Genomic DNA, 57,671 nt, shown 5'->3' on the forward strand with positions numbered 1-57,671 from the left:
AACCAAACCTCAAAGTGTAAAAGGTGCATTTCTTCGAATGCTTACTTAATACGTATCATATAGGCTGTTAATACCTGAAAACTCAAGTATTAACAGCCTGAAAACGAACTATCAACAACTATAATAATAACTACCCAACACCCATAGAATCAACATGGCTCCATATAGTTATAAACAGAACATAGTTATTGATTATAAATGAATTAACTAAGCTATTAACTCGTTATAAACAACTTATTAACCAATCCTGTATTATGACTATTAGTGTAACTTTTTGAACAAATCCCAAATCACAATACCGGTAGTTACGGAAACATTCAACGAATGTTTGGTACCATATTGAGGAATCTCTATACAGCCATCCGAATGGTTAATAACCTCCTGCTGTACCCCTTTCACTTCGTTTCCCATCACGATAGCGTACTTCTTGGTTTTATCCAGCTGAAGTTCATCAAACATGATGCTTCCTTCCGCCTGTTCTACAGAATAAACGATATACCCTTCGTTTTTGAGGTTATCAACAGCATCAACAGCGTTATTAACATACTTCCAGTCGACAGTAAACTCTGCACCTAACGCAGTCTTATGCATTTCAGGGTGCGGTGGGGTAGCTGTTATACCACACAGATAGATACATTCAATACGGAAAGCATCCGAAGTACGGAACACAGAACCTATATTGTGCAAACTACGAATATCATCCAGCACTACTACCAAGGGCAGTTTTTCAACCTGTTTAAACTCTTCGGCACTGATACGGTTCAGCTCTGTTATTTTCAGTTTACGCATACGTCTTTTCTTTTATTATGTTCTTGTCCACAAAGGTAATTCTTTTCAGTTAACAAGGTGTTGATAACGGTTTAAAACCTGTCAAAACTATCGGCAAAGATTTTGAAAAATAATTCTTGCATTATTCAAAAGAAGATATAAGAGGCATTCATTATGAACATTCCAAAAAACTAACCCAAAACTTTCTACACAGACATAAACATATTTTTCAGCACTTATCTGCCTGTTTATATCCATAAAGTTTTTAACTTTGCACATTATCAACAGGAGGTTAATAGCAAACTTCCATTTGACGGCATTTAACGATGCTTTCATTGATAATGAAGCAAGTAGAATAGGATATTTTGCCCTTTACATCAGTTCATAACCGACTCATAAAGCAGAAGTATGGACTAATAACTTATCCGGCAAGAAAAATCGTATTTATTTGCTAACATTATTAACAGGCTATCATCACTAACAAAGGATTTTTTTAAAAGGAAAGAAATAAGAATATTATTATGAATGAACTCATAAAGGCTATTAACGAGCTAAAGAAAGAAAAGAATGCAATCATTCTGGGACACTACTACCAGAAAGGGGAAATACAAGACATCGCTGATTATGTTGGCGACAGTTTGGCATTAGCTCAATGGGCAGCCAAAACGGAAGCGGACATTATTGTGATGTGTGGCGTTCACTTTATGGGGGAAACGGCAAAGGTGCTTTGTCCGGACAAGAAAGTGTTGGTGCCCGACATGGCGGCAGGTTGTTCGTTGGCGGACAGTTGTCAGGCGGATCAGTTTGCACAGTTTGTTAAAGAACACCCGGGATACACCGTTATTTCTTACGTCAATACGACAGCTGCGGTGAAAGCAGTAACGGATGTGGTGGTGACTTCCACTAATGCGAAGCAGATCGTGGAAAGCTTCCCTAAAGATGAGAAAATAATCTTTGGTCCGGATAGGAATCTGGGTAATTATATCAACTCAGTTACGAATAGGAATATGCTTCTTTGGGACGGAGCTTGTCATGTGCATGAACAATTCTCTGTTGAAAAGATTATGGAATTGAAGACGCAGTATCCCGAAGCATTGGTGCTGGCACATCCCGAATGTAAGAGTACGGTTTTGAAACTGGCGGATGTGGTAGGATCTACAGCTGCTTTGTTGAAGTATGCAGTGAATCATCCGGAAAACACGTATATTGTGGCTACCGAATCGGGGATTTTGCATGAGATGCAGAAGAAGTGTCCGCAGACGACGTTTATTCCTGCTCCTCCGAACGATAGTACGTGCGGATGTAACGAGTGTAGCTTCATGCGGTTGAATACGTTAGAGAAGCTCTATGAGTGTCTGAAGAATGAAGCACCGGAAATTACGGTAGATCCGGAGGTGGCGAAGAAAGCAGTGAAGCCGATTCAACGAATGTTGGAGATTTCGGCTAAGTTGGGATTGTAAAGAAATTTGGTTTCTATTATTGTTCTTGAATGAATAACAATTAGAAACTGTTTTAAAATAATTCAATTCTTTAAAGATAAAAAATCCTCCCAGTTTATTAACCGAGAGGATTTTTATTGTTGATTATTGAATCAATTATTTTTTATCTGGATTCTTCCGAACTTTGAAGCATCTGGAACAACTTATCCAGTTTCGGAGCCATGATAATCTCTGTACGGCGATTCTTGCTTCTTCCTTCTGCTGTTTTGTTGTCATCAACAGGCATATATTCACCGCGGCCGCTAGGCTGAATCTGCAAAGGATTTACATTATAATTCTTGATGAGAATACGAACTACGGAAGTCGCGCGGATCACACTTAAATCCCAGTTATCCTTGAATTGTACAGTGTTGATCGGTTTGTTATCCGTATGTCCTTCGATAAATACGTCGATGTCCGTCTGTTTGTTCAGTACTTCGGCCAGTTTGCCGAGAGCTTCCTCACCGCGCTTATCCAGGCGGGCACTTCCTGACTGGAATAATAATTTGTCGGACATCGCTACATATACTTTTCCGTCTTTCTCGCGAACGGTCAGCTCGTCAGTACTAAAACCAAGTAATGCATCTTTTACATTGCTCAAGAGATTTTGTACCTTATCATTTTGCGCCTTAATCATGTCTTGCAATTCATTGATCGTGCGTTCTCTTTCGTTCAGCTCATTTTTCTTCTGGCTCAACAGCGCATTCAGTTTTTCCTGTTCAGTCATGTTGACATTCAACATACTCTGATACTGGCGGATACTGTTCCCCATCTTGGTCGTATCACGCAAGAGGTTTTTGACTTGTGCCGATAGCTGGTTACCAACTTCGCGGGAGTTATTCAACAACCCTTGCAGACTGTCTTTGCTTGCGGTGGCTGCCATCTCTGCAAGCATGAACTTCTTTTTTGTTACACACGAAGTACACAATAGGAGCGTAAGTAAAGTAAATAAAGTAATTTTCTTCATTGTGTTTTATATTTTAAGTGGGTATGTATAATCAGCTTTGCAGAAACTCACAAAGCTTCTGTACAGCCAGTGCACGATGGCTGATTTGGTTTTTGATATCATTTCCCAATTCGGCAAAAGTCCGGTCGTAACCTTCAGGCATGAATACAGGATCGTAGCCAAATCCGGAATCACCACGTTTTTCTTTGATTATTTCGCCTTTTATCACTCCTTCAAAGAGATACTCCTTTCCGTCCAGTATCAACGAAATAGCGGTGCGGAATTGTGCTTTACGGTTTTCCTTTCCGTCCAGTTCGTGAAGAAGTTTGATCATATTAGCTTGGGCGTCGTGTCCTTCACCTCCTGCATAGCGGGCGGAATAGACTCCGGGAGCTCCGTTCAAGGCTTCCACTTCCAATCCTGTATCATCGGCAAAACAGTCCAGATGATAGTTTTTATAGATATAGGAAGATTTTAATAGCGCATTTCCTTCCAGTGTTTCAGCTGTTTCGGGAATATCTGTTTGGCAACTGATATCATTGAGACTTAGTAATTCCACTTGATCTCCTAAGATAGCGGCTACTTCTTCCAGTTTATGAGCGTTATTGGTAGCAAATACAAGTTTGCGTTTCATCATCTTATTTTTTGTTTTAACAAGGTTGTTCAATACTTGTCAACCAGTTATTATTTCACTTTTAGTTTATCGAATCCTTCGCCATACACGCCGATAACAGAACTTTGAGAGATAAAAGCATTTGGATCAATGCGTTTTACCAAACGGAAAATGTCGAGTGACTGACGTTTCTTGGCAAGTACTACCAATACTTTCACATTGTTTTTACTGTACCATCCCGTACCGTCGAGTACTGTTACTCCCCGGTCGGCATCTTTAATAATCCGGTCGGCTATTTCATCATATTTCTTGGAGAAGATGAAGAATTGAACCGATTGACGGGCACTGTTGATAATCCAGTCGAGCACAACGCCAATGATAAACAGAGTGACAAAACCGAAAATAACCCGGCGCCAGTCATGAAATATAAAGTAACAGGAACTGATAATGAATACATCACAAATCATAATCATTCGTCCGAGTGATACATCTTTGTATTTATTGACGATAGCGGCGATAATATCTGTTCCACCCGTACTTCCATTGTAGTTGAAAGTGATACCCAGACCTACACCGCACATGGCTGCACCGATAATGCAGGCCATGAAATCCTGCCCTGTACCGAGTAACAACGGTTTACCGTCCGGCGTCATATCCGGCGCTTCTACATAATTGTTCACCACCAACTGGAATAACCAAAGCAGAAAAGTCAGTGTAAAAATAGCATAAGTGGTTTTTATACTAAATCTTGGACCTAATACCCGGATGGCAAAGGTCATCAGAACTGCATTAATAATGAAGTATGACCATTGGATTGGAAATCCCGTTGCATAATAGATAATAGCTCCGATACCGGTAGTTCCTCCGGTAGTTATCTGATAAGGTAACAGGAATGCAGCCCATCCCAAAGAATAGCTTATCAATCCGAGAGTGATGTAGATATAATCTTTCACTTCTCTCATTACTTCTGCTTTTGATAGTTTATGCATAGGATTTTAAGTAATAGGATTTTATAAAGTATTAGGTATAAAGTATTAAGTATTAACCTGGCGGATATATTGGGATAGCGGCTACGGATAATACTTAATACTTATTACTTAATACTTTAAATTACAACGTTTACAATCTTCTTCGGAACGACAATGATTTTCTTTGGAGTCTTGCCGTCAATCCACTTCTGCGAACGTTCGTCGGCCAATACCGCCGCCTGAATAGCGTCCGAAGCTTCATCTGCGGCAAATTCCATATTGAAACGTGCCTTTCCGTTGAAAGAGATGGTATAGTTGACAGTATTTTCTTTCAGATATTCTTCATTGTATGCAGGCCATTGGGCGTCGCATACGGAAGTCTCGTGTCCCAATACGTCCCACAACTCTTCGCAGACATGCGGAGCGAAAGGAGCGAGCGTGATAACGAGCTGTTCCAGAATCTCTTTCTTGCTGCATTTCAGGTTGAAGAGTTCGTTTACGCAAATCATGAATGCGCTGATAGATGTATTGTAAGAGAACTGTTCAATATCACCTGTCACTTTCTTAATTAATTTATGAAGGCTCTTCAATTCTTCTTTTGTTGCAGGTTCGTCTGTCACCAGATATTCGTCCGTACGGCTGTAGAACAGCGACCAGAATTTGCGGATAAAACGGTGTACACCGTCGATTCCGTTTGTATCCCACGGTTTGGACTGTTCTACCGGGCCGAGGAACATTTCGTACATACGAAGTGTATCTGCACCGTATTTCTCAACAATCATGTCCGGATTGACAACATTGAACATTGATTTACTCATCTTTTCAACTGCCCATCCGCAAACGTATTTTCCGTCTTCGAGGATAAATTCGGCTGTTTTATATTCAGGACGCCATGCTTTGAATGCTTCCAAATCCAAAATATCATTAGATACGATATTTACGTCTACGTGAATAGGGGTAACTTCGTATTGATCTTTCAGGTTCAGTGAAACGAAAGTATTGGTGTCTTTGATACGATATACAAAGTTACTGCGACCTTGAATCATTCCTTGATTTACCAACTTTTGGAATGGCTCTTCCATTACAGACACACCTATGTCGTACAAGAATTTATTCCAGAAACGAGAATAAATCAAGTGCCCTGTTGCATGTTCGGTACCACCTACATATAGGTCTACATTTTTCCAGTACTGGTTAATTTTCGGATCAACTAATGCCTTATTATTATGCGGGTCCATGTAGCGGAGATAGTAAGCCGAAGAACCGGCGAATCCCGGCATGGTGTTCAGCTCCAGCGGGAAGACAGTTACATGGTCAATCTTCTCGTTTTCTACGACACATTTGTTTACTGTATCCCAAGCCCATTTAGTTGCATGTCCCAATGGAGGTTCGCCTGTTTCGGTAGGCAGGAATTTAGCTACTTCCGGAAGTTCAAGCGGCAGGCTGGCTTCGTCAATCATGTAAGGCATTCCGTCTTTGTAGTAAACAGGGAACGGCTCACCCCAGTAACGTTGGCGAGAGAAAATAGCGTCACGCAGACGGTAGTTCACTTTCACACGGCCCAGATTGTGCTCTTTTACATATTTCTTGGTTGTTTCTATCGCTTCTTTGATGGTCAGTCCGTTCAATGAAAGATCACAGTAAGGAGTGACATCCGGACGCGGAGAATTGCAAACAATACCTTCTTTTGCATCGAAACTTTCTTCGCTTACATCACAACCTTCTACCAACGGACGGATTTCCAATCCGAAATGTTTGGCAAATGCATAGTCGCGGCTATCATGAGCAGGTACGGCCATAATAGCTCCTGTTCCGTATCCGGCCAGTACATAATCGCTGATCCATACGGGCACTGCTTCACCTGTGAACGGATTGATAGCATACGAACCACTGAATACACCGGTAACACTACGGTCGGCGATGCGTTCGCGTTCCGTACGTTTTTTGGTACGGTCGAGGTAGGCGTCTACTTCTGCTTTTTGTTCAGGAGTCGTTAACTGTGCCACCAATTCACTTTCCGGAGCCAATACCATAAAGGTAACACCGAACATGGTATCTGCACGAGTGGTGAAAATTGTGAATTCGAGATCATTGTCTTTTACTTTGAATTGCACTTCAGCACCTTCCGAACGTCCGATCCAGTTTCTTTGGGTTTCTTTCAGAGAATCTGTCCATTCGATCGTGTCCAATCCATCAAGCAGGCGTTGTGCATAAGCGGATACACGCAAACACCATTGGCGCATTTTCTTCTGGATAACAGGATAACCGCCACGTTCGCTGACTCCGTCTACTACCTCGTCGTTAGCCAGTACAGTTCCTAATTCGGCACACCAGTTTACCATTGTTTCGCCCAGATAAGCGATACGATAGTTCATCAGGATTTCCTGCTTTTCTTTTTCGCTTTTGGCGTTCCACTCTTCGGCAGTGAAACTGACATCTTCGCTGCAAGCGGCATTGAGTCCTTCGTTTCCGTAGATGGCGAAGGCTTTTTCCAGTTCTTCGATAGGACGGGCTTGCTGTTCATCGTTACAATAATAGCTGTTGAACATTTTTTGGAAGGCCCATTGCGTCCAGTGATAATATTCCGGGTCGCAAGTACGGATTTCACGGTTCCAGTCGAAAGAGAAACCTATTTTGTCCAACTGCTCGCGGTAGCGGTTGATATTGTTGACGGTAGTGATGGCAGGATGCTGTCCGGTTTGGATGGCATACTGTTCTGCCGGCAGACCGTAAGCGTCATATCCCATCGGGTTGAGTACATTGAAGCCCTGCAGTCGTTTGTAACGGGCGTAAATATCCGAAGCAATGTATCCCAGCGGATGACCTACGTGTAGGCCGGCTCCTGATGGATAAGGAAACATGTTTAGTACATAAAATTTTTGCTTCGAATCATCTTCCGTAACTTGGTAGGTTTTCTCTTCTACCCACCTTTTCTGCCACTTCTTTTCAATTTCTCTGAAATTGTACTCCATAGTGATAAAGTTTTTATTTATAGTGATTTATACTGTAATATCTAATTCGAGGCACAAATTTACGTGTTTATTTTCAGATAACCACGATTTCCCTATTGACTTTCTTGTTTTTATTTTGTATATTTGAGGTCAATAAAATAAAGAAATAACAATGAAATATATAAATTTTATTACATAAAATTCAATAGGTTAATGTGCAAAATTGCATAACGAGGATAACGAATGGGCAAGAAACTGTGAAGGTTCTTGCCCATTTTTGTTGTAATAATTCTATTTCAGGTATTGAAAGTGTCAAAAAAGAGTTTATAATAAACTTGGATACCGTTTATAATAAACCTCTTCGTTATTTATTAAAAACTTGAATAGAGTTTATTCGATTTCGAGGTTTTTGTGTAAAGAAGAAAGAATGATTGCAATGAATAACTGGCATCTTCTTTTCTTATTTGGTAAATAATAGGTACAATAGGCTGAATGATTGTATTGATTATATTATTTTACAATATATCATTGTTTTGCTTGATAATCGATCATTCAATGTACAAAGCTCCTGTCGTCTGTTCAATCGGATCGGACTTATGAGCTAGTTCCGGATTGAACAGAAACCATCATTGAGTCAAAAAAAATGTAGAAATCGTCTGTCATATCATATAATTCTGTAATTTTGTTGTGCAAGTCCCGTAAAACTAAAACAGCATTTCTAAGTTAATCTTTTAATACTAAAAAATACATATAAGTATGAAAATGAATCTCCATTGTTTTGCGAATCTTATCCAGATAATGATTCTCGCGCTTTTTTTGAATAGCGGACTGATAAACGCAACCGAAGTCGGAAAACGTACTGACGCATTGGAAGCATCAGCCTGGAACGACTCTCAATGGATTTCCGCAGTAGACGCCCCTGTAGTGAAAGGACATAACAACGGTCGCGCAGCCGATGGCGCGAGTTGGTTCGTGTCCACCGTGAAAAACGAACAGAAAATTGTCTCTGCCAAGTGGATGACCGCTGGACTGGGAGTTTACGAGTTGTATGTGAATGGGAAACCCGTAGGCGGGGAATTCCTGAAACCGGGCTTCACACACTATGCCAAGACCAAACGTTCTTTCACCTATGATATTACAGACGTTATCCATACCAAGCCAAACGCCGAGAACATGCTTTCCGTACAGGTGACGCCGGGATGGTGGGCTGATAAAATCATAACCCCCGGAGGACATGACGGCATGATAGGCAAGAAATGTGCCTTTCGCGGTGTACTGGAACTGACTTTTTCTGACGGAAGCAAGAAGCGCTACGGTACCGATCTCGAAAACTGGAAAGCCGGAATTGCCGGTCCGGTGAAACATGCCGGTATCTTTGACGGAGAAGAGTACGATGCACGCGAACCGATGGGCTTCGAATGTGTGGACAAACTCTCCATACCCGAAGAGAACACCGAATTTTCTGGCGACATTCTGCCTTCGGACGGAGCGGAAGTCTATCTGCGTACAGATCTTGCTCTTGCTCCTATCAGAGCATATATTTGGAAGAATATAGAAGGAGCGAAAGAGAACGAGTTCGGTAAGGTGATTATCGCCCGTGAGTTCGCATCGGGCAAGGAGATGACCGTAAGTCCGGGAGAGACGTTAGTGGTGGACTTCGGGCAAAACTGTGCCGGTGTACCCTCTTTCGTATTCAAAGCTGCCGAGGGAACAGTGTTGACCTGCCTTCCCGCAGAGTTGCTCAATGACGGCAACGGTGCTAAGATTCGTGGCATGGACGGTCCGGAAGGAAGTTGCCATCGCGAAAACCTGCGCATCCCCCACACCGGTATTCGTCTGGATTACACCTTTGCTGCCGGAGATAATTATGTGACCTACTACCCTCATTGCACCTTCTTCGGCTACCGCTACGTCTCCATAACTGCCACCGGAAATGTCTCTATCAAGTCGTTGAAGTCCATCCCCGTTACTTCCATCACAAAGAAAATGGAAACCGGCACTATCACCACAGGTAACGACCTTGTGAACAAGCTCATTTCCAACACCTATTGGGGGCAGCTATCCAACTACCTCTCAATACCTACCGACTGTCCGCAGCGCGATGAGCGTTTGGGCTGGACAGCAGACACACAAGTGTTTGCCGAAACCGGTACGTTCTTTGCTAACACCATGAAGTTCTTCCACAAGTGGATGCGTGATATGCGCGACACCCAAAACAGTTTGGGTGGATTCCCCGGAGTGGCTCCCTTAGCACAATACGGTGATGAGAAAATGCGTTTGGGTTGGGCCGATGCCGGAATCATCGTGCCCTGGACGGTATGGAAGCAATTTGGTGACACGCAAATTATTGAGGAGAACTGGAACGCCATGGACCTGTTTATGAACCACATCAACGACACCAAGTATAACCACGAGACCCTCTGCGGCGAGAACGGCAACTACCAATGGGCTGACTGGTTGAGCTACGAACCGCTGGAAAGTTGTAACGGACTGGCTTTCTCTCCCCAAGGTCCGCTTCCTGATGCTATTAGTTACTGGAACTATTTGAGCGCTTCCTATTGGGTGATAGATGCTTTCATGATGCGAGACATGGCTGCCGTCACCGGTCGCAATGCCTCCAAGTACCAACAAATGGCTGATTCAGCAAAGGTATACATCAAAGAGAACTTCCTCAATGAGGACGGCACCTTCAAAACCGCCATCCTCAACACTATGCAAACTCCTGCCTTGTTTGCCCTAAAGAACCAGCTTTTGGAAGGCGAACCCAAAGCGAAGATGATAGACCGCCTGCGTGAAAACTTCGCACAGCACGATCTTTGCTTGCAGACCGGATTCTTGGGCACATCCATCCTCATGGCCACCCTCACGGAGAATGGCATGGAAGACATTGCCTATGAACTCCTCTTCCAACGTAAGAACCCAAGCTGGCTATACTCTGTGGACAATGGAGCCACCACCATTTGGGAACGGTGGAACAGCTATATGATAGACAAAGGAATGGGACCACGCGGTATGAACAGCTTCAATCATTATGCCTACGGATGCGTATGTGAATGGATTTGGGAAACTGTTGCCGGCATTGCAGCCGATCCTACTACTCCCGGCTTCAAGCACATCATTATGAAGCCCATTCCAGACAAGCGATTGGGACACGTAACTGCCGAATACCGTTCCGCCGCCGGACTCATCAAGAGCGCCTGGAAATACGAAGGAGATACCTGGATTTGGGAATTCACCATTCCTAAGGGTGTTACCGCTACCGTAACCCTTCCCGGAGAGATGAAGTCAAAGGAGTATAGAAGTGGAACTTACAAGGTGACCAAATAGTTCTTCATATAAGAATTTGATAGTAAGGAGATGTATCGGAACTCTCTTTTAACGTGATTACCCTCATTACAGATAGCTGTGATGAGGGTAATTCTTCATTTTTACAATATATGGTTATATCTTGTCTTTCTCTTCTTTTTCTATCATCTCGTCGTAATACGTCATGCGTGCAGCACATTCCCGGATAGTCACTTCGCGCAGCACCTCTGTTCGTGCCAGCATATACTCGTATTCCTCTTTGTTAACGGTGAACAGCCGGTTGTATCGCGCTTCGATATATGCCCTGCATAATTTATCAAACGCTTTATTTTCTTCGGGAGTATTGGTAGGAAACACATTAGCAAATCCTCGTGAACAGCTTCTGACCATCGCTCCCAGTACTTTCAATTCATGAGATTTAGGGCGAATACCGCTATACACAAGAGTAAACGTTTTGTAGTAACGTTCGCAGGCTTGATGTAATAAGAAAGAGCCATATTTAAAATTACCTTTTTCGTAAGCAGTATGCCCCGAATCTAGAAAACATTCTCCCATGTAGAAACATTCTTCATATTCTTCCTCTGCATATTGCTTAATCTCCCGATACGGCAACTTCTCAGGTTTACCAATCTGAAACGTACCATTGTCATACAGTAGAATTCCGTCTTTTATAATTTCATAAAAGAAATAATGCTTCCTTCTTATAGCTCGATTAATGGTCACTGGAGTTTCTACAATAATATTAGGCGGTGCCGGATGCCGCTTTCCTTCCATTCTTGTATCATATTTAGGAACGATCACCTCGCGCGCATGCCTCTCTGCTTTATTTGCGTCTCTCGTATCACATATCACCAGAATATCCAAATCACTTTGGTAGTAAGTAGTTACTCCACGTTCGTCGTATGTTTCATCCCAGATGACATATTTTCCCCGCGCATAACTTCCATACAAGATAATCATACGCACATTCGTAAGATTCGACAATATCAGCTCTTGCAACACCGCCAACTCTTCTTGCGTGCGTTTGGGCAAACGTTTTATTGATCTTTTCATATTGTTAGCCTATCTGTTTTTTGCATAATGCGCTTGTAATGCGAGTGCCTTTTTTGTATTAAACCTCTTCGCATATCGGCATATCCATTCCTTTGTATACCACCACAATCTTATGAAGCTGTGTAGTGGCGACTGCTCTCTTCACCGTATCAGTGTCAGCATAGCGATTGGCTTGGTCAATAGCTTCCAGCCGTAGTTCTTCCACGCGGCTTTCAGGGTCTTTATACTTGGCATACTTCAGTTCTACAATATAGCTGTGCTTCATGTCTGAATAGATATCCAGTAGCGGACAGAGGAAAATGTCGACATAACCTGCCTGTGTGTCCTGTTCGGAAATAGGACGGTAGAAACGGTTTTGTGCCGTCATGGCAAGCGTAAAGCCGTGGACAAAAAATTCACCTTTCTGCTTGTCGCGCTGGGAAGTGTAGTGTTTCAGGCAGTCAGCAATATAACCGAAATAGGCTTTCCAATCGCCATCGTAGGCAAGAGCACTGGCAAGTTCGTTTTTCTCGTAACTACTGAAATTGAGTTCGGCTTCGTTGTAGGTACTCAGCAGATAGGTGTATATTTGTTCGCGGACTACCTGGTTGGGGATGGTGAGTTTGGTCCTTCCTTCATACGTGCCACTAATGGTGAGCATACCGAAATAGTAGAGCAGGCTCACAAAGTTGTCGGGGTTGGTGATATTGACGGCAGGAAAACCTTTTTTCAGTTCTCCGGTCACGTAGCCTTCGCTCACCAATGTCTGGATGATGGAGGCATCATGGGCAAACTCTTTGTCCTTCCGGATGAGCATACGTAATTTTTCGTAGTCGATACGGATATTGTCTTCTACCATATCCCGGGGGGCTTTGCCTCGTTGAATATAATTCTTGACGAAGTAGAGTACCATGTTAGAGTTGTACATAGTAGTTTCACCGTAACATTCTTCTGCAAAGCAGTAGTTGTCATACCAGGGTTTCATGATTTCTATCAGTTCGTCCACACTGTGGTTGAATGGACTGGTGGTGGAATAGTAAGTGAGCATTTGGCGCACTTCTTCTTCCGTAAAACCTATCATCTCGTTGAATTCCGGCGTGAGCGAGTAGTTGGTTCCGATGTTGAAACCACTTGTGAGGTCGTCCATTGTCACGGGACTTACGCCGGTAATGAAACAACGCTCAATGCTGGAATAAGTTCCGGCTTTGATTTTATTGAAAAAAGCGCGCAGATAACTTTCGCTATGTGTTTCGTCCGTATAGCGGTGCAGGCTTTCTATATCCGAGAGGATGGCATTGGTGAAGTGGTCGTATTCGTCGATAAAAAGATAAATTCTCTGTCCGACACGTGCACATGCCTGATAGAGAAAGTCCAGTTGCTCCACTGCTCCTTCTTTTTTGTCGAGTTCTTCCTTGATGCCTTTGGGGAGAAAGTCGGCGTAAATGTCACAGAAATAGTCGAACATTGTTTGGCAATGCGCGTCCAATCCCTTGCGGTAGTTGTGTAGTTCGCCTACTATTCCGGAGAAGTTGAGGTATAGTACCAGATAGCTGTTCCGGTCGCGTGTAGGGTGCTTTCCGATGTAAAGGTCGCCAAACAGCGCTTCGAACTTATCCTTGGCAAGTATATCATAATAGTGCTGCAACATATTTACTGTGAGACTTTTGCCGAAACGGCGCGGGCGAATAAAGAAGAAAAACTTGTCCGCCTCTTCTATCATAGGTATAAACCGGGTTTTGTCCACATAATAACAGTCGTCACGGCGGATTACTGCAAAGTTCATCATGCCGTATGGGATACGTTTCCTGTCCGGAGCTATATATTCTTCCATAATTTATACCTTATTTTAGGAGTTTTCTTTGAACATAAACAAAGGTACGGGCTTTTTGTTATTTCTCCAAACAAACGTTCCATAACTTCTCTTCATCTTTGTTTTCCATGTACTTAGCCAGATACTTACTAAGAAAATGTCTCTCGTTCTTATTGTAATTCAAAGTAAAAACAATACCTTTGCTATGTTCTAATTTGAAAGGAGAATAATCATGGATAATCATTTAGAAGATAGATATATACGGTTTGACTGGGCCATTAAGCGGCTGTTGCGTCAAAAGGCGAATTTTGGAGTTCTCGAAGGTTTCCTTACAGTCTTTCTTGGTGAGAAGGTGACCATTCTGGAAATACTGGAAAGCGAAAGTAACCAACAGAGTATCGATGATAAATTCAATCGTGTAGATATCAAAGCTCGCAACAGTAAAGATGAAATTATTATTATTGAAATACAAAATACACGTGAGCTTTACTATCTCGAACGCATTCTTTATGGGGTAGCTAAAGCCATTACAGAGCATATCTCGCTCGGAGAAACTTACTATCATGTAAAGAAGATATATTCCATTAGTATTCTTTATTTTGATATCGGCATAGGCAGCGACTATTTATATTACGGCCAAAATAATTTTATCGGTGTGCATACCGGTGATAAGCTGCAAGTGAATGTCAAGGAAAAGAATGCGATTGTTACCCGCATGCCCGCCGAAATCTTTCCCGAATATGTACTTATCCGTGTAAATGAGTTTGATAAGGTAGCTGTTACTCCAATGGAAGAATGGATGCGATATCTGAAGAGTGGTGTGATACGCCCGGATACCACTGCTCCCGGATTAGAAGAGGCAAGAGAGAAACTGAAATATTACTCTATGACCCCACAAGAACGCATGGCATACGATGAACACCTCTCTGCGGTAATGATTCAGAATGATGTAATTGATTCAGCAAAGTTGGAAGGAAGATTAGAAGGGAGATTAGAAGGAAAAATAGAAGGGAAATTGGAAGGTATTGAGCAAGAGCGTCTCTCTAATGCCCGGAAAATGAAGAACAAAGGATTGGACAGCACGATGATTGCTGATATCACCGGATTAAGTCTTGACGAGATTGCCAAGTTATAAAGGCATGTTATAATATGAAACTGACGCAGGGATACTATCATCTGATAGCCATACTGACCGTTGCCATCTGGGGACTGACCTTTATATCAACCAAAGTACTGATTAATCACGGACTGACCCCACAGGAGATATTCTTTTATCGTTTTCTCATTGCTTATCTGGGCATTTGGGTGATTTCTCCCAAACGTCTGTTTGCGGGTAATTGGAAAGACGAACTTTGGTTGATGGCAGGAGGTTTCTTTGGTGGTTCACTCTATTTCTTTACAGAGAATACAGCTTTGGGGATCACACAAGCATCCAATGTCGCTTTCATCATTTGCACAGCTCCCCTGCTTACTACTATTCTTTCCCTTCTCTTTTATAAGAGTGAAAAAGCCACCAAAGGTTTGATTTATGGCTCCATATTAGCTTTAATCGGGGTGGGACTGGTGGTCTTTAACGGTAGTTTTGTACTCAAATTATCTCCGGTAGGGGATTTGCTCACTTTACTTGCCGCCCTGTCGTGGGCATTTTATAGTTTGGTGATAAAGAAAATGACAGGGCGTTACCCCACAGTATTTATCACCCGCAAAATATTCTTTTATGGAGTATTAACCATACTTCCCGCCTTTCTTCTTCATCCGCTGCAACCTGATTTCGATGTACTTTTAAAACCGGTTGTATTATCCAATCTCTTATTTCTGGCCGTCCTGGCATCCTTGGTTTGTTATGTCCTCTGGAATGTGGTATTGAAACAGTTGGGAACCGTTAGAGCCTCCAATTATATCTATCTCAATCCGTTGGTAACAATGGTGGCATCCGTAATCATTCTTCACGAACAAATCACATGGATTACATTATTGGGAGCAGGTTGCATTATTTTTGGAGTCTATCAGGCAGAGAAAAAGTGGAAGAGTAAAACTTGTATTTAGTTTGTATTGTTATTTTTTATGTATTCGGAAGGCACATATCCGAACTCTTCCTTGAAATATTTTGCAAACTGCTTGGGAGAAAGTCCTATTTGATAAGCTATTTGGGAAACATTCAGCTGACTTTGCTCCAACAGTTGTTTTCCGCGTTTGACACGTAGTATTCGTATAAACTCGAGAGGAGATTTGCCGGTAATCATTATTAGTTTCTTATAAAGATGTCCGCGGCTCATCCCTACATAAGAACTTAGTTCTTCAACAGAAAATTCGGAATTATCCATATTCTCTTCAACTGCACGGATCGCTTTTTCTATAAGTTGTTCGTCCAGGGAACTTACGGTTATTTCACTCGGAGATATGTCAATGGTTTTGAACTTCTCGTGGTTGTTTTTCGTCCATTTTAGTATCTTTTGAATACGCAGAAGAAGTATTTCCAGATTGAATGGCTTAGTAATGTAATCGTCTGCTCCTTCTTTTAATCCGCTTAATTCATGTTCATCGGCTGTGCGTGCTGTTAGTAGAATTACAGGAATATGAGAATAACGGATATCTGTCTTTATTTTACGACATAGTTCCATTCCGTCCATTTCCGGCATCATAACATCGCTGATGACAATCTGTATGGATTGGTGGGCAAGTATTTCCAATGCTTCTTTTCCATTAGGCGCGTCAAATACTTGATAAGTGTCTTTAAGGCAGTTGATGAGAAAGTTACGGAAATCGTCATTATCTTCAACTATTAATAGGGAAGTTTTATGAGCATCTGTTGTGTCGGACACCTCATCAACCGCTTCTTTCCGAATTTCAGTGTCATTTTGTTTTTCATCATTGACTGCATAATTGTGAGTGACAGGGAGAGTGATGGTAAATATTGTTCCTTGAGGAATATGATTTTCCACTGTGATTGTCCCGTGATGCATAGCGACATACTCTTTCACAATATGCAGACCGATACCGTTTCCTACATAGGTAGTGGTAGAATGTTTTTCTTGAAAGAAACGGTCGAATATTTTATCTTTGTTTTCGTCTTTGATGCCGATTCCGGTATCTGCAACTTGTATTTGTACATTCTCTATTCCGTTGGCTGTTATCTTGGCCAACGTAACGGTGACTTCTCCATTTTCGTAATTGTATTTTACTGCATTGGATAAAAGGTTAAGAAGGATACGTTGTATCTTGTTACGGTCAAAATCCATATCCATTTTCGTTTCGTTTATGTGTAGACGGATGTTTATGCCTTTTTTGACGGCTTGTGGGATAAAGGAACCGCATACTTCTTTTACGAAGTCCGAAAGATTACCGTGGGAAAGCATTAACTGCGTTTTCTGTTGGTCTAATTTCCGGAAATCGAGCAATTGGTTTACTTCATTTAAAAGAGTTTCCGAATTTCGGTGTATCAGTTCCAGCTCTTCTTTTACTCCTTTCTCCAGATTAGAAGACAACAATTTTTCTAAAGGAATGATTATCAACGATAAAGGAGTGCGTAAATCATGACTGACATTCGTGAAAAAGCGCATTTTGGCTTCATCCATCTCATGTTGCTGGATTATCTCCATTTCACGCTTTTGCTGGCTAAGGTTGCGGATGTGCTTACGTTTCATTTTCAGGAAGAAGAAAATGATAACACCTGCTAGAAGTAGGGTATAGCCTATATATGCCGGGACGGACAACCAAAAAGGAGGTAAGACATGTATCGTAAGGCAACTGGCTTTACTGTTCTTATAGCTGTTATTATTTTCGTATACTTTTACTTCCAATTGATAGGTTCCGGGAGAAAGCTTATTAAAGTAAATCCGGTTTCCTTCCAGTTTAACCCACTCTTCGTCTTTGTTCAAACGATAAGCATATTGTAATTTATGCAAGGAGTTGTAGTCCATGGAAGAAACCTCTAATGCAAAGTTACTGTCGGAATAGTCCATGGTTATTTCATTCAGCAATTGGATATTTTTGTGGAGTAATATACGTCCATTACTGTTTTTACTGCCTACTTCCATGCGCTGGTTGGCAAGGTAAAGACTGGTATATATAACCGGATGGCTTTCATGGCGATAGTTTATGAAACGTGGATTGATACGCAGATAGCCCCCAGAGCCCCCTATCAGGATTTCACCTTGTTGAGTACAGGTAATGGAATGATTGTTAAAAGCCATATTCCCTATTCCGTCTTCCTCAAAATAAGGATAACAGAGAAATTTGGACGAAGGTTCCGGTGAGTTGGTCGCTATGATGTTTGTCACGCCGTGGTCGGTAGTCACCCATATGTTTTTTTCTTTATCTTCAGTGATTGCCCGTATATAATCATGAGACAATCCGTTTTTGGTAGACAAATGAATTCGCTCTTTTGTATTTTTGTTATATACATCCATACCTTTCCGGGTGCCAATCCATAAAAGCCCCCTTGTATCCTGATAAATACAGTTGATGTGTACTTCTTCAAATAAATTTGAAGCTGAATTGTTGTTTTCCAGGAGCGATATTTCTTTGGTTTCAGTGTTCATGCAATACAGTCCGCTACTGGTTCCTATATAGAGATTGATTCCGTCCGCACACGAGAATGTGGTGATACTGTTGGTGAGCATTCCGGTTTTTTCCATAGTATAAGGCGTTATATTTCCGGCATTATCCAGACAGTAGATCCCGTTCATGATGGTTCCCAACCAAATGTTCCCATATTTGTCTTCTGTGATGCATCGGACATAATCGATAGAATATTTTTGTTCGTATGTAGTTGCCACTTTGCTGAATTTTCCATTTTGCTCATAGAACGCTCCGTTGCCGTAGCTGCCGAACCAAAGCCGTCCTTTTGAATCTTTATATGAACATACAATTATATCGGAAGGGATAGCATCCTGTTTTTTCGATATAAAAGTATAGTTGTTGTTTTTCTTGTCATAGTAAGCCAGTCCTTCCCCGTCAAATCCCAGCCATAGATTTCCGTCTTTGTCTTCCACAAGGCAACTTACATCTTCTTGCTGGGGCAACCGGCAGGTTTCAAATGTGACGTTGTGCAGACTCGTGAAGGTAGCTCCCAATTTGCTTGTACCTACCCACATTATGTCCGAATGGTCTTTATAAAAACAACAGATATGATTGTTGGGCAATGAAAATGGATTGTCCACTTCCTTGCTAAGTCTCTCATATCCTTTTCCGTCCTGATGATAACTTATGTAAATGCCCTTGTTGTCCGTACCAATCCATATATTCCCTTTTCCGTCGTCTATGACGGCCGTGATAAGTTCGTTGGTTATCTCTTTTTCTCCGGGAAAGGAAAACCATTCTTTGGCATTAGGGTCATAACAACATACTCCTTTGGTATGGGGGACATAAAGCCAAAGCCTGGAAAAGGTGTCTATGTACATTCGTTGTTTCCATCCGAGAGGCAGGACAATCTGTACTTCCTTGCAAAGGTTTTGCGCTCTCCAGTCGACGTGATAAATATAGCTGTCTGACAATAGTACATAAGCGTTTGACTGGTAACAGTCGATTTGCAGCACCTGGCAATTTTGAGGAAGAGATAAAGTATAAAGTTCTTTTTGCCTGAATACATAATAATAGAGGGTGGAATTGACTGTGCACCATAAATTCAGGTCTTTATCTATATATAAGTTGTCCGGAGTTCCATATATTCCAAATTGTTCCAGTATAGGAGTTATGTGGTCATCAATTTCATCCTTTTCGCGATTATAGAAATAATAAGATTTGGGAGTTTTTATCCAGATTGTGCCCGAAGCGTCTTCCGCTGTAAATTCAATGTCGTTGTTGTAGGCTCCCAGTTGTGTAGTGGTATATGTCTTGAATTGATAGCCGTCATATCTGCTTAACCCGTTGAGAGTGGAGAACCACATAAAACCGTATCTGTCGCACAGGATAGATTGCACATAGTTGTCAGCTATACCGGATTTTACATCAAAGGTACGGAAATTAAGTCTTTCGCTGGCTTGCAACGTCAGGACAAATAGACAAAACAATGCAGATAAGAGATGTTTTTTCATATGGATTGATTCGTTTTTTGCAAAGATATGAAAATTAAGAATCGGAAATCCCTTTCCGGTCGCTTCTGATATTCCGAAATGTATCAGGATAGTAGCGCAAATGTATCAAGATACAAAAAGGACAGCCTGAAACTCATTTGGAGAAAGAGGGAGGGTTATCCTCTCTCTATATTTGCTATCGAAATAAACTATAGATACAGGTATCAAAATAGGAAACCGGAATTAAATAACAGGATATGAAACGAAAATTATTAATAGCTGCAACTTCTTTTATGATAGCATCTTCCGTATGCGGAAAGGACTTTAATGTATTGACAAAAGACTTTCAGCCCTGGGGAAATACACAATTTGACATGGAAGGCATGAAAATAACATGGACACAGAAGTGGCAGGGTGGTGGCTGGTGGTTGGCGCAGGATTGTTCGGAATATGAATCTGTACGGATTGAGTTTCGGGAGGTTTTGCCCATGGATATTGTTTTTATAGTCATCTATTCGGCGAAGGATGAAAGAAATGAGAAACTCAAATCTAAGGTTACAATTCCTGCCGGAAAAAAAGAGGCGGCGATTATGCTGGATATTACTTATAAGAAATCCATAGACGGTCTGGGTATCAGTGGTTCGAAACCGGGTACGGTTTGTGTGAAATCTCTGGTTTTGGAAGAAATGAAACGATAACTTTTTTATTAATCTTAATAAAACGATGTATTATGAAGAAAAATTTATTAATTGCCGTACTTTTGCTTTTAACTGTATCATCAGTGTGGGCGAAAGATTACAATGTGGAAACCAAAAAGTTTAAATCTTGGGGGGAAGCACAGTTTGATGCGGAAACAGCAACCATTACTTTTACTAAAAATTGGCAGGGAGGCGGATGGTGGCTGTCCCGCCTGGATTGCTCGGCATATGATTGTGTTGTGATTGAGTTTGAGGAGGCTTTGCCTATGGATGTCATGTTTATGGCAACTTATTCCGCTAAAGATGATAAAGATCAGAAAATTAAATCCAAGGTTAAGGTTCCTGCAGGAAAAAAGAAAGCTGTTCTTGAACTGGAACCGGCATATAAAAATTCTGTTGACGGTTTGGGTATCAGTGCAACAAAAGCGGGAGTAGTCAAACTGAAATCCTTGAATCTCAAGGAGAAAAAATAGTTGCGGTGTGAAAAGAAATGGCAAATTTTAAAGGTTAACATTTAATTTGATATATATGAAAAAGAATTTTCATAAGAATATGTTGATAACAGGGGCTTGTCTGGCGTTGTTATTCGGAGGAATAGTGAACGTACGGGCTATCGCACCGGAGGAGTATGAAGCTGTACAGCAGAGTAGGACAATTAAGGGTACGGTTGTCGATAAGAATGGTGAGGCGGTCATTGGCGCCAATGTAGTGGTGAAAGGTACGTCCAAAGGTACGATAACCGATGTAGACGGTCGGTTTACGTTGAACGGTGTGCCGGAAAAGGCTGTATTGTCCGTTACTTTTGTCGGCTATAAATCGAAAGAAATAACTTTGAAAAGTGGGCAGTCCCAAATAAAGGTGGAGCTGTCGGATGACGCGGAATTATTGGATGAGGTCGTGGTAGTGGGTTATGGTACGATGAAAAAGAGGGACTTATCCGGCGCTGTGTCACAAATCAAAGGGGATGACTTGATGAGGGGAAATCCGGCGGATTTGAGCCAGGGACTTGCGGGAAAAATAGCTGGTGTGGTAGTGAATCAAAGTGACGGTGCTCCCGGTGGTGGTATCAGTATACAGATTCGTGGTACGAACTCTTTTTCTACGGATTCACAGCCTTTGTATATTGTAGATGGCGTACCTTATGACGCGGGGGGGACACCAAGCAGCGATGCCAATTCCGGAAATAATGAGTCCAATCCTCTGGCATTTATCAATCCGCATGATATACAGTCAATTGAAGTCTTGAAGGATGCGTCGGCTACGGCTATCTATGGTTCACGTGGTGCGAACGGTGTTGTATTGATTACGACCAGGCGTGGAGAACCGGGGGCGGATAAGGTGAGGTTTACTGCTAATTTCTCTTTTTCCCGGATTGCTAACCGCGTAGATGTATTGGATGCTTATCAATATGCGCTATACAGGAATGAGCAAGTAGAGAATAGTTATAAGTATCATGGAAAAGCATACACTTCTTTGCCTTATCCGGGAAAGTGGTCGTATAGCAATTCCGACAAGTCTCAAGGTAAGTACAATCCTGCACCGGAAGATTTTCTGAATCCGGGCATTTACACGGATGAGTACGGCAATGCAACGAAAGTCGGTGTGGCCGATTGGCAGGATTTGATTTATCAGGACGGTTTCTCGCAAGAATATAATATCAGTGTGTCCGGTGGCTCCAGAAACGGTAGCTGGCACTCGTTCTCGGGCAACTATCTGAAACAACAGGGTATTATCAAGGAATCTGGTTTTACACGTTATTCGATTCGTGCCAATATGGGGCGCAAGATTAAGAGTTGGCTTGATATGGGAGTGAATATCAGCTTTTCTCATACGGACACCGACTTTTCCCGGACGAACTCTAATGATTATGGAGTTATCCGTTCCGCGCTTGTGTTTCCGACTACTTATGACCCGAGTGACGACGAGACACTGAACTCGGACGAATTGAGCTGGCTGGCATCCAACCCTTATGCTTATATTAACTCGGCAAAGGATAACCTGAAGTCCAATAATGTATTTACTTCTTCTTATTTAGAAATAAAGCTGTTCCCGTTTTTGAAATTCCGTCAGAACTTGGGTATTAACTATACAAACAGGGAACGCGGCACGTATTATGGCCGCAGGACATCAGAAGGTTCCGAAGCTAATAATATAAACGGTAAGGCAGGACAGTCTACTAACTGGAGTATGGGAATTACTGCCGAGTCCTTGTTTACTTTCGATAAGACATTCAAGAAAATCCACTCCGTTAATGCCGTGGGCGGTTTTACTGTCGAGAAGAGGGACTATGGAAGTAAATCGATGTCGGCTACGGGATTCCCCAGTGATTTGACTCAGGAATATGATATGAGCCTGGGTACACTTCCCGGCAAATTGAAGAGCGACCGTACGGATTCGTCATTGGCTTCATTTTTGGGGCGTATCAATTATACGTTGATGGATAAATACATCTTTACGGCATCTTATCGTGTTGACGGTTCCAGTAAATTCACGGAAAACAATAAATGGGCAAACTTCCTTTCGGGAGCTGTAGCATGGCGTTTGTCGGAAGAGAAATTTATTAAGAACCTGAATATTTTCAGTAATTTGAAGTTGCGTCTCAGCTATGGTGAGACGGGTAATCAGGGGATTGGAAGTTATCGGACTTTGCCCATGTTGAATCCTGCTAATTATCCTTTTAGTGGTGGTGCTATCAGCAGCGGTTTCGCAGAAGTGGAATGGCGTGGTCCCGTAGCGGAAGATTTGCATTGGGAGACAACTGCCCAGTATAATGCCGGATTGGATATAGGCTTCTTTAATAATCGCGTCAACCTGACTGTTGATTATTATTATAAGAAAACACGCGACTTGCTGCAGGAGGTGAAAATACCTTCCAGCACCGGTTTCTCAAGTATGATGGTGAACAGGGGATATGTGACGAATGAAGGGCTGGAGATTTCCGGGAAATTCTATATATTGCGGAATACTCCTTTGAAGTGGGACATCGACGCCAATATATCTTTCAATAAAAATAAAGTTGGCGGACTTGATTCTGACCAGTTTTCCGCAAGACTATGGTATAAAGCGGATGATGTATTCTTGCAGCGTAACGGCTATCCTATCGGAACAATTTTCGGGTACGTAGAAGATGGTTTCTATAATAATCTGGCTGAAGTCATGGCTTCCCCGGATCCAAGTGTCCGTGCGAAAGGAAAGAGTATGATAGGAGAAATAAAGTACCGGAATTTTGACGATGACCCTGCCATAACGAATGCAGACAGGGTAGTGATTGGTGATACGAACCCTGACTATGTATATGGTATAACCAATAATTTCCGGTGGAAGAATTTCACTTTGAGTTTTTTCCTGCAAGGAAGCCAGGGAAATGATATTTTTAATGGTAACCTGATGGAAGTAAAGATGGGCAATACGGCTAATATTCCTGTAGATGCTTATAATACTCGTTGGACAGAAGCAAATAGGGCTTCTGCCAAATGGCCTAAAGCGGTGAATAGTTATGAACGGACTATGTTAATTTCAAATCGCTACGTGGAAGACGGCTCTTATTTGAAGTTGAAGAATCTTAGTATCGGTTATACATGGAGACCTAAGTTTAAAGGTATCAGTTCTATCAATATTTATGGAAATGCTACCAACTTGTTTACCATTACCGGATATAGTTGGTTTGACCCTGAAGTAAACGCCTTCGGTTCTGATACTTCCCGGCGTGGTGTGGATATATATTCTTATCCGAGCAGCCGTACATTCTCATTAGGACTAAAAGTCGATTTTTAAACTGACCATTAAGATATAGAATTATGAAATTATATAAATTGTATGTTGTTTTAAGTCTTTGGGCAACGGGCAGTCTGGGACTGGCTTCTTGCAGTGACTTTTTGAAGGAGGAACCTTATGCTTTTGTCGGTCCCGACCAGTTGGGCAATGATAATGCGGCTGTAGATTTATGGCTGACCGGAGTATATAGTAAATGGGGAAACAATATGTTCCGTTATAGTAGTTTTCCACGTTGCCTGGAACTTGATTCCGATTATATAACCGGGCCGGACTGGGCTTTCAGTAATTTGGGAGCGGGAAACTTTCAGGCGGACGAGTATGCGACTTCTATTTGGACGGGTTGTTATAATTTGATTCATCGGGCAAACGTAGCCATACATTATGTAAATGAAATAACCGGTGCGGATGAGAAAGTAAAACGGAATGCGTTGGGAGAACTTTATTTTCAGAAAGCATTCTCTTATTTCTTGCTGACCCGTGCATATGGTGAAATTCCGTTGTTTGATGTCGCTATCAGTGAAGGAGCCAGCTATAACCAGCCTCGTCGTCCTATTCCTGATGTGTATGCGGAGATTATACGTTTGTTAGAGCAGGCAGCCGGTATGATGTATAAAAATACGGATGCCGAATATCAAAAGGGACATGTCGCTGCGGGCACTGCGATTGGCCTGCTGGCAAAAGTGTATGCCACTATGGGGGCGGGTGCGCTTCCGGCAGGAGAAAAGATGATTGTGAAGTCCGGTCCTTCCTATAGTTATAATGCAGGAACGAAAATATTGACTAATCCGGTTTCGAATACATTCGAGAAGACACAGGTGGCAGGTTATGAATCGCTTAACTGGAAAGACTGTTATGAGAAAGCGGCGTATTATGCAGGTATTATAATGGGGAGGAATCCTGATGTGAGTTATGGGACTTACAGACTGTTGTCTTTTGATGAATTGTGGAAGAAAAGCGGTTTTGATGAAAGTGAACATATGTTTTCCGTACGGACAAGGAGTGCTGACGAAGAGTATGGTAACGGAGTACATCAATGGTACTGCGGCATGCAGGATGCCGGAGGGGTATTGCAGAAAGGCCCTTGGGTAGGCAATCGTTTTCATTGGTATTGCTTGTTTGATAACGAGGATTACCGTATAACGAAAGGAGTCAAGCATCGCTTCCAGTATGACAGTCAGGTGAAGAATGGCAGGGGATATTATTATCCGGGAACCCCGGAATATAAGTTGATGGCTACCGGTAAGAATATGGACGACGTGAAAGTGCAGGAACCTGTAGCGCCATTCAATGACGGACTCACCTATACGAACAGCATATCATCTAATTGCCTCGCCTTTACAACTAAATATGCCGATGTGACAGACCCCACGATTGGCCGTACGGATGCTTATTGGCCATTCTTGCGTTATGCTGATATTGTATTGATTTACGCAGAGGCACAATGCGAATTGAATGACGGGATTTCACAGGATGCGATTGATGCTTTGAATGATATTCGTATCCGTTCGAATGCCAAAGAGGCTTCTGTAACCGGAGACGGTGCTATTGAAACGAAAGTGGAGTTACGTTCGGTCATTTTTGAGGAACGTGCAAAGGAACTGGCTTATGAAGGTGACCGTCGTTGGGATTTGCTCCGTTGGGGAATATATTTGGACGTAATGAATTCTTTGGGTGGAATCAATGAAGATGGTACGCGTACTCCTTATGACGAGGGAAGTATTAACAAACGTCGTGAATTCCGTCACCTGCTGTATCCGTTGCCATCGTTGGAAGTTTCTACCAATATGGCTATTGATAAAAATAATCCGGGCTGGAACTAAGCCGTATGTTCAACCCAATAATTTATGAATAATATGAAGACTTTGAATAGAATATTGATAGGGACAGTGTTGTTGGCAACTCTGTTCTCTTGTCAGGATGTTGTAACTTATAATGATGGTTATGATGATGGCATGAACTCATTTGGAGCACCCGATGTGCAGGGCATCTATTCTCCGGATGATACGGATTTACAGGTTCCGCTGACCAAAGGGGGATTTGGTGAAATGATTGTGTTGGTCGGGGAGAACTTGAGCAATGTGACGAAAATTACTTTCAATAATATGGAAGTGGATTTGTCGGAAGTGTATGCGACGTCAAAAAAGGCGTGTTTCCCTTTACCGGGGGATATGCCTGAAGAAATCACGAACAAATTATATTATGAAACAGAGCGGGGGAATACGACTTGTGAATTCAAACTGGATGTCCCTGTGATGGAAATAAACGGTCTGTATAATGAATTTGCTTTGCCCGGCACGTCCTTACAGATAAAGGGCAAATATTTTGAATTATATGGATTTGGCAAGAATTCGTCATCTGTCATCAAGTTTGGCGATACGGAACTGGAGATAGAAAGCGTGACAGACCAGGTGATTACTGCCAAACTTCCGGGGGATATTCCGGATAACTCGATGATTGTAGTGGAATGGAATGGTACAGAAGGACATTGCTCTTATCAATTACCTTATCGGCAAACGGACAATCTTGTTTGGGACTTGGCTAATCCTTCGGATTATGGTATTTGGGGCGGTAAGGATTTTATAACCGATGGTTCCAATACAGGAGACCCTGTAGCTTTGGCCGGTTCTTTTTTCCGGGTAAAAGGCACTTATAAGGCTTGGAGTTATACAGGATTGCCTTCCGGCAGTATTATATTAGATGAGGAAGTTGCCGCTAATCCTTCTGACTACCTGTTCAAATTTGAAGTTAATTCGGCTTCGGATTATCCGTTCTATGACATTACGTCGAAGACAGGCGGTTATCTGATTAAGCTGAATGGCGGTAATTACCAGTGGAAATATTCATTAGATGAGAATATGAATACATTTGGAGAATGGTATACTGTAACTCTGGAACTTGAAAATGTAGCTACTGCCGGATTGGTTTCCGGAAAAATAGCTTTAACTTTGGCAATGCAACCTAATGTAGAATGGAATGTAGACCATAGTTTTGCCAATATCCGTATTGAAAAGAAGATAGGACAGTAATTCGATAGTGAGTTTGCACTTAACTGATAAATAGAAGTAGAATGATAAAAAGAATTTGTTTTTTATTGAGTCTTTTGATGTGTGGCGTCCTTTATGCCCAGGATATTACGTATCGTACTGTAAAGGATTTGTCATATAGTTCTTCAAAAGACCCTTATGCAACGGAGCGTTGCAAGCTGGATGTTTATTATCCGGAAAATAAGACCGGATGTCCTGTGGTAGTTTGGTTTCATGGCGGGGGACTTACCCAAGGCAATAAATCAATACCGGGCAGGCTGAAGAAAAATGGAATGGTGGTTATTGCCGTAAATTATCGCCTACTTCCGAAGGTGGCTATTTCCGAATGTCTGGATGATGCCGCTGCTTCTGTTGCGTGGGCTTTCCGGGAAGTGGAAAAATATGGGGGTGATAAGAATAAGATATTTATATCCGGCCATTCTGCAGGCGGCTATCTGACGGCTATGGTCGGTCTGGATAAAAGATGGTTGAAAAAATATGATATAGATGCTGATTCTATTGCCGGATTGATACCTTTCAGCGGGCAGGTGATTAGTCATTTTTCTTATCGGAAGATGAATGGCATAGATAATCTTCAGCCTACTGTTGATGAATTTGCTCCTTTGTTTCATGTTCGCAAGGATGCTCCGCCTTTGGTTCTCATTACAGGCGACCGGGAATTGGAACTTTTCGGACGTTATGAAGAGAATGCGTATATGTGGCGGATGATGAAATTGGTCGGGCACAAAGAAACATACCTTTATGAAATCGGTGGTCATGGCCATGGCCCCATGGGCGATCCGGCATTCTATATCTTGAAGCAGCATGTAAAGAGGATATTAGGAGAGCCTGAAAAATAATTCAAAATAAGACGGCATCCGTTAGTTAGAACGGAACTGCTTGACGAAATCCCTGGCAATGTTTATTTTGTCAGGGATTCTTTTTTCCCCGAATGTATCTGAATACTGTTCCAAATGTATCATGTGACAAATAGGATAGTGTGAAAACCATTTGGGAGCCATATTTCATGTGCACATCTCTACTTTTGCTTTCGGAAAGATAATTCTTTATTACCTACATTAAACTTAAAAATATTACAATGAAAAAAAGTAGACCGACCATTGGTATAGTGAAATCCCGAGTGTTCCTGACAGGGACTGCGTTCGTACTTATGGCATGTTCGTCGGGAGAAGAATTTGCCGGGCATTCGGGCAAAGGAGAGGAACCTGTTATTACACCTGTCCTTTGTACTTCCGGTGCTTCGGAGCAAGCGGTGAAAGTATATGATTTCTTAAGGGAGAACAGGAATAAGAAAACACTGTCCGGAACAATGGCATGCCCGAGTTGGAATGTCAATGAGGCGGAATGGGTATATCAGCATACAGGCAAGTATCCGGCTATTGCTTTTTTTGACTATATCTCTTTGGAGTATTCCCCTTGTTCGTGGATTGATTATTCGAAAACGAAAATAGTGGAAGACTGGTGGAACAAGAACGGGCTTGTGGGTGCGGGCTGGCATTGGAGAGTGCCATGTGTCCAAGGAAGTGCCGAACGGCACTATACTCCGGGGGACGGTTCTGTAGATCCGGGTACGGGAAAAAGGACGACGACTGTTTTCAGTGCTGCTAACGCTACAAAGGAGGGCACTTGGGAAAACGAAGTCGTCAAGGCCGATTTGAAGAAGCTGGCGGGCTATTTGAAGTTGCTTCGCGATAAGAGAATTCCTGTAATATGGCGTCCTTTGCATGAGGCTGCCGGTAATATCTATAATTATAAGAATGGAAAAGCCTGGTTTTGGTGGGGAAATGACGGGGCGGAAGCGTACAAGAAACTATGGATTTATATTTTCAATTATTTTAAGAAAGAAGGAATCAACAATCTGATTTGGGTATGGACTACACAAACTAAGGATAGCGAGTTTTATCCGGGGGATGAATACGTCGATATGGTGGGGCGTGATATGTATCCTGCAAAGGATGAGTACACTACTGGGGAATACTGTTTCAGGCAGTACGGTACGATAACTGCTTCTTGTCCGGGTAAGCTGGTGGCATTGAGCGAATGTGGAAATGGCGAACAAAGCGGGAAAGTGTATCATCTTGCCCGGATATCCGCCCAGTGGGAGGCAGGGGCAAAATGGACATACTTTATGCCGTGGTATGATTACAGCCGTACGAAAGAATTGGATTCGGAAGCTTTTACTGCAACATCTCACAGGTATGCAGATAAGGATTGGTGGGTGGATGCAATGTCACAGGATTATGTAATCACCCGCGATCAATTACCCTCTTTTAAATAATACTTAATAGCTTGAAGATGAAGAATAAACTAGTTATGGCAGGCATTTTCCTGCTTGCTTTAGGAATGGGCGGATGTGTGGCAAGAGAGCAACAGTCTGCTTCGAAGACTGTGGAGACGGAGGCATTGTTGGACAAACTAATCCGTTTGCCGGAGAAAGGATTCATGTTTGGTCATCAGGATGATCCGGTATATGGCATCCGGTGGGATGGAGACGAGAACCGTAGTGATGTCAAAAGTGTGTGTGGCGATTATCCGGCAGTGATGGCTTTTGACCTGGGGCGTATTGAAAGGGGAGGAGAGAAGAACCTGGATGATGTACTTTTCGAACGGATACGCACAGAGATTATAGCACACTATGACAGGGGAGGTGTTTGTTCTCTTAGCTGGCATGTGGATAACCCTGTGACGGGAGAAGCGTCTTGGGATGTGAGTGATTCAACGGCAGTTGCTTCCGTCCTTCCCGGAGGAGAGAATCATGGGAAGTTTCTTGGATGGCTGGATAGGGTAGCAGATTTTATGAATTCGCTTGTCACGAAGGAAGGAGTTAAAATACCGGTGATTTTCCGTCCCTGGCATGAACATACGGGGAGCTGGTTTTGGTGGGGACAAAATCTTTGTTCTGCCGAAGAATATAAGTTGTTGTGGAGAATGACTTATGATTATCTACAGGAAAAGGGAGTGAATCATTTGCTATATGCTTATTCTCCGGGTAGTGAGCCCGATAATGTGAATGAATATCTGGAACGCTATCCGGGTGATGGCATGGTAGACTTGTTCGGGTTTGACACTTATCAGTTTGAGCGTGAAAAATATGTGGATACTATGGAGAAGTCATTGACGATTCTTACGGAGGTCGGAAGGTTGCATAAAAAACCGGTTGCAGTGACGGAGACTGGATATGAAGCTATCCCGGATTCCACCTGGTGGACGGAAACCTTGTTTCCTATAGTGGACAAATATCCTGTCAGCTATGTATTGGTCTGGCGAAATGCCCGCGAAAAGGAAGCGCATTATTATGCCCCGTATCCGGGACAAATATCTGCACTTGATTTTGTGGAGTTTTATAAGCATCCTAAAACCATTTTTGTGTCTGATTTGAAATGAAATTAAAATACTAAATAGATGAAAGCATTTAAAGAAAAAATTCGCGACTTATTTGATGATTACGAGAAACTGGTAACTCGTAAGAATATACCTGTTGAAGGTGGAAATGGAATTTTCACACGTTATCAATATCCTGTTCTGACTGCTGCCCATACTCCTGTGTTTTGGCGCTATGACTTGGACGAAAAGACAAATCCTTTCTTGATGGAACGTATCGGCATGAATGCTACGTTAAATTCGGGAGCTATCAAATGGAATGGTAAATATTTGCTGGTGGTGCGTGTTGAAGGAGCGGATCGTAAATCTTTCTTCGCAGTGGCTGAAAGTCCTGACGGCATAGATAATTTCCGTTTTTGGGATTATCCCGTGACTATGCCTGAGGACATTATTCCTGCGACAAATATTTATGATATGCGCTTGACGGCTCATGAAGACGGATGGATTTATGGTATTTTCTGTGCTGAACGTCATGATGATACGGCACCTGTGGGAGATCTTTCCTCGGCTACCGCTACGGCAGCTATTGCCCGCACCAAGGATTTGAAGACTTGGGAGCGTTTGCCGGATTTGAAAACAAGAAGCCAGCAACGGAATGTGGTTCTTCATCCTGAATTTGTGGATGGAAAGTATGCGTTGTATACCCGTCCGCAAGACGGTTTTATAGATGCCGGAAGTGGCGGTGGTATCGGTTGGGCCTTGGTAGATGATATTACTTGTGCGGAAGTAAAGGAAGAGACGATAATCGACCGGCGTTATTACCATACAATTAAAGAGGTGAAAAATGGTGAAGGCCCTCATCCTATTAAGACATCGAAGGGATGGTTGCACTTGGCGCACGGTGTACGTGGGTGTGCAGCCGGTTTGCGTTATGTGCTGTATATGTATATGACTTCCTTGGAAGATCCGGCGAAAGTGATTGCTTCTCCTGCGGGCTTCTTTATGGCGCCGGAAGGAGAAGAGCGTATCGGAGATGTCTCTAATGTATTGTTTACCAATGGCTGGATAGCTGATGAAGATGGTACGGTTTTTATTTACTATGCTTCTTCTGACACCCGTATGCATGTGGCGACTTCTACAATAGATCGGTTGGTCGATTATTGTATGAATACGCCTGCGGACGGTCTTTTTACTTCTACTTCAGTGGAGACGCTGAAGAAACAGATTGATAAGAATCTGAAACTGATGCATACTTTATGATAGGGATTAGGGAAAAGATAGGCTATGGTTTCGGTGATATGGCTTCGTCCATGTTCTGGAAATTGTTTGGCTCCTATTTGATGATATTTTATACGGATGTGTTTGGCATGCCTGCAGCAGTGGTGGGCACGATGTTTCTCATCACTCGTGTTTGGGACTCGGCGTTCGACCCTATAATCGGGATTATTGCCGACCGGACGCAATCGCGGTGGGGAAAGTTTCGTCCTTATCTGTTGTATCTGGCTATTCCGTTCGCTGTGATCGGTGTGCTGACTTTTACAACTCCTGATTTCAGTGATGGGGGGAAAGTAATATATGCGTATTTTACATATTCGTTAATGATGATGGTGTATTCAGCTATCAATGTGCCTTATGCTTCGTTGTTGGGAGTGATGAGTCCGGAATCGAAAGACCGGAACATGCTTTCTACGTATCGTATGACTTTCGCTTACATCGGAAGTTTTATAGCATTACTTTTGTTCATGCCGATGGTGAATCGGTTCAGTATGGGACACGACGAGCAGCATGGTTGGATGATGAGCGTCATTGTAATTGCGGTGTTGTGTGCGTTGCTGTTTTATGGTTGCTTTGCATGGACTACTGAACGGGTAAAACCTATTAAAAAGCAGCAGAATTCCTTAAAAAGTGACTTGCAGGATTTGCTTCATAACCGTCCCTGGTGGATTCTGTTGGGAGCCGGTGTAGCTGCATTGGTCTTTAATTCTATTCGTGACGGGGCAACGGTTTATTATTTTAAGTATTATGTTGTAGAAGAAGAATATGCTTCCATTTCTTTATTTGGAATTTCCTTTGTATTGAGCGGGCTTTATTTGGCTGTCGGGCAAGCCGCCAATATTGTCGGAGTGGTGTTGGCAGCTCCATTGAGCAATCGTATCGGCAAAAAAAAGACATATATGTGGGCGATGTCGATAGCGACGGTACTTTCAGTAATTTTCTACTGGTTTGATAAAGAGCAGTTGATGTTGATGTTTATTTTTCAGGTGTTGATAAGTATTTGTGCGGGTAGTATCTTCCCGCTTTTATGGTCGATGTATGCAGACTGTGCTGATTATTCGGAACTTAAAACGGGTAACCGTGCTACGGGGCTTATCTTCTCTTCTTCTTCCATGAGTCAGAAATTTGGCTGGGCTATCGGAAGCGCCGTTACGGGCTGGTTGTTGGCTTTTTACGGTTTTGAGGCCAACGCGGTGCAGGGCGAGGAAGCTATTCATGGAATAAGGATGTTCCTAAGTTGGCTACCGGCTATGGGTACGGTGCTGAGTGTCATCTTTATCAGCCTTTATCCGCTTTCCGAGAAAGAAATGAGAAAAATCACTAACCAATTGAATGATAAAAGAAAGTAATAAGATTATGAAAATACATAGATGGATTATTAGCCTGGTATTCTGTTGTTGTGTAACTTTTCTTTCCGCACAAATCCGTGGAACGGAAATTACTGTAGTCGTATCTCCCGACCATACAGACTGGAAATATCAGTTGAAGGAAGAATGTTCGTTTACAATTCAGGTATATAAGGCACAAAACCTTTTGCCCGGAGTGGTAATAGACTATGAGTTGGGGCCGGAATGGTATCCGGTGGAAAAGAAGAAAGGGGTTTTATTGAAAGACGGAAAGACAAGTGTAACGGGGTGTATGGATGTTCCCGGTTTTTTGCGCTGTAAAGTGCGTGCATCTGTTGACGGGCATGTATATGAAGGATTGGCTACTGTGGCTTACGCACCTGAAGAGTTGAGGCCGCATACATCACTGCCTGCAGATTTCCGTCAATTTTGGGATACTGTTTTGAAGGAAGCCCGACAGATTCCTTTGCTTCCTACTATGGAGCTTATTCCTGAGCGTTGTACGGATAAGGTAGATGTCTTTCATGTCAGTTTCCAGAATATTTGTAACGGTTCGAGAACGTTCGGCATTCTTTGTATGCCCAAAAAGCCGGGTAAGTATCCGGCGTTACTTCGCGTGCCCGGTGCCGGAGTGCGTCCTTATTCGGGAGATGTCCATATGGCTTCCAAGGGAGTGATTACGTTGGAAATAGGCATTCACGGGATTCCTGTGACAATGTCGCAGATGATATATGACGTATTGTCGAAAGGAGCGCTTAACGGGTATCCTTATCAAAATGATAATAGCCGGGATAAGAGTTATTATAAGCGTGTTTTCGCAGGTGCTCTTCGTGCGGTCGATTTTATAGCTTCTTTACCGGAATATGACGGAAAAAATATGGGAGTGACAGGTTCCAGTCAGGGGGGAGCACTTTCTGTTGTAACGGCGGCATTGGACAAACGGATTACCTTTTATGCGGCTATCCATCCTGCGATGTGTGACCATCAGGCACATTTAAAGAAGACTGCCGGAGGATGGCCTCATTACTTCTATTATTTTCCTCAACCGTCAAAAGAGCGGATTACCACAGCAGCGTATTATGATGTGGCAAATTTTGCACGGCTTATTACTGCACCGGGTTGGTTCAGTTGGGGATATAATGACGAAGTATGTCCGCCTACCTCTATGTATGCAGCTTACAATATTATTACAGCTAAAAAGGAGTTGCATCCTTATTTAGAGACGGGACATTATCTATATCAGGAGCAATCCGATGAGTGGAATAAATGGCTTTGTCGTCAACTAGGTTTATAAATTGGCAGATGATATGGAAACGACAGTTAGAAAATTAAAGGAAGAAATGCAGTGTATGCTAACGGGCAATATTCTTCCGTTTTGGATGAATCATATGGTAGATTCGGAGTATGGCGGTTTTTATGGACGAATTTCCGGCACAGGAGAACGTGTTCCCGGAGCTTCTAAGGGCGTTGTTCTGAATGCAAGAATTTTGTGGACTTTCTCATCGGCTTACCGTTTGTTGCATAAGGATGAATATCTGAAAATGGCAACCCGTGCCAAACAGGAATTGATAACTCATTTCTATGATCACGAATATGGAGGGGTATTTTGGTCAGTTTGTGAAGACGGTTCTCCTTTGGATACTAAAAAACAAATTTATGCATTAGGTTTCGCTATCTATGGATTGAGTGAATATCACCGGGCTACGGGAGACGCAGAAGCGCTTGAATATGCTATACGTCTGTTTTATGACATTGAAGAACATAGCTTTGATCGGATTAAGAACGGTTATTGTGAGGCGTTGACCCGTGAATGGAATGAAATAGAGGATATGCGTTTGAGTGAGAAGGATGAAAATGAGCGGAAAACGATGAATACGCATTTACATATTCTAGAGCCTTATACAAATCTTTTTCGTGTTTGGAATAATGAGTATCTGGAATGTCAGTTGCGTAATCTTATAGAGCTCTTTACCGACCGGATACTGGATATTGAAACCGGGCATTTACGGTTGTTTTTTGATGATGACTGGAATAGTAGACATGACATGGTTTCGTATGGGCATGATGTAGAAGCGTCATGGCTGCTGCATGAGGCTGCCTTGCTTATCGGTGATAAACGATTGATAACCCGGATAGAACCGCTTGTGATAGAGATAGCGGAAGCGGCTTCCGAGGGGCTTCTTCCAGGTGCGGGTATGATTTATGAAATGAATAGGAGTTGTGGTTCTATAGATGCCGAACGGCATTGGTGGGTACAAGCGGAAGCGATTGTTGGATATGTAAACCTTTACCAGCATTTTGATGACCGTTTGTCACTGTTGAGGGCAGTACGATGTTGGGAATTTGTGAAAAGACATCTGGTTGATAACGACAATGGAGAATGGTTTTGGGGAATACGTGCAGACGGAACAGTGAATCGTGCAGAAGATAAGGCGGGTTTTTGGAAATGTCCTTACCATAATGGGAGAATGTGTATGGAGATAATGGAGCGGTTTTAGGTGAATAATAAAGAAAGGAGTATTAAGATGAAGAAATGGATTTTAATCGTTTTGCTTTTTACCGGATGTTCGGCAGACCATCAGGCACAGGAAGCGGTAGTGCAGACACAGGTGAAGGTGGATTTCAGTAAGATGCATTTCGGTTGTGACGGGAATAGTATTACTGCGGGTAATCAGTGGTCAAAAACGGTTGTTGATATACTTGGTTTTGCCACTCATCATAATGTTGCGGTAGGATCGGCAAAATGGGCATGTTATATTGATACGCAAGAATATGGCAGTAAGGACTTTGTCGGTATTTCCGGTGGGTGGAAATCTACAGATGATAAAGTGGAAATACAGAAAAGACACAATAATGTGGCAAAAGTACATATTCAGAAGTTTATATCAGAAGTAGAAAACGGTAGTTTTCCGGTACCGGATATATTTGTTTTTTCTATGGGTACAAATGATACTAAAATAGGAAGGGCGTCTGACGCTTTGAAAGAGAAAATATTGGATAAAGTGGATCTTACTACTATGGCAGGGGGAGCTCGCTGGTGTATTCAGACTATAATTGAGCGTTTTCCGGAGTGTCGGGTATTTCTCTGTACGCCAATTCAGTCGGGAAGTGTGTCTCATAATGACCTGAACTTGAAAAAAATAGCAGTTTTGCGGGAAATATGCAATGCTTTTTCTGTTCCAGTGATTGATTGTTATTCTGAATGTGGTATTAAAGCGGAAGATGAAGTTTGGGAAGAACGTGGGCGTTATTTGAAAGACGGATTACATCCAGATGTAGAAGGGCAACAATTAATGGGGCAATATATTGCAAAGAAAATACAGGATTATTTAACGGTAGTTTTGTGCTCAAAATCTCTTCTGTAGGGGATTTGCTGGTCTTGCTTGCTACCCTGTCTCCATGAATAAATAATGTAGACTACTTTAATAAAGGTATCCTGTATTATATTGAGTGTTTATCTGTCATTCAAACTGAAATAAGGAAGAATGACAGATCTGTTTTATATTTTATTTAGCGAGCAATTGGAATATTTTATTGCTTACATCGCTGTTTTCCTGAACACCACCAAAAAGCTTGGATTGTGGACCGTATGCAAACAGTGGAACCATGATTGGTGTATGTCCTTTAGATACAAACATTGCTTTCATTTTGCCTTCTTTTATGTTTCCGTCACGTAAAGCTAATGCTCCGGTTTCATGATCAGCTGAAATAATCACTAATGTATTTCCATCTTTTTCTGCAAATCTGATAGCAGCTTCTACCGCCTTGTCAAAGTCCAATACTTCACGGACAACAGCCGAATAATCATTGCTGTGCGCACTTTTATCTATTCGGGCACCTTCTACCATTAAGAAGAAACCGTTAGTACTCCTGCTCGAAAGATAGTCAATAGCCATTTGGGTGGTAGACGGAAGGAAATCTCCCCGGTTTTCGTTTACAGAAGCTGTTTTGCTCTTTGTGGGTAAGTATCCCAGTTTTTTAGATTTCTTGATAGCTTTGTCATTCGGCTCTTCTATGATGGTAAACTCTTTTTTGATTTCCTTTTGCACGTTTGGTGCTTGTTTTTCAAATAGTTCATAACTACCGGCAGAAAAGAATGTCAGCTTACTGTTAGGAAGATCCGCCCAAATTTCTTTAGACATTCCACGTTCCGGTTGGTGAGCAAAGAAAGCAGCAGGAGTAGCTCCGTCGAGATTGTCAGTGGTAACGATTCCTGAAATGTAGCCATAGCCGGATAACTTCTCCGGTAAGTTTGGAATAACTTGGTTATTTTCATCCATTCCGAGCGCTCCGTTTTTAGTTTTCTTTCCGGTTGAGTAAGCAGTTCCGGAAGCAGCTGAATCTGTTGTAAATTTGTTGGCAGATTGCGTTCTGACGAAACCGCATGTTTTTAAATTAGTGATAGTAAGCTGTCCTTGATTGGCATACATTCCTGAACAGATATGTGCCAGTCCCATGCCGTCACCTATCATTAAGATGACATTCTTCACCGGTTTGTCGGTAGCATCCATGTCAAATGAAGGAACATACGAACTTTGTGGATTTTCGTTCTTAAAATCTCCTTTGACGATTTCTTGTGCTGATAGATTATAGCAAAAGAATAAGGAGAGAATAAATAAGTGAGTTTTAAATTTTACATTCATGGCTAATATGTTTTAATTAGAAGTAAGTAATTCGGATATGTTGACTGTATCGTATGGCTTTTCTCCAAATGCGGCATAATATTCTAATTGCATCTGGTTGTTTTCTTTGTCAATAGAAAGGATGCCGTAGCCCGGTAAATCCATTTGTTTGAAAAAACGGATATGGGGAGTTTCTTTATCAATCCATTCCATACGCTGTTGTAGAGTAGAAGGTTGCCATTGTGGGTGTGCCGTTACAAATTCAGGACTATAGTCTGTAACTACATTTTTTGGAACCAGTATATTTTTATCTTTGATGACACTGTTGACGAGAATCTGAACGATAGGTCCCCAAGGAGTGTCCCGACAGATAACGGAGTATAGATGCAGATGTGCACAGAGCACGATTGCTTGTTGACTGGCAATGATTTGCAGCAATTGTTCCCTTTTGGTATTATCTTGTCGGAATACATGCCAGCATCTTTCGTTTACCGGAATCACAGGCTCGTGTAACATGACAAACTTGTAAGTTGCCTTCGAACCGGCTAGTGACTTTTCTAATTGTTGTAGCCTTTCCGGATTCCGATCCCATGGATCATAACACACAAATAATACATCATCAAGAGTAGTAGTGTAATTGGCTGACTGTAAGGATGGATGTCCTGCCAACCTTGCCATATTGGGTAAGTATACTTTTTCAAAAGCTTCTTTAGCCCCTGGCCCTGTGATATCATGATTACCTTTAGTCATAATGAAAGGTACTTTCAGATTCATTTTGTTGACAGCTTTAAAAGCACTGTTAGCCATCTGTATTGCTTTTTGTGGAGAACCGGCCAATCCTTCTGACAAGTCCCCCATTTGCAGAACGGCTTTTATTGACGGCTGGTGTTTTTGAACTTTCCCGCTGATTATCCGGGAGAATTCCGGCCATGTATTTTTCGTGAATACTGAATATTCTTTGGTAACTTGGCGCAGATCATCCGGTTTGGTGGATAACCATTCCATATCGTGATCTTCCAATAAATCATAGTGTATATCTCCCAACAAGAGAAATGAAACTTCTTTTTCATTTTGCTCTTGGGAGTATGATTGCAGAGAAGTCAAAAGCGATAAAAGGACAAATAATATTTTATTCATATTCTGTTATTTATTCATTTCAAAAGAAGGGGGCACACTGTCTGCCGCCCAATTCTTATTGGGAGTGTTTCCCATTGTAAATTCCAGTTTGCCGCCATTCATCAGTTCTTTATGTTCGAACCAGGACTGGTTCCAATCTTTGCCATTTAATTTGGCTGATTGGATATATTTATTTGTCGGCGAATAGTTGTGCGCAATGACTTCGAATGATTTGCCGGCTCCTGTTTCAATAACTGCTCTTTCGAACATAGGAGTTCCGATGACATAAATAGGCAAACCAGGAGTAATAGGATAGAAACCTAGCATGGAGAAGACTACAAATGCTGACATTCCTCCGCCATCTTCGTCGCCCGGAAGTCCCATCAGGTCATTTCTAAACCATTCATCGAGCAATGTTCTTACTCTTTTTTGAGTTCTCCAGGGTTCTCCTATATAGTTGTACAGGTAAGGAATGTGCATACTGGGTTCATTAGCCATTGAAAATTGGCCTACATTACCCGTATGATCCGGTAATTGCGCATAAAATACATATTTGGCTTCGCCCAATGGAGTGTTATACATCGTTTCAAGATTATTTCTGAATGCTTCTTTCCCTCCCATCAGTTCAATTAAATCAGCAATATTATGGGGAACATCCCATCGGTATATCCAACCGTTATTCTCGCCGTATGCTTCACGAGCACCTAATCCGCCGGCAGTGGCATAATCAAAGGGTTCTATGAATTCGCCTTTTGCATTTTTGGGATGGAAGAATTTTGTTTCAGGATTGAAAATATTCCGATAGTTTTTACTCCCTTGTAGAAAATAGTTATAGTCTTTCTCATACCCAAGTTGTTTGGCTATTTGTGCCAGGCACCATTCATCGTAAGACGTACCTAGAGTGACGGCTACCGGTTGGCGTTTTTCAAATGGGTGTACTTCGTCAGCTGTTTCTTGTTCTCCCGGTGCCAATGCCGGTAAATATCCGTTTTCCCAATAGAATTTTGTGATTTCACCTCCCTTTATGCCTGACCACGGGGCTAACGTTTTTTCTGTAATACCAAGTTTGCAGGCTTCGTAAGCAGCTGATAAATCAAAGTTACGGATTCCTTTTATATATGAATCGATAACAGTGGCTACACCGTGATTGGAATTCATTCTACGGCTGTCTCCCGTCACTTCAGGAAATGTAGGCATCCAGTTATGTTCCATTTGCTGTGCCATTCTGATAAAAGACTGAATCATGTCAGCTTCCATTTGTGGTTCGATGATGACACGTAAGGGGTGGACTGCTCTATACGTGTCCCAAATCCAATCGTCGGTATAAAATGGGACAAAATCTTTGTGGATACTATTGTCGAAAGCACTGTAATAGCGGTTGTCTTCCGAAAGGCAAATCATCCGTTCGTAAGTCCGGTAGAGGGAAGTATAAAATATTGCTTTTGCATTTTCGTCTATTCCTTCCACTTTGATTTTACTTAATGTTTGGTTCCAGATGTTTTTGGCAATGTTCATCTGGTTTTCCACATCATAATCTTTTATTTCCCGCTGTAGGTTGGCTTTTGCTTGCTTTTCATCAATGAAGGAAATGCCGTAGCGAACTTTGATTGTTTTTATATCTGTTGAATATAAGAGAGCGATACCTACGTTCTTGCCTTTTATGGCAGTGTGGCTGTGATTTATTTCTTCTTTGCTGACAGTCATCGTTTTTTCCGGCAGTGCGGAAGTCTCCATATAAACATATACTTTGGTTTGATGATCTATGTTCTGATAACCGGAAATGGTATTCTCCGTAGTTTTAAGCTCACCATTGGTGGTACTAAGTATTAAATATGGAGCATCGTTTTTCCGGAAACTTAGTTCATAGATTCCTGCCTGGTGGGAGGGAGCAAATTTAGTGGAAACCTCTTCTTCTTCAAAATAGGAAGAATAGGAATAGGGTTTTATCACTTCATTATCATAACAATAGTAATATACCGGTTGTAATCCGCTCTCTGCTCCCTGATAGAAAGACAGGCTGAATGCAGACTTTCCCCGATGCGAGGTGACAATGACCGGTAAGCCTTTTATTTTATCAGAGGTGTAATCTGCTCTTTCCGGATAGATGCGGAGCATACTATTGGGAAGATGGACAGTTGGGTAAGTAGGAACTAACAAATGGCTGATATTCCCCATATAAGGATTTACATAGTCAACCGGAGTTAACACTACCTCTTGCTTGTTGCTGCATCCATTGACGATTAAAATCATTAACAGTACTAACGGAATGAATTTTCTCTTGTACATAAACAGATTTTTTTATTTTTCGATGGTTTTAATTAGATTTGCTGTAAATATAGGATGGTTTGATTAATGAAAACTTAATGTAACCTTAAAATCTATCTTCTACAAATATTTTTTTTGTAAAGTCCCGTCATTAAGAGAATATTAATCTAATATTAATCACCATAAAATATCTTTGGTTCATCTTTAATGCATTAATCAATACTGTATTCTTTAATTTAATAATTAAGTATTATGAAAAACTACTTCCTATTCTTATTCTTTTTAGTAATAAGTGTATCGGGTTATGCGCAAGGAAAGCGTATAACGGGTAAAGTGACAGATGCTGCGGATGGAATGCCTATCATAGGAGCTACGGTGGTAGCTGTTGATCCGGATGGTAAGACGAACGCTAAATCGGTAGGTACAATTACCGATATAAATGGTATGTTTACACTTAATGTGCCTAATGGATGTCAAGAATTGAAATTTTCGTATGTCGGAATGGAGACGAAAACGGCTAAAATTACCGGTTTGACTCATATCAATGTATCTTTGGCCAGCACGGCGAAGGCTCTTGATGAAGTGGTTGTTACCGCTCTCGGAGTGACGCGTGAAGCTAAGAGTCTTAATTATTCACGGCAGAGTGTAAATGCGGAAGCCTTGGCAGAAAATAGTAGTGGCAATCTGATATCTTCTCTTTCCGGTAAGGTGGCGGGGGTTACCATTACTCCTCCGGGAACGAGCAATGGTAGTGCGCGCATTGTCATTCGCGGAACAAGCTCACTGACTGAAAACTCACAGCCCGTATTCGTGATTGATGGTATGATTATTGAAAACGAACCGGGTGATACAAGTGTGACCGTTGATGGTGGTACAGGTTCTACCGACCTTGGTAATCCGGTAGCGGATATCAATCCGGATGATATTGAAAGCATTGAAATCCTGAAGGGACCGAATGCAGCTGCACTTTATGGTTCGCGTGCAGCACAGGGGGTTGTATTGGTGACAACTAAACGTTCGAGAACATTCGAAAAAACAAAAGTATCTTATAGCGGAAATTTTCAATTTGAAAAAGTGAACCAGTTTTTAGATTATCAGAATGGTTGGGGAACAGGAGAGAACTCTTATTTGCTTGACCATAAATTGACGCTTCAACCTAATGGTAACAGGTTGCCAACAGATTTACCGAATTTCAGTGGTTATAATTCTTCTGCAGGTGCTAAATTGCGTAGCTGGGGAGCACCTTTGTGGGATCAGGTTATCTATGGACATGACGGTGTACTTACTACTCATTCTTCACATCCGGACAATGTGAAGGATTTCTACGAAACCGCCCATCGGTACACGCATACATTGGCTGTGGAAGGTGGTTCGAAAAAGAATAATTATCGCGTATCGTATACGAGAAGTAAGGGTAATAGTGTAGTACACGGTATCAATGAAAGCTTTAAAGATATATTCAATCTCCGGTTGATGAATACGATTACTAAATGGATGACTTTAGATTCTAAAATGACTTACTCACATGAAAAGGTAGACAACCGTCAATATATGAATGGTTCGGATAAGAATCCTATATATGCGTTTGTTACTCTTCCTCGTTCGCTTTCTATTGATGTATTGAAACATTATAAGGATGAAAATGGAAATGAAATGATTCCGATTGGTGAACGTGGTTATAATCCGTATTGGAATATTTATGAAAATACGAACTCTGACACGCGTGACAGGGTGAGCGGATCGATGAATCTGGAAGTAAAATTACTTCCGGGCTTGAAGGCGGTAGGTAAAGCCGGACTGGATGCTTATTGGTGGAAAGGAATGGAGTTCTTTAATCTGGGTGCACGTAGTGATGTGGACGGTGGTATGAAGAACTGGATTAATAACAGTACTTCTACTAACTTTGAAGCTTTATTGATGTATAATAAAACATTTCATAAAATATCAGTCAATGCCATTGCCGGTATTAGCCGATATGAACGCAACTCGGAGAAAAGAACGGAAAGTGTGAATAGTATATTGGTTCCTGATTTCAAGAATATTTCTAACTCGAATGAGTATCCTAGTGCCACTCAACTGCAATCTAAGAAGATAATCCGTTCTGCTTACGGCTCGGTGTCATTAGGTTACAATAGTTATGTTTATTTAGATGTAACGGCCCGCAATGACTGGTCGTCTACTTTACCACTGGATAATTGCTCTTATTTTTATCCTTCTTTTGGTGCTACGTTTATTTTTACCGATGCATTTAAGATCAAATCACCTATCTTGTCGTTCGGTAAGATTCGTGCTTCTTTTGCTTATGCCGGTTCTGACACAGATCCATATCGGATTAATCAAACCTATAAGTTGGGTAGCATTTATAATGGTTCACCTTTGCAAACCATTAGTACAACTTTAAATAATGATCAACTTTTGCCGGAACGTAACCGTTCTTTGGAACTTGGAGCTGATCTCCGCTTTTTCCATAATCGTTTGGGTGTAGATGTAACTTATTATCGTTCTGATGCCTATGACTTGATAACGAAAGTCGCTTTGCCGGTGCCTAGCGGTTATAGTTTTAAATTCTTGAATACAGGTCATGTACGTAATCAAGGATGGGAAGTTGTGTTGTCTGCTACTCCCGTCAAGACCAAATTGTTTGAATGGAATGCGAATATCAACTGGGCGCGTAATCGGTCGGAAGTGATTAAGGTAGTGGACGGAAATCCTAATGTGCAATTATTGAAATCAAGCAATGTCAGTATCATGTTGGAAGAAGGTATGCCTTATGGAGTCATTCGGGGACGTGCCTGGAAACGTGATGACCAGGGACGTAAATTAGTCGATTCTTCAGGTAAAATATTGGTAACGGATAATACGCAATATTTAGGCTGTGCCGAGCCGAAATGGACGGGAAGTTTTGGAAGCAATTTCAGAATCCAGAATTTTACAGTTAGTTTCCTGTTTGATGCACGTATTGGAGGAACTCTTTATTCGGGAACATGGAATAGAGCGACAACAGCCGGTGTGGTTGCCGAATCTGCCGAAGGACGTGAAGGATATTATTTGAGTAATGTGATTTATGGTGAGAGTAGTGCAAAGGCAACTTCCGGTTATCAATATCCGGACGCTTATTTTGAAGACGGAACGCCTTGTCTCTTGTTTGTCAAGCCCAATAATCGCTATGCCAGCTATGATGAAAGATCTGTATTTGATGCTTCCTATATTAAATTCCGTGAACTTTCTGTTGCCTACAGTCTTCCGAAGTCTATCCTAAAGAAATTGCCGATTAGTGGTCTACGACTGGCTGTGGTAGGACGTAATTTAGCTATTCTTCATCAAAATACTCCTAAAGGCATAGATCCGGAGGCTTCTTCTTCATCAGGAAATGCTCAAGGTATAGAATATGGAGGAATGCCGCCCGTATCTTCTGTCGGATTTGATATTAAACTAACCTTCTAAAGATAGAATATTATGAAACAGATTAAAATATTATTAGCCGGTTTTGCTGCAATGGCCATTTCTTTCGTTTCGTGTACGAATGACTTTGAATCTGCCAATGCCAATCCCAATGAACTTAATGAAATTAATCCTGAATATTTGTTCAATACGAGTTCTTATTATACGCTGAATGCTTTTTGCGGAAGCATGAAAAAAGTGTTGTTGGCCAACTATAGCCATTATTATGGTGGAGCTGCCGGTGGACAGGTACAACGGTATGGAAATCAAGGTTCAACCAATGATTCATATTGGAAGAATGTATATAATTATGCTATTTTTCCTGTTCACTTTATACAAACGCAAATGGAAAATGACGAGCAATATCACAATCGTGTACTTATTGCTAAAATATGGGAAAACTATCTTTTCTCACAAGCAGTTTCTATTTGGGGAGGTATTCCTAAAAGTCAGGCTTTTAATGCCGGCGAGAGAGTGCCTTACGATAAGGAATCGGATATTTATTATGCTATGCTGAATGATTTGAAAGCATGTGCCGACGGGTTGAAGATGGATGGAGATGTTTATAAAGCAGACCCTATTTTTCCTTCAGGACAGAAATCCAGCGACTTATTGAAATGGAAGAAGTTTGCCAATTCACTACGTTTGCGTTTGGCCGTTCGTATTTGTAATGCTGACCGTTCGAAAGCGACTGAAGTGATTGATGAACTTATGGAAAATGAACAGAACTTGATGACAAGTAATGAAGATAATTGTCTTTTGCAATGGGGAGATAACGCAGATACAAGAAATTATTTTTATGATTATCTGGTTATCAACCGTGAAAGTAATTTGGATAAGCTTCACTCTGCCGGCGAATCGATTCTGATGTATATGGCTCCCTATGCTGATCCGCGGTTGGAGAAATTTTTCACTCCTGCCAATGCTGCTTCTATGCCTGATAACTTCCATTGGGCACCTTATTGGGGACAACCGAAAGTTTCTAATTTGCCTTCGGGAGTCAGCTTGTCTCCCAATCCGCATAGTGGAAAGACGGCGGATGATTACTCTCAATTACAGGATAAATTCACGGAGCAAAGTTATGCAGAAGTAATTATGAATTATGCAGAAGTGTGCCTGTTGAAAAGTGAATTGGTTCATAAAGGTTTGGGAAGTGGTTCGCAAACAGCCGAGGCTTATTACAATGCTGGTGTGAACGCTTCAATGGCTCAATATGGCGTAGACGGTGGAAAAGTAAATAATTATCTTCAGACTCCGGGAATTAAATGGAATACATTGACAGATCTCACAGTCACAGAAGAAGGTGAAGATTATTATAAAGATTTTATCGGCATTGTATCTTCTGCTATTACCTCTGATGAACCAGATCCGATTTATCGTCAGATTATCATGCAGCAATATATAGCTATGTTTTATCAATCGTTGGATGCGTGGACACTGATTCGCCGTAGCCAAGTATTGGAATTCCCGCCGCATTTCTCGCCGGAAACCGGATATGGCGCTGTAAATGCCGGTACCAAGGATAATCCTTATGCTTATATTCCACAGCGATTGGTATATCCCGATAGCGAGAAAACAAACAATGAATATGAATTGACGAAAGGTATTGCCAATCTCGATGGTGGACAGGATGCAATGTCGACTAAGTTATGGTTTGCATTGCCCACTAAGACTAACCCTTATTTGACGAATAATTAAAAAATGAAGGATATGAAAAAGATAACTATTATATTGCTCGGATTCATCGCTTTGTTAGCTGTATCTTGTGATAAAGACGATCATTTGGCTCCTGATAAGAGCAAATATGTGTATGATATACCACAGACGGATTTACCTGTGGATGCGATAGTCGGTGCTTATTATACCAATATAACTTCCTCTTCCAGCTGGTTAAAGTCCGGTAATAAAATATATGCCGGTACTCCTTTGTTGGGTGAATATTTGTCTACAACCAGTGGCGTGTTACAGCAACAGCTTGCTTGGGCGGATGAGGCTGCCTTGGACTTTCTGATAGTTACTTGGGATGCTGCTTCAGCAGATAATACATTGATTACAAACTTTAAGTCTGTACGTACGGCAACCAATGCAAAAGTCCGCTTGGTGATCAATTATAACACCAAACATCTGAAAGTATCTAATGACAAACCGCTTCAAGAGGAAGAGAATTTGAATAAGATGATCAATGACTTTACGAATACTTTAGTGCCTTTATTTAATGATGAGGCCTATTATAAAATGAACGGAAGACCGGTTATTCTAATAACTCCGTCTAACCTTTCTTCTTCTGCATTGAAGAGTATTGATTATTCTTTGGTCATCCCGGCATTAAAGAAGGCTGTATCAGAATTGGGGTATGATCTTTATACGATTGGGGAATTTACTACCGGTTGGGTAGCTCCGGTGAATTATGAGGAACATCAGATTGCTTCTTTTGATGGAGTGACAGTGAACGATTGGTCAACGAATATGTACGACCGTTATTATGCCTTTTTCAGTTTTGTTGATTTGAATTGGGCCAATTGGAAGACTACAATAGCCAAATGGAATACAGACTTTGTTCCTTGTATCTTTCCTTCTTATAATGACCGTATCAATTCAACTTCAAGTTATAAATATACTTTCGGGCAAGATGGAGAGACTGCTGATTATATTAATTTCTGTAATGTAGCTAAACGGAATATCGGAAGTAAAAACATTGTGTTAGTCAATTCATGGAATAATTACCAGAAAGGAACGAATTTGGAACCGACGGAGGAAAACAAATCTGAATTTCTGAAGATAACCAGAAATCAATTTAAGAAGTAATAGTTATTAATAACGGGATACGATGCATCAGGCAGATCGTCGTATCTCGTGATAACAATAAATAATTTATGAGAAAGAAAATAATATCGGTCGTTTGTTTTCTCCTGGCTGTTTTTGTATCTCATGGGATAGCTGCGGATTCTGCTCCCTTTTTCTTTTTGCAATTAAGTGATCCCCAATTTGGCTTCATGGATAATAATAAGAGTATTTCGGCAGAAACAGAGGCTATGAATAAGGCTGTGACAGCTATAAATCAGTTAAAACCTCCGTTTGTGGTGATAACCGGTGATTTTGTAAATAATTCGAAGAGTAAGGAACAGATTGCTGCTTATAAGTCGATGATTGCTCAAATAGACCCTTCAGTGAAGGTTTATATGATTCCGGGAAATCACGATATAGGTAAGGTCAGCCGGGCTTCTATAGATAATTATAAAAAAAACTACGGAGAAACCCATTTTTCATTCAGGTATGGTGATTGTGCATTTATAGGTATTGATTCAAATATAATAAAAGAAGAGGACAAGGAGAGGGAAGAAGTTCAATTTAAGTGGCTGGAACAGGAATTACAGAAAACGAAGGATGCCAGATTCAAGTTTGTTTTTACTCATTGCTCTGTTTTTCTAAAGCGGATGGATGAACCTGTGAATTATTCGAATTTCTCTTTGCCTATGCGAGAGAAATATGTGCGTTTGTTTCAGAAATATGGAGTAAACGCAATATTTGTGGGGCATTTACATAACAATGCTTATGGAAAGGTTGGCGATATGGAAATGATAACGATAGGCCCGGTAGGAAAGGTGCTGGGGACAGGGTATCAAGGGATGAATCTTGTGAAAGTATATCCGGATCGGTTTATCAGTGAATTTATTGCCTTAAATCAGTTTCCGAAAGAGGTGGTGATGTCTGATCCGGCGACAAAAACGACGGAGTCGATGAGTCGTGTCCGTTTCAAATCAATAAGGAATTTAGTGATGGCAGGGTATCAGGGGTGGTTTAATACTCCTGAAGACGGTGCTGGTTTGGGTTGGAAACATTTTGAAAAAGAAAAAGAGTTCAAACCGGGCAAGTGTACCATTGATCTTTGGCCGGATGTTTCTGAATATGAGAAAACCTATGAAACGGCTTTTAAGTTACCTGATGAGACACCAGTAAAGGTTTTTAGTTCGTATGATGCTTCTACTACAGATCTGCATTTTAAATGGATGAAGCAATATGGAATTGATGGGGTATTTATGCAACGTTTTGTTGTTTCTATACGAAATCAGAAAGGGAAGGATAATTATAATAAAATACTGAATAATGCTGTTCTTTCGGCAGAAAAGTATGACCGGGCAATTTGCCTGATGTATGACCTTTCCGGTATGGAAGCCGGTGAAGAAGATATATTGATACGTGACTGGAAAGAGCTGTGTGAGAAGTATAAACTAGTTTCCCGGAACAACAATCATTATGTTTATCATCATGGTAAACCGTTAGTTGCTGTTTGGGGAATAGGGTTTAATGATCGCCGTAAATATGGATATGAGCAGGTAAAGAAAATCATTGATTTCCTGAAGAGTGAAGGTTGTTCCATATTGGTAGGTGTACCTACTCATTGGCGGACATTAACGATAGATGCTGTCTCTGATACGCGATTGCTTGAACTGGTAAAACAGGCGGATATTGTTCATCCATGGTTGGTAGGACGTTTTGATAATCATACGTATGAGCCATATCGTAAATCGATAGAGGAAGATATAAAGTGGTGCAAAGCGAATGGTAAAGATTATATGCCGGTGTTGTTTCCGGGCTTTAGTTGGCATAACATGAAAAAGGATGCTCCGCAAAACATGATTCCGAGATTAGGGGGACGTTTCTTCTGGCAACAGGTGAAAGGGGCTGTAGATGCAGGAGCAGAAAGCCTTTATTTGGCAATGTTTGATGAGATAGATGAGGGGACAGCTTTCTTTAAATGTACAAATACACCTCCGGTGGGTGAAAGTTCTTTTATAACTTATGAAGGAGAAGCACCCGATCATTATCTTTGGCTGGCAGGTGAAGCTGCTAAGTATTTGAGAGGAGAACTGCGTTCATCCCGGATGCCGGTTCGATAAGGATGTGGAGTATAATAGCCGGATATATTTCGTTGTTGGTGCAGAGTAACTATATTATTTTAATATCCTAAGATTGAAAAAACATATTTTTTATATCTTTGCTTCAAATAAGCTTTTGCTATGAAATATATCCGACTGTTATTTTATATTTTATTTATCTCGAAGACTATAGTCACTTGGGGTAGTGAAAATATCGGAGGCCTTTCTTTTCGTGCTTATGAATATTCAAAAGATGAACGTACTTCATTCATCATACCGTCCGGCAATCAGGGAGTGAGATTCAAAGATTATTTATCTGTTTCTTTTGATTTGAAGATTAGGGAAAAAGGCGAGCATTTTGGTTATGTATGCCGTATGATTGTTGACAATAGAAATAGCCTCAATCTGATATTGGTTAATCCTGTGAACGAAGAGCCTTATTTGTGTTTGATTAAAGACCAGCAATATTTAGGAAAGATACATTCTTCTGCGACTATCGATATTCATGAGTGGAATAGGATAAAGATAGAATTGGAGTATAAAAATGATACGTTATATGTCAGAAATAATGGTTCTCTTATTTCTAAAGAGAAAGTTGCTGCCCCGGATAATCATTCTGTTAAAGTCTGCTTTGGTGCTAATAAATTAGCTTCTTACACAACTTCGGACGTGGCACCTATTATTTTGAAGGATGTACAGATCGGTCTGGAACCTGGGAGCATAAAATATGAATGGTCGTTGGAGCAAGCAGTATCTGACACTTTGCTTCAGGACAAGTTTCAGCAGATGACAGCTTTTATATCAAATCCGGAATGGATTATTAATAGTCACATGTATTGGAAACATAGGAAAACGTTATCTTTTTCATCCAAGACTTTTCCTGTCCCGTGTGAAGATCAGTCGGCATGTTATTTTATTGCAAAAGATCGTATTGTCAAATATGATTTAATACGGAGTACAACTAAAGAATATGTTTTCTCGCCATTGATTGATGTAAATCGGATCACTAACCAGTTTCTTTTTGTTCCTTTGAAAGATAAAGGTAGCCAGTTGGTTTATTATGACTTTGAGAAACCTGATGGGGAGAATTTGTCTTTTTTCAATTTTCAAACAAAAAGTTGGTCTATTCCTATCCAACGGAAAAGGCAGTCTTCTTATACACAACATAATCGTTTTTTCAATCCAAAAGATTCATCAATTGTACAAATTCTGGGATATGGATTTCATTTGTATACCCGTGAGTTGAATAGAATATCTCTGTCGGGTGAAGTGATAAAGGGAGAGTTGCCGGATGTGATTACTCCTCGCTATTTGAGTGCCATAGGGAAGACCGATTCGCTGGTTTATATTTATGGAGGATTGGGAAATGACTTGGGTAAACAGGAGTATGGGGTCGTTCATTATAAGGATTTGTATAAATTGAACTTGAATGATTATTCTTTGGAAAAAAAGTGGGCTATACCGGAGAATCTTTGTGATGAGGTAGCTGCTTCTACGTTGATAGTTGATGAAGTAGAAAAAGGTGAACATGCAAAAGGATTGTTTTTTTCTTCAGGTCGTTTTCTATCTTCTCTAGTTTTGAAAGATTTAAATTTGGAGAATGGACAAGAAACTGTTTTAGGTGATACAATACCTTATACTTTCTTAGATGTTAATTCTCATGCAGATTTAATTTATCTTGCTTCAGAAAAATGTTATTACGCTGTAACAGTTCACCAAGTAGAGGGGAATAATTATGAAGCTAATATTTATTCTATTGCATCTCCAGTGTTGCCTATTCAAAATATAACAGTACAGGAAAACAGGGGGACTTGGTGGAAATTACTGTTTATATGTATTTGTGTAGCAGGTTTAGGGGGAATTGGGTGGAGATTAAGGAATAGCAGAAAGCATGATAAGAAAGAAGCTATATCTATTTCACAACAAGATATTTGTGAAAAAGAAGAAGGGGTTGTTTCAGATATAAATAGTGAAAAAGAAATTCAAGAAAATGACCACCTATATTCCTCGTTTGAAGCTCCTGTATTGAACACCACACCAGGAATTTATATGCTAAACGGATTTCAGGTTATTAATCGGGATTTAAAAGACATTACCGGAAAATTTACGCCTATTATGCGTCAATTATTATCTGTTATTATTCTTTATTCCAATCAGAATAATAAGGGGATTTCTAATATCAAGTTAAAAGAATTGTTGTGGTATGATAAGTCAGAAGAGAGTTTCTCTAATAACCGTAGTGTAAATATACGTAAGATACGTCTTTTGTTGGAAGAGGTAGGAGATACGGAGATATCATCAGCAAATGGTTATTGGTACTTTCTTAATAAGGGGCATGTATATAATGACTATACTATAGCAAATCAATTGATGCAAAAGATGGCGCCTTTAGATGTGGTCCATAAGGAAGATCTAGAAAAATTATTGAGTCTGGCTTCATTTGGTCAATTGCTTCCTAATATGCAATTTGATTGGGTAGATAGTTTTAAAGCAGATTATTCCGATTCAATGATTGATCTTCTGAGCCGGTTAAGAGATAGCAAGCAATTTGTAGGAAATGATAACTTGAGAATACAAATCTCAAATTGTATTCTGCGATTTGATTCATTAGATGAAGAGTCTGTTCGCGTTAAGTGCCGTGCTTTAGTGGATTTGAAACGCATGGGAATGGCATATACTGCATTTGATCAATTCACCAAGGAGTATAAGCTAATATTGAATGAGGATTTTAAATATAGTTTTGAGCAGTTTATAAGTGAAGTGTAACTTATAGGTCGATGTATTACAAAAAATATTGTGTAGTTTTTCTGGAGGAAAAAGTCGATTTTATTGGAGTTAATTCTTTATAATTCTTAAATTTGTATCCTATTACAGAATATGAATTAACACTATTATCAAAATGAAAAGAATTTGGGTGGCTCTTTTGGTGTTTTCTATACTAGGAGGGAGCATATCAGCAAATGCTATTTCTTTTAAACGCAAAAAGTCAAAAAAGAAGGAGTCTGTTGAGAAAGAAAAAACTGCTTATGATAAACTGTTCTCATCTAATCATTCAAAAGCAGAAGGTTTTATCACTGTACATAAAGTAAAGGAGAAAGTTTATTTTGAACTACCTTTATCAATGTTGCAGCGTGATATGTTACTAGGTTCTACAGTAACAGAAATTAGTGATAATAAGAATGCTATTATTGGTTCGAAACCTACCGAACCTCTTCATTTTCGTTTTGAGAAATTGAATAATAAAGTCTGCTTGTCGGCAGTGCAGACCAATAATGTGGGTGATGACAATGGTCACCGATTGAAGGCAGCTATTGAGATGAGTAATATGAATGCCATTCTGCAAGTATTTGATATTTCGGCTTATAATAACGACAGTACGGCAGTTGTTTTTGATGTTACCGATTTCTTTGTAAGTGACAATAAATTAATATCCCCGTTCGATAAATACAGCGTGAATACATCAGGGGGACGTAAACGTTTGACCTCATTTCAAAGTAACAAATCATTTATTGATGGTTTTAAGGCTTTTGAAGATAACATATCAGTCCGTAGTTGCTTGAATTATACTTATTCGTTGACTGGGGGCAAAGGGAAAGACATAAAAGACGAACCTCTGACCGCAAAGGTAACCCGTTCGATTATATTATTGGATACGATTCCTTATCGTCCCCGATTGATGGATAGCAGAATTGGCATTTTTCCTACAATGAAAAATGAATATTCAGCTGCTAAACAGACAACTCGTTCTATCTATTATGCAAATCGTTGGCGTTTGGAACCTTCAGATTTGAGAGGTTATATTGAAGGGAAGAAAGTGACTCCTATTAAACCGATAGTATTCTACGTAGACAGTTGTTTTCCAGAAAGTTGGAAAGCATCTATATTTGAAGCTGTCAATCAATGGAATGAGCCATTTGAAAAAATCGGTTTTACACAAGCTATCCAGGCTAAAGAATTTCCGAAAGACGATCCGGAATTTGATCCGGATAATTTGAAATATTCATGTATTCGTTATGCTCCGATAGGGATTGAGAATGCAATGGGACCATCGTGGGTTGACCCTCGTAGTGGGGAAATATTGAATGCTTCGGTATATCTGTACCATAACGTCATAAAATTGTTGAATAATTGGCTGTTTATTCAAACTGCTCAAGCCGATAAGCGTGTACGTCATAAAGTAATTCCGAGAGAGGTGATGGACGATGCTTTACGTTATGTCGTTTCTCACGAAGTGGGTCATTGTTTGGGATTTATGCATAATATGAGTGCTTCTTCCGTAATTCCCGTAGATTCGCTCCGTTCTTCTTCATTTACGCAGAAGCATGGTACTACCACTTCCATTATGGATTACGCGCGTTTTAATTATGTGGCACAACCTGGTGATATGGAACGGGGAGTACGTATGATGCCGCCATATTTTGGTTTGTATGACGATTATCTGATTCGCTGGAATTATACACCTGTGCCGGAAGCTAAAACTCCGGAAGAGGAATATGTCATCACTTCGAAATGGATTACGGATTTATCAGATAATCCTGTATATCGGTATGGTAAGCAGCAGTCGGATATACTCGACCCTCGTTCTCAAACGGAAGATTTGGGTGATGATGCTGTGAAAGCAACCCGATATGGAGTGAAAAATCTGAAATACATTCTGGCTAATCTGAATCAATGGCTAGGAGAAGAAGATGTGGATTATACACATCGGTCGGATATTTACGATGGTATAATCATGCAATATCTGACTTATATGTTGCATGTATATCATAATATAGGAGGAATCTATTTGCATGAAAAATTGGTTGGTGATAAGGTGGAAGCCTTGCAGGTTGAACCTAAAGAGAAGCAGAAAGAGGCAATGAATTACTTTTTGGAGCAATTGGCGACCTTGGATTGGCTGGATGATGAAAATGTCCTGAAGGTACTGCCTATGGTAGGGAAACCATCGGATGCTTTGCGGGATGTAATGATGAAATTATTGATGAAAGCTCCTGCCCGGGTAGAATTTTCGGCATTAAAAGCCGGTAAAGAAGAAGGATATGATGTTGATGAATGTATGAATGATATTTATACATATATATGGAATCCTACTATACAAGGACGTAAATTAAGTGCTACTCAAATGAAACTGCAGAATTTGTTTATCAAACACCTGGCTTCGACTGCCGGAATCCGATTGAGTAAAGATACTAAATCATTGAAAAGTGAAGAAGATGCATGGGGGCAGTTAGCTGCTTTTCATCATAAAACAGGTGTAGGGCATAAAGGATGTTGTTGTGCGTCCGATCTGGGGCGTATGTTTAATCCAGTGGCTGGATTTGACGAACCAATGGCAGAGTATTTTATTCCCAAAAACCAGGATAGTATGTGTTATGGTTATTTCCTGCGCATACGTAATTTATTAAACAGCCGGAAGCAACATGTTGATAAAGATACGCGGCTTCATTATCAGTTATTGCTTCATCAAATGAATAATGCATTAAACAGATGATTATGAAGAATAAATATATCTTTTTGCTCTTTTTATCAGTATTTGGTGTGTTTGTCTTTTCTCCTTTGGAGGCTGTTGCCAAAAAAAAGAAAAAAGGGAAAATAGAGCAGGTTAAACCCAAAAGCGCATACGAAAAACTGTTGAAGGATAAACCGAATAGCGTCGAAACTAAAGGACTGATGAATCTTTATTGGGTAGACGATAAAGTATATATGGAAATACCCAGAGATGTGTTGGGTAAACGTTTGCTGATGGGAGGTGTAGTCGATAAACTAAGTAACCCTCAGGAATCATCTGTTGGCTTTTGCCCTGTTGCACCTTTACAAGTGAAATTCTGCCGGTCCGATTCTTTGGTTAGGTTATATCAGGTAGCGGACCGTCCGGTGACAGAACAAGATTCCCGTATCGGAGATGCGCTGAAAAAAAGTTTCAGTGATGTCATTTTAAATCAGTTTTCTATAAAGGCTTATTCTCCGGACAGCGCTTTGGTGATTGACGTTACATCTTATGTTTTTCAGGATGATAAATACATGAATCCGATTGATCCGAAAGCATACAATACGATGGGGGGCTGGGTGAAGCGTAAAGCCTCTTTCAAACAGAAACAATCAATGATATCAGGAATAGCTTCTTATCCAGATAATGTATCTATTTCATGCTATATGAGCTATGAATTAGCGATGTCATTATTCGGTATTTTTCCGATAGCAGAAAATATTCCCTTCAGCGCAGTTGTGAAGCGTACTTTTATGTTATTACCGGAAGATGGGGATTATTGTCCTCGTTTGGCTGATCCTCGTATCGGAACTTTATGGAGCGGCAAGGTGAATTTTTCGGATAAGGAGCAAGGCAGCAACATACAGTATTGGGTGAATCGCTGGAACCTGGCTGTTGATAAACCTGTTGTTTTCTATGTGGATACGCTGTTGCCTGAAAAATGGCAGAAGTGTGTGTATCGTAGCGCTGAGATATGGAACAAAAGCTTTCAGAAAATAGGTTTTTCTAATGCGTTAGATGTGAAACCTTACCCTAAAGATATAGGATTTGATGCCAACAGTATTACTAAGTCTTGTATCCGGTATGTCGTTTCACCTTCCGGTCAGATTACGGATAATTATTGGAGTGATCCGTTGACAGGAGAAATAATAAGTGCCAATATTTATATCCCTCATAATTTAGCTTCGAAAATTCAGCTGAATTATTTCTTACAGACAGCTTCCTTTAACGAGAAAGCCCGCACGTTGATGCCGGATGAAGATTTGGTGGAAGAAGCATTGACTTCGTTATTGTTGAGGCATTGGGGGCATTGTCTGGGATTGACGGATAATATGGCAGGATCTATTGCTTATCCGGTAGATTCGCTTCAGTCGAAAGAGTTTGTAAAAAAACATGGGCTATCTGCGTCAGTCATGGATAAGTTGCCGATGAACTATTTACTTTCGGTTGATAATTATAGTGCTGATATACCTTTGACGCAACAAGTGCTGGGAGAATATGACCATTGGGCGATTCGTTATCTTTATCAGCCAATGAATAAGAAAACACCGCAAGAAGAATTATCGGATTTGCGGAAGCTGGTTTCTGAACGGAATCAGAACCCATTATTGCTTTTTAAACGTCCGCAGAGCAGGAAAGCTTATTATGATCCTCGCGGAATGGAGATGGATTTGGGAAATGATGCTATTCGTGCGGCAACCATTGCTTTTGAGAATTTGGGTAAAGTAGTGGCGAATGCAAACCAATGGTTAGACAAGGAAGATTTCAACTATGAAAAACGAGCCTCACTATATGGAGAAATTATCAATCAGGCGGATGAATATGTGAAGCATGTATTGCAGCAAGTTGGTGGAATCTATTTGAATGACAGTTATCAAGGGGATAGTTACCCTTCTTATCAACCGGTATCCAAAGAGTTGCAACGTCGTTCGTACCAGTGGATGATGGAAGCTATCAGTCAAATGAACTGGTTGGACAATCGGGAACTGTTGAATCATTGTGCGCTGACAGGTAGCGCTGCTGACTATTCACAGAAGTTTTTTGCCAATTTGCTATTAATACAGCTCAATAACCTTTGGCTTAGCGAAAGTAAATCAGATGACCCTTATACGCAACAGCAGGCTGTCGAAGATTTAAAGAATCATCTTTTTAAGGAAGCAAGGGTAGGAAAGGAGCCTGACGACTGGAAACGTTTCTTACAGGGACAATTGCTGAGTTTTGTCATTTCTTGGTCGAATGTAAATGTGCCGAAAGGGAAAGATGAGACAGCTAATGCTTCTTCTAAACTGACTATTCAGACTGTCTGTCCTTACCGGGGGATGACGGCAATTGAGAGCATTCCTTATTCTTCTGCTCCTGAACGGGCTCCATTCTGGTATGGCTGTCTGTTGGATTTGAAAAGTGAGTTTACGAGAGCGAAATCAGTAGCACCTAACCGGGAAATGCAAGAGGAGTATGATTACCGATTGTTTACGATTGAGAAGGCACTGCGGAAATAGATATAATCTATAAAATGATT

General features: G+C 41.1%; 35 protein-coding genes. 24 read left to right on the forward strand and 11 right to left on the reverse strand.

The features are described 5' to 3' along the window. Nucleotides 1-261 precede the first annotated feature (261 nt). Entirely contained in the window at nt 262-789 is a 528-nt protein-coding gene (locus DXA54_RS13510; RefSeq protein WP_008646928.1) for an RNA methyltransferase, read from the reverse strand. A gap of 500 nt (nt 790-1,289) precedes the next feature. Here DXA54_RS13510 and nadA point away from each other — a divergent pair, with 500 nt between their 5' ends. Beyond that, nucleotides 1,290-2,228 (forward strand): quinolinate synthase NadA, encoded by a 939-nt coding sequence (gene nadA / locus DXA54_RS13520; RefSeq protein WP_008646926.1) that lies wholly within the window; start codon nt 1,290-1,292, stop codon nt 2,226-2,228. 142 nt (nt 2,229-2,370) lie between these two features. Here the strand turns inward: nadA and DXA54_RS13525 are convergent, their stop codons facing one another. The 4 genes from DXA54_RS13525 to leuS form a co-directional block, all read right to left on the reverse strand. Next, nucleotides 2,371-3,213, reverse strand: a complete 843-nt coding sequence (locus DXA54_RS13525) for a flagellar motor protein MotB (RefSeq protein ID WP_008646925.1) — start codon at nt 3,211-3,213, stop codon at nt 2,371-2,373. A 31-nt stretch (nt 3,214-3,244) separates the two neighbouring features. After that, entirely contained in the window at nt 3,245-3,826 is a 582-nt protein-coding gene (locus DXA54_RS13530; RefSeq protein ID WP_008646924.1) for a non-canonical purine NTP diphosphatase, read from the reverse strand. Nucleotides 3,827-3,876: 50 nt separating this feature from the next. Next, on the reverse strand, nt 3,877-4,794 hold the full coding sequence (locus DXA54_RS13535) for a YitT family protein (protein ID WP_004302802.1): 918 nt from the start codon (nt 4,792-4,794) through the stop codon (nt 3,877-3,879). Between the two features lie 116 nt (nt 4,795-4,910). Beyond that, nucleotides 4,911-7,745, reverse strand: a complete 2,835-nt coding sequence (gene leuS, locus DXA54_RS13540) for a leucine--tRNA ligase (protein ID WP_120079734.1) — start codon at nt 7,743-7,745, stop codon at nt 4,911-4,913. Between the two features lie 735 nt (nt 7,746-8,480). Between leuS and DXA54_RS13550 the strand changes: the two genes are divergently transcribed. Further along, entirely contained in the window at nt 8,481-11,051 is a 2,571-nt protein-coding gene (locus DXA54_RS13550) for a family 78 glycoside hydrolase catalytic domain (protein ID WP_120079736.1), read from the forward strand. A gap of 114 nt (nt 11,052-11,165) precedes the next feature. On the opposite strand, the gene DXA54_RS13555 is transcribed toward DXA54_RS13550, so the two are convergent. Beyond that, complete coding sequence (locus DXA54_RS13555) at nt 11,166-12,083, reverse strand: HEPN domain-containing protein (RefSeq protein WP_008646918.1); 918 nt, start codon at nt 12,081-12,083, stop codon at nt 11,166-11,168. Between the two features lie 58 nt (nt 12,084-12,141). Further along, complete coding sequence (locus DXA54_RS13560) at nt 12,142-13,893, reverse strand: AAA family ATPase (protein WP_008646916.1); 1,752 nt, start codon at nt 13,891-13,893, stop codon at nt 12,142-12,144. Nucleotides 13,894-14,104: 211 nt separating this feature from the next. Between DXA54_RS13560 and DXA54_RS13565 the strand changes: the two genes are divergently transcribed. Beyond that, nucleotides 14,105-15,007, forward strand: a complete 903-nt coding sequence (locus tag DXA54_RS13565; protein WP_008646915.1) for a PD-(D/E)XK nuclease family transposase — start codon at nt 14,105-14,107, stop codon at nt 15,005-15,007. A gap of 14 nt (nt 15,008-15,021) precedes the next feature. Then, on the forward strand, nt 15,022-15,918 hold the full coding sequence (locus tag DXA54_RS13570) for a DMT family transporter (protein WP_008646911.1): 897 nt from the start codon (nt 15,022-15,024) through the stop codon (nt 15,916-15,918). Here DXA54_RS13570 and DXA54_RS13575 read toward each other — a convergent pair. Beyond that, nucleotides 15,915-19,907 carry a hybrid sensor histidine kinase/response regulator transcription factor gene (locus tag DXA54_RS13575; protein WP_120079738.1) on the reverse strand — a complete coding sequence of 1,331 codons (3,993 nt, stop codon included), beginning with the start codon at nt 19,905-19,907 and terminating at the stop codon, nt 15,915-15,917. The genes DXA54_RS13570 and DXA54_RS13575 overlap by 4 nt on opposite strands. A 236-nt stretch (nt 19,908-20,143) precedes the next feature. Here DXA54_RS13575 and DXA54_RS13580 point away from each other — a divergent pair, with 236 nt between their 5' ends. The 13 genes from DXA54_RS13580 to DXA54_RS13645 all read left to right on the forward strand — a co-directional run bounded on the left by DXA54_RS13580 (nt 20,144) and on the right by DXA54_RS13645 (nt 36,709). Further along, complete coding sequence (locus tag DXA54_RS13580; RefSeq protein ID WP_120079740.1) at nt 20,144-20,584, forward strand: hypothetical protein; 441 nt, start codon at nt 20,144-20,146, stop codon at nt 20,582-20,584. A gap of 32 nt (nt 20,585-20,616) precedes the next feature. Then, on the forward strand, nt 20,617-21,057 hold the full coding sequence (locus tag DXA54_RS13585; RefSeq protein WP_008646906.1) for a hypothetical protein: 441 nt from the start codon (nt 20,617-20,619) through the stop codon (nt 21,055-21,057). Between the two features lie 55 nt (nt 21,058-21,112). Further along, nucleotides 21,113-24,358 carry a SusC/RagA family TonB-linked outer membrane protein gene (locus tag DXA54_RS13590; RefSeq protein ID WP_083792330.1) on the forward strand — a complete coding sequence of 1,082 codons (3,246 nt, stop codon included), beginning with the start codon at nt 21,113-21,115 and terminating at the stop codon, nt 24,356-24,358. A 23-nt stretch (nt 24,359-24,381) separates the two neighbouring features. Further along, on the forward strand, nt 24,382-26,178 hold the full coding sequence (locus tag DXA54_RS13595) for a RagB/SusD family nutrient uptake outer membrane protein (RefSeq protein ID WP_004324117.1): 1,797 nt from the start codon (nt 24,382-24,384) through the stop codon (nt 26,176-26,178). 24 nt (nt 26,179-26,202) lie between these two features. Continuing rightward, nucleotides 26,203-27,384 carry a glycan-binding surface protein gene (locus DXA54_RS13600; protein ID WP_229036687.1) on the forward strand — a complete coding sequence of 394 codons (1,182 nt, stop codon included), beginning with the start codon at nt 26,203-26,205 and terminating at the stop codon, nt 27,382-27,384. A gap of 41 nt (nt 27,385-27,425) precedes the next feature. Beyond that, nucleotides 27,426-28,241 (forward strand): alpha/beta hydrolase, encoded by an 816-nt coding sequence (locus tag DXA54_RS13605; protein WP_008646899.1) that lies wholly within the window; start codon nt 27,426-27,428, stop codon nt 28,239-28,241. Between the two features lie 239 nt (nt 28,242-28,480). Further along, nucleotides 28,481-29,680, forward strand: coding sequence for a glycosyl hydrolase (locus DXA54_RS13615; protein WP_032852435.1), 1,200 nt, complete (start codon nt 28,481-28,483; stop codon nt 29,678-29,680). 11 nt (nt 29,681-29,691) lie between these two features. Beyond that, nucleotides 29,692-30,786 carry a glycoside hydrolase family 26 protein gene (locus tag DXA54_RS13620; protein WP_008646895.1) on the forward strand — a complete coding sequence of 365 codons (1,095 nt, stop codon included), beginning with the start codon at nt 29,692-29,694 and terminating at the stop codon, nt 30,784-30,786. Between the two features lie 18 nt (nt 30,787-30,804). After that, complete coding sequence (locus DXA54_RS13625) at nt 30,805-31,983, forward strand: glycosidase (RefSeq protein WP_008646894.1); 1,179 nt, start codon at nt 30,805-30,807, stop codon at nt 31,981-31,983. Continuing rightward, the gene (locus DXA54_RS13630) at nt 31,980-33,347 is read left to right on the forward strand and encodes an MFS transporter (protein ID WP_004324106.1); all 1,368 of its coding nucleotides are present in this window, start codon (nt 31,980-31,982) and stop codon (nt 33,345-33,347) included. The genes DXA54_RS13625 and DXA54_RS13630 overlap by 4 nt, the downstream gene beginning before the upstream one ends. Nucleotides 33,348-33,354: 7 nt before the next feature. Further along, a complete protein-coding gene (locus DXA54_RS13635) occupies nt 33,355-34,638 on the forward strand; it encodes an acetylxylan esterase (RefSeq protein ID WP_008646893.1) in 1,284 nt (427 codons plus the stop codon). A 13-nt stretch (nt 34,639-34,651) separates the two neighbouring features. Next, entirely contained in the window at nt 34,652-35,842 is a 1,191-nt protein-coding gene (locus tag DXA54_RS13640; protein ID WP_004324102.1) for an AGE family epimerase/isomerase, read from the forward strand. Between the two features lie 27 nt (nt 35,843-35,869). After that, nucleotides 35,870-36,709, forward strand: coding sequence for an SGNH/GDSL hydrolase family protein (locus DXA54_RS13645; RefSeq protein ID WP_004324101.1), 840 nt, complete (start codon nt 35,870-35,872; stop codon nt 36,707-36,709). Between the two features lie 141 nt (nt 36,710-36,850). Here DXA54_RS13645 and DXA54_RS13650 read toward each other — a convergent pair whose 3' ends face one another. Genes DXA54_RS13650 through DXA54_RS13660 form a run of 3 tightly spaced genes read right to left on the reverse strand, consistent with a single transcriptional unit; the run spans nt 36,851 to nt 41,368 of the window. Beyond that, nucleotides 36,851-37,987 carry an alkaline phosphatase gene (locus DXA54_RS13650; RefSeq protein ID WP_008646891.1) on the reverse strand — a complete coding sequence of 379 codons (1,137 nt, stop codon included), beginning with the start codon at nt 37,985-37,987 and terminating at the stop codon, nt 36,851-36,853. Between the two features lie 12 nt (nt 37,988-37,999). Next, nucleotides 38,000-39,103, reverse strand: a complete 1,104-nt coding sequence (locus DXA54_RS13655) for a metallophosphoesterase family protein (RefSeq protein ID WP_008646890.1) — start codon at nt 39,101-39,103, stop codon at nt 38,000-38,002. 6 nt (nt 39,104-39,109) lie between these two features. Further along, the gene (locus DXA54_RS13660; protein WP_008646884.1) at nt 39,110-41,368 is read right to left on the reverse strand and encodes a GH92 family glycosyl hydrolase; all 2,259 of its coding nucleotides are present in this window, start codon (nt 41,366-41,368) and stop codon (nt 39,110-39,112) included. A gap of 231 nt (nt 41,369-41,599) precedes the next feature. Here DXA54_RS13660 and DXA54_RS13665 point away from each other — a divergent pair, with 231 nt between their 5' ends. The 7 genes from DXA54_RS13665 to DXA54_RS13695 all read left to right on the forward strand — a co-directional run bounded on the left by DXA54_RS13665 (nt 41,600) and on the right by DXA54_RS13695 (nt 57,651). Continuing rightward, the gene (locus tag DXA54_RS13665) at nt 41,600-44,791 is read left to right on the forward strand and encodes a SusC/RagA family TonB-linked outer membrane protein (RefSeq protein ID WP_120079746.1); all 3,192 of its coding nucleotides are present in this window, start codon (nt 41,600-41,602) and stop codon (nt 44,789-44,791) included. A 12-nt stretch (nt 44,792-44,803) separates the two neighbouring features. Continuing rightward, the gene (locus tag DXA54_RS13670) at nt 44,804-46,486 is read left to right on the forward strand and encodes a SusD/RagB family nutrient-binding outer membrane lipoprotein (protein WP_008646882.1); all 1,683 of its coding nucleotides are present in this window, start codon (nt 44,804-44,806) and stop codon (nt 46,484-46,486) included. Nucleotides 46,487-46,498: 12 nt separating this feature from the next. After that, the gene (locus DXA54_RS13675) at nt 46,499-47,593 is read left to right on the forward strand and encodes a glycoside hydrolase family 99-like domain-containing protein (protein WP_032852583.1); all 1,095 of its coding nucleotides are present in this window, start codon (nt 46,499-46,501) and stop codon (nt 47,591-47,593) included. Between the two features lie 68 nt (nt 47,594-47,661). Next, nucleotides 47,662-49,686, forward strand: coding sequence for a metallophosphoesterase (locus DXA54_RS13680; RefSeq protein ID WP_120079748.1), 2,025 nt, complete (start codon nt 47,662-47,664; stop codon nt 49,684-49,686). A gap of 120 nt (nt 49,687-49,806) precedes the next feature. Next, entirely contained in the window at nt 49,807-52,431 is a 2,625-nt protein-coding gene (locus DXA54_RS13685; protein ID WP_032852433.1) for a hypothetical protein, read from the forward strand. Nucleotides 52,432-52,564: 133 nt separating this feature from the next. Then, nucleotides 52,565-55,156, forward strand: coding sequence for a zinc-dependent metalloprotease (locus tag DXA54_RS13690; RefSeq protein WP_032852432.1), 2,592 nt, complete (start codon nt 52,565-52,567; stop codon nt 55,154-55,156). Continuing rightward, the gene (locus DXA54_RS13695) at nt 55,153-57,651 is read left to right on the forward strand and encodes a zinc-dependent metalloprotease (RefSeq protein ID WP_120079750.1); all 2,499 of its coding nucleotides are present in this window, start codon (nt 55,153-55,155) and stop codon (nt 57,649-57,651) included. Before DXA54_RS13690 ends, DXA54_RS13695 begins: the two co-directional genes overlap by 4 nt. Nucleotides 57,652-57,671 lie beyond the last annotated feature (20 nt).

The sequence above is a fragment of the Bacteroides sp. OF03-11BH genome, from assembly GCF_003604005.1.
In the GTDB taxonomy this organism is placed as follows: Bacteria; Bacteroidota; Bacteroidia; order Bacteroidales; family Bacteroidaceae; genus Bacteroides; species Bacteroides ovatus.

Bases quoted from the DNA above. Each gene is read 5' to 3' on its own strand.
- DXA54_RS13510 (WP_008646928.1), bottom strand. From the start codon at position 789: ATGCGTAAACTGAAAATAACAGAGCTGAACCGTATCAGTGCCGAAGAG.
- nadA (WP_008646926.1), top strand. From the start codon at position 1,290: ATGAATGAACTCATAAAGGCTATTAACGAGCTAAAGAAAGAAAAGAAT.
- DXA54_RS13525 (WP_008646925.1), bottom strand. From the start codon at position 3,213: ATGAAGAAAATTACTTTATTTACTTTACTTACGCTCCTATTGTGTACT.
- DXA54_RS13530 (WP_008646924.1), bottom strand. From the start codon at position 3,826: ATGAAACGCAAACTTGTATTTGCTACCAATAACGCTCATAAACTGGAA.
- DXA54_RS13535 (WP_004302802.1), bottom strand. From the start codon at position 4,794: ATGCATAAACTATCAAAAGCAGAAGTAATGAGAGAAGTGAAAGATTAT.
- leuS (WP_120079734.1), bottom strand. From the start codon at position 7,745: ATGGAGTACAATTTCAGAGAAATTGAAAAGAAGTGGCAGAAAAGGTGG.
- DXA54_RS13550 (WP_120079736.1), top strand. From the start codon at position 8,481: ATGAAAATGAATCTCCATTGTTTTGCGAATCTTATCCAGATAATGATT.
- DXA54_RS13555 (WP_008646918.1), bottom strand. From the start codon at position 12,083: ATGAAAAGATCAATAAAACGTTTGCCCAAACGCACGCAAGAAGAGTTG.
- DXA54_RS13560 (WP_008646916.1), bottom strand. From the start codon at position 13,893: ATGGAAGAATATATAGCTCCGGACAGGAAACGTATCCCATACGGCATG.
- DXA54_RS13565 (WP_008646915.1), top strand. From the start codon at position 14,105: ATGGATAATCATTTAGAAGATAGATATATACGGTTTGACTGGGCCATT.
- DXA54_RS13570 (WP_008646911.1), top strand. From the start codon at position 15,022: ATGAAACTGACGCAGGGATACTATCATCTGATAGCCATACTGACCGTT.
- DXA54_RS13575 (WP_120079738.1), bottom strand. From the start codon at position 19,907: ATGAAAAAACATCTCTTATCTGCATTGTTTTGTCTATTTGTCCTGACG.
- DXA54_RS13580 (WP_120079740.1), top strand. From the start codon at position 20,144: ATGAAACGAAAATTATTAATAGCTGCAACTTCTTTTATGATAGCATCT.
- DXA54_RS13585 (WP_008646906.1), top strand. From the start codon at position 20,617: ATGAAGAAAAATTTATTAATTGCCGTACTTTTGCTTTTAACTGTATCA.
- DXA54_RS13590 (WP_083792330.1), top strand. From the start codon at position 21,113: ATGAAAAAGAATTTTCATAAGAATATGTTGATAACAGGGGCTTGTCTG.
- DXA54_RS13595 (WP_004324117.1), top strand. From the start codon at position 24,382: ATGAAATTATATAAATTGTATGTTGTTTTAAGTCTTTGGGCAACGGGC.
- DXA54_RS13600 (WP_229036687.1), top strand. From the start codon at position 26,203: ATGAATAATATGAAGACTTTGAATAGAATATTGATAGGGACAGTGTTG.
- DXA54_RS13605 (WP_008646899.1), top strand. From the start codon at position 27,426: ATGATAAAAAGAATTTGTTTTTTATTGAGTCTTTTGATGTGTGGCGTC.
- DXA54_RS13615 (WP_032852435.1), top strand. From the start codon at position 28,481: ATGAAAAAAAGTAGACCGACCATTGGTATAGTGAAATCCCGAGTGTTC.
- DXA54_RS13625 (WP_008646894.1), top strand. From the start codon at position 30,805: ATGAAAGCATTTAAAGAAAAAATTCGCGACTTATTTGATGATTACGAG.
- DXA54_RS13630 (WP_004324106.1), top strand. From the start codon at position 31,980: ATGATAGGGATTAGGGAAAAGATAGGCTATGGTTTCGGTGATATGGCT.
- DXA54_RS13635 (WP_008646893.1), top strand. From the start codon at position 33,355: ATGAAAATACATAGATGGATTATTAGCCTGGTATTCTGTTGTTGTGTA.
- DXA54_RS13640 (WP_004324102.1), top strand. From the start codon at position 34,652: ATGGAAACGACAGTTAGAAAATTAAAGGAAGAAATGCAGTGTATGCTA.
- DXA54_RS13645 (WP_004324101.1), top strand. From the start codon at position 35,870: ATGAAGAAATGGATTTTAATCGTTTTGCTTTTTACCGGATGTTCGGCA.
- DXA54_RS13650 (WP_008646891.1), bottom strand. From the start codon at position 37,987: ATGAATGTAAAATTTAAAACTCACTTATTTATTCTCTCCTTATTCTTT.
- DXA54_RS13655 (WP_008646890.1), bottom strand. From the start codon at position 39,103: ATGAATAAAATATTATTTGTCCTTTTATCGCTTTTGACTTCTCTGCAA.
- DXA54_RS13660 (WP_008646884.1), bottom strand. From the start codon at position 41,368: ATGTACAAGAGAAAATTCATTCCGTTAGTACTGTTAATGATTTTAATC.
- DXA54_RS13665 (WP_120079746.1), top strand. From the start codon at position 41,600: ATGAAAAACTACTTCCTATTCTTATTCTTTTTAGTAATAAGTGTATCG.
- DXA54_RS13670 (WP_008646882.1), top strand. From the start codon at position 44,804: ATGAAACAGATTAAAATATTATTAGCCGGTTTTGCTGCAATGGCCATT.
- DXA54_RS13675 (WP_032852583.1), top strand. From the start codon at position 46,499: ATGAAAAAGATAACTATTATATTGCTCGGATTCATCGCTTTGTTAGCT.
- DXA54_RS13680 (WP_120079748.1), top strand. From the start codon at position 47,662: ATGAGAAAGAAAATAATATCGGTCGTTTGTTTTCTCCTGGCTGTTTTT.
- DXA54_RS13685 (WP_032852433.1), top strand. From the start codon at position 49,807: ATGAAATATATCCGACTGTTATTTTATATTTTATTTATCTCGAAGACT.
- DXA54_RS13690 (WP_032852432.1), top strand. From the start codon at position 52,565: ATGAAAAGAATTTGGGTGGCTCTTTTGGTGTTTTCTATACTAGGAGGG.
- DXA54_RS13695 (WP_120079750.1), top strand. From the start codon at position 55,153: ATGATTATGAAGAATAAATATATCTTTTTGCTCTTTTTATCAGTATTT.